This is a genomic window from Pantoea sp. PSNIH1, assembly GCF_007680655.1.
In the GTDB taxonomy this organism is placed as follows: Bacteria; Pseudomonadota; Gammaproteobacteria; order Enterobacterales; family Enterobacteriaceae; genus Pantoea; species Pantoea eucrina.
Genome location: NZ_VEIP01000004.1, coordinates 226,674 through 282,173, shown reverse-complemented (window position 1 = coordinate 282,173; position 55,500 = coordinate 226,674). Strand labels below are relative to the sequence as shown.

Sequence of the window (55,500 nt, the reverse complement as noted above, 5' to 3'; positions counted from 1 at the left end):
AATCAGCAGGCGATATTCAGCGGCCGTGCGCAGCGCCTCCTCCAGCGCCTTACGCTGTCCGGTGACATCCAGTACGAAACCGCTGTACTGCAGGTGTGGCGCTTCCGCCCGCTCGCCCGGCAATCCTGACACGATGACATGGCGCAGGGTGCCATCCAGGCAGTTGATCGGCACTTCAATATGAAAAGGCTGTACGCGCTCCAGGGCCGCAGTCAGCAGCAGCGCAATTTTTGCATCCTCATCAGCCTGGGCGATGCTCAGCCACTCCCGTAGCGTGACGCCTTTGAGCGCAGGCATCAGGCCGGCAGGGCACTCCTGGCTGGTGACGCAGATCCCCAGGGCGTTGGTGGACCAAACGGCGGATAAGATAGGTTTGATCGTTGTGCTCATGATAGCTGGACCTGGTTTATTCTGACGATACTCAAAGAGCATAAAACGTATTGTGGCAGATATCCCGATCGCCCGGCTTGCTATCCTGCACGCGCGTAAAAGAACGATGATAGTCAGAGAATCATTTTACGCCTGCCTGATTTGGCAAAACGTCGCTGTTTCTCTGACCCGATACAAAAACTGACGCAGCACAGAAGCGTTATCGGCTGACCCGCCTGCAATCTTTAATCGGTAAAGCGTTATTCCCCGCGGCGGGCAGCGAGAGCCTCCTTTTACGGCAATCTGCCCCGTCCTGTCGCTGTACAGATAACACGCAAAGTGAGTCAAATGGAAAAACTGATGCAATCAACCATGCAATCAAGTTACGCCTTGATTATGGCTGTGATATACCTGTCTGCGTAACGTCCTGAGACAGGATTTAATATGATTACGCCGCTTTTTACGCGCTGGGCAGCCCTGCTTCAGCAGCAGACGCAACGTCCGGCCTATCTGCGCATCGCGGATTTCATTGCAGAGGGCATCAGTACAGGCGAGTTGCCTTCACGCTACCGTCTGCCGCCGCTGCGTGAACTGGCTGAAACGCTGGGTCTGAATTACACCACGGTAACGCGCGGTTATGCGGAAGCGCGGCGCAGAGGATTAATTGACTCACGCCCCGGACTCGGCAGTTTTATTCGTGCGCGGGCATCAGCCTCTTCAGCTCTGCCTGCCAGCACTTATGAAATGACCATGAATGCGCCGACAGAGCCTGCCGGTGCCGCCGTTGAGGAAGCGCTGCGCGCAGGAGCCATCAACCTTTTTAACCAGACCGACATGCTGAGTCTGCTGCGCTATCAGGATTTTGGCGGGACGGCAGAGGATAAAGCAGCAGCGATGCGCTGGATCGGGCGCAAACTTCACGTAGAGAGCGAGGCCGACGTGCTGGTTTGTCCGGGCATTCACAGCGCTCTGATGGGCATCATGACGCTGCTGAAGCGCAGGAAAGGTGCGGTCTGTGTCAGCAGCCTTATTTACCCTGGCATGAAGGCGATTGCCAGTCATCTGGGCGTGCGGCTGCAGCCGGTGCTCTGTGACGCGCAGGGGCCCGATCCGCTGGCGTTTGAGGCGCTGTGTCGCAGCGGCGAGATCGGCGCATTCTATATCAACCCGACGCTGCAAAATCCGACCACGATGACGATCCCGGAAGCGCGCCGGCGGGCGCTGGCTGAGTGCTGTCAGCGCTATAACATTACGGTCATTGAAGATGACGCTTATGCGGCGCTCAGCGATGCACCGGTGCCAACGTTTGCCGGATTAATACCGGAACTGACCTGGTATCTTACCGGCCTGTCGAAGTGCTTTGGCCCCGGATTGCGGATCGCGTTTGTGAAGGGCCCTGACAGACAGATGATGCAGCTGCTTTCCGGCGTGCTGCGGGCGCTGACGGTGATGTCCAGCCCGCTCACTAATGCGCTGGCGCGGCAGTGGATCAATGACGGGACGGCAGATCGCATGCTGATCGCTATCAGACAGGAGGCGGGCATCCGCCAGCAGATTGCAGCGGCCTGCCTGACCGGATACCCGTTTGAGGCTGACAGCGCAGGCTATCACCTCTGGCTGCCGCTGCCCGGTCTGGTCAACGCCAACGCCTCCGACATCGCGGCAAAGCTGCGTGAAAAAGGGATCAGCGCCGTCTCCGGTGCCGCGTTTTGCACTGGTAATCTTCCTGCTGACGCGCTGCGCATCTGTCTGGGCGGTTCTCAGTCGCGGCAGCAGTGTGAAGAGGGCCTGAAAATTCTGGCCGCCATGCTGGCCGATCCCATCCACTTTTCCGGTATGGCGATTTAGCAGCGTGACGCTAACAACAGCCAGTAAAACGTTAACTCCATCATTATGGGCAGATAAGGTTTAAAACATGAGCAATCAACTTAATGCGCTTCTGCAGCAGGAGCTGGACAGCATCAACCGCGCGGAAAAACGCAACGATCGACCCTATTTCGACGTATCGTTTATCCGTCAGTACCCGGGCCTGTATGGCCTGATGTGTTTCCTGTTTGTGCTGACCATGGCACTTTTACTCTACTCCGACTCCTTCGGCACAATTGAGTATGTCGTCTGCTGTGCCATTTTTGCCGTCTGTAACTTCTTTTTCTTTTTTCACGTGAACCCGTCTTACCGGGTAAAAGATATCGATAAAGGCGCATGGAAGAACTGCTATACCGGCGACTGGTACATGGAAGTTTACGTTCGCGAAGCCTTTATTCATGACCTGCTCAATGGAGATGTACTCACCGAAAGCGAAAAAGCTACCCTGCAGGCGCAGTATGCCCGTAAAGGCCATCTTTACTTTGCTGATATTTACCGTCTTAGAACCCGGTAGTCTGCGGAACTGAAAACAGCCTGCTGGCAGGCTGTAGAGTGCAGGTTGCTGTGCGGCATCAGGCCGGATTAATAGAGTGTCTCTTTCAGGCGACCAGGGAGTGCCGCATCGTAGGCACCGGCGTCAATATCCTGCGAAATGCTGTTCAGTATGGAACCGGTGCTTGGCAGCGCCTCCCGCGTAATTTGCGTCGCCGGATCCCAGAGCCGGGAGCGAATGATGGCCCGGCTGCACTGGAAAAAGACGCTCTCAACGGTGATGGTTAACACCGTTTTTGGCAGCTGATTATTCATCGCGAAGCGGGTAAGTAAGGCGGGATCGACGCTTATGGTGGCGGTTCCGTTTACGCGCAATGTCTCCCCGATACCCGGGATCAGAAACAGCAGCGCTACCCGATTATCATGCAAAATGTTGCGCAGGCTATCGATACGGTTATTGCCGCGTCTGTCCGGCAGCAAGAGCGTGCGCTCATCCTCAATATGCACAAAACCTGCCGGATCGCCTCTGGGTGAAACGTCCAGCCCATCCGGTCCGCTGGTGGCCAGCGCGACAAAGGGTGAGGCGGCGATAAAGGGACGATACGCCGGGTGAATATGATCGGTGACTTTGGTCAGCGACGGTTTCGCCACCGCGCCGTAGCACGCTGCAAGCGCGCTTAAATCGGTAATCGTATTGCTTCCATCCGCCATTGCCGGAATCCTGTGTTTAACGGGCCTGCCGCTAGCGTAAGGGATGCATTACGCCGGAAGCAACGCGCGAATGGCATATTGCTGCGCCGCCGCACACTTATTTTCAGCGCCTGCGTATAAATATATTTGTTTGTCTAATGAACCGCCTGGCCGGGATAGCCGCAAAAGCGTACGGCGCGGTTAAGAATGATAAAAAAAGGGCCGACGTCAGACGTCAGCCCTGATACACCCTCAGGCGTATTACTGGCCCAGCAGTTCGCGGCGCACGATATCAGCACCGGCGCTCAGCGCATCCAGCTTGCCGCGAGCAACCTGACGCGACAGCGGCGTCATACCGCAGTTGGTGCAGGGATAGAGCTTATCCGCATCGACAAACTGCAGCGCTTTACGCAGCGTTTCCGCTACCTGCTCCGGCGTTTCGACAGTATTGGTTGCCACATCGATGGCACCGACCATCACTTTTTTCCCGCGGATCAGTTCAATCAGCTCCATCGGCACGCGGGAGTTCTGGCACTCCAGTGAGACGATATCGATATTTGAGCGCTGCAGGCGCGGGAAAATTTCTTCATACTGGCGCCACTCAGAACCCAGCGTTTTCTTCCAGTCAGTATTGGCTTTAATGCCGTAGCCATAGCAGATATGTACAGCGGTTTCGCACTGTAATCCCTCAATGGCACGCTCCAGCGCCGCAATACCCCAGTCATTAACCTCATCAAAGAAGACGTTGAAGGCAGGCTCATCAAACTGGATGATATCCACGCCTGCGGCTTCCAGCTCTTTGGCTTCCTGATTGAGGATTTTGGCAAACTCCCAGGCGAGTTTTTCGCGACTTTTATAGTGACCGTCATACAGCGTGTCGATCATGGTCATCGGGCCAGGCAGCGCCCATTTAATCGGCTGAGTGGTCAGCTGACGCAGGAATTTTGCATCATCAACAAATACAGGTTTAGTGCGTGAAACTTCACCTACCACCGACGGTACGCTCGCATCGTAGCGGTTGCGGATCCGCACCGTTTCGCGCTTTTCAAAATCCACGCCGTTGAGATGCTCAATAAACGTCGTCACAAAATGCTGACGCGTCTGCTCACCATCGCTGACGATATCAATACCGGCCCGCAGCTGGTCGTCGAGGCAGAGACGTAGCGCATCGCGCTTGGCATCTGCCAGATCGTCACCCGCCGGTTTCCACGGGGACCATAATGTTTCCGGCTGCGCCAGCCATGAAGGTTTCGGTAAACTGCCAGACGTCGATGTCGGTAATAACTTTTTCACTATAGATAACCTTTTTTCCATTAATCAGTGCGCAAACTCAGCAGACCATTGCTCCAGACGAGTCTGGTAAGGTTTGATAAAATGCTGTTCGGTGAATTTACCCTGCTCAACCGCCAGATGCGTACGCTCTTCACGGTCATAAACGATGCGTGTCAGTGAATAATCCTTGTGTGACAGGCTCGGCTGATACTCCTGTCCGGCCGCTGAGTTCGCGTTGTAGATCTCCGGACGATAGATTTTCTGAAACGTCTCCATCGTGCTGATGGTGCTGATAAGCTCCAGATCGCTGTAATCACGCAGCAGATCGCCGGCAAAATAGAAAGCCAGCGGCGCAACGCTGCCCTGCGGCATGAAATAGCGCGCCTGCAGGCCCATTTTGGCAAAGTAGTGATCGGTCAGCGAATCCGCGTCCTGCCGATATTCAATCCCCAGAACCGGATGATGATTACCGGTACGGTAATAGGTATTTTTACTGGAGACGCTCAGGCAGATAATCGGACGCTTGCTGAAGCTGGCTTTATAGATATCTGAGCTGACGAAGCCTTTGAAGATATTGCCGTGCAGATCACCGAAGTTTTTCGGCGTACTGAAACCGGCCTGGTTTTTGTTGTGCTCAGATAACACAACGCTGAAATCGTAATCGCGCACCCAGGAAGAGAAATTGTTCCCGACGACGCCTTCAAAGCGCTGCCCGCTTGTTTTATCAACTACGGTTGTCTTCAGGACTTCGATGACCGGAAACGGCTTTTCATTTCCCGCCGGATCGATATTCAGCTCAACAGAGATGATATCCAGCTCAACGGCATAGCGGTCAGCTTTCGGGTTGTCCCAGTGCGCCAGCGAGTTAAAGCGGTTATCAATCATCTTCAGTGCGTTGCGCAGGTTTTCCTCACGCATTTCACCTCTTGCCAGATTGGCGAAGTTAGTTGTGATACGCGTGTTTGCAGAAGGATTATAGTTTTCGTCAAAACGAAGGCTTTTAATTGAAAAGGTAAATTCTTTGTTCATCGTAATTTCTCACCTCAATTTCTGATGTAAACCTGCTTCTCTGTCTGCCTGCACAACCGACGCTGAATGCTGATTTGATATAACCATTTCCTCAATGGGCTGACTCTTTTATGCCTTACTCCCCTGCTGAAAAAAAGTGATTAAATTTCACCGAACCTGAAGCTTTTTCATGTTCAGATGGGCAGCGGCTTCATTAAGCCCATAACTAAATTGAAATGAAGGCAGGCGTGAACCGAAAGGCGCATAACCTTATGTTTTTTAAGGCGTGATTAATCTGCACCCCGTTTAATCAGGATGAATAAATCTCAACATCCACATTTTCACTTAGCTGAAAATATTTGAGTCAGGCAAGCTAAGGCACCAGCCACCGTCCTGTCCATCCGTTCGCCTGCAGTAAGAACTCACAGCGCTGATGAGGTTCGCTACTAACATCAAGCGACTCAACACGCTCTATCATGATGCGTATCAGCGCAAAATTTTCCGGGGGGTCAGCTAACGAAGCGGAGGCGTGTCCGCTACGCAGCGCATCCGGATCATCAAGGATCTCACCGGGTGAATCAGGCGAGTAAAATAACTGCTGCGCAGCGGGCCGCAGCTTCTGCCAGACGGTACGGCGCAGTTCGCCTTCATCCACGCAGCCTGCCTTACCCTCAAGACGCAGCTGAAAGCTGTTCTCCGCATCCCAGCCCAGCAGCGAAACTTGCGGATTATCTCTCATCTCCTGCACTTTGGCGCTGCGCACGTCAGTGGTAAACAGTAAGGAAGCTGGCGCGAGGCTGAAATCGCGCAGCACTATGGTTCTGATCTTAGGCTGTGCATTCTCTGCCACGCTGGCCAGCTGCATCAGGGTAAAGGGTGAGCGCGCGCTGACCGCATGAGTCAGCTTTTGCCAGATTGCCTGCAGATGCGCATCCGGTAAATGTGCCATAACGTCTCCTCGCGGCTGAACCGGTTAGCGTGAAACCAGCGCGTCTATCGCCTCTGCAACGGGTGTCTCTCCCGCCGTCAGCTCAATAATGACGCGGGATACGGCAGGCTGATGGACCAGCGCCGCCAGGGTGGCTGCAACATCGGCACGGGCAATCGTGCCATAGGCAATTGCCGGTCCGGCGCTGATTTTGCCGGTTGCCGGCTCATCTGTTAACGTGCCGGGACGCAGAATAACCCATTCAAGCGCGCTGGCGGCGAGAACCACGTCGGCCTGTTTTTTTACGCGCATATAGTTTTCAAAAGTGTCAGAAAGCTGCCTGCCACGCCCCGCTTCCGGAAAGGCGGAGACCAGAATAAAGCGTTTAATACCGGCCCGCTGTGCGGCTGCAACTGACTTAGCCAGCCCGTCGCCATCAACGGCATTTGTCATCGCCTCTCCGCCTTTTCCGCCGGCACCAGCGGTGAAGACCACGACTCCACATCCCTGCATCAGTTCGGTGAGTTGCTGTTCATCGAGGGCAACCAGGTCGCCTCTGACAGCCTGGATACCCTGCTGCTGCAGGCTGGCTTCCTGCTCAGCGGTACGACACAACGCCCGTGCCGTCACGCCGGCATGGGTCAGCTGCTGACCCAGCTCACGACCAATCTTTCCTGCACCACCCACAATAAAGACATCTTTCATGCTGATCCCCCTGTCACAAAGGCTGAAATATTTATCGCAATACGATGTAATTTAACCACTTAACTCTAGCGCAAATCTCCGGCGTTGACCGGCCCGGACGCAACCGGGATAATTTGGAAATAATCGCTTCATAAGGGCTGAAAATGCCACCAGTAAAATCCTCTGCCACAGCTCCCCGCGAACGCGGCAGGCCGCGCAATTTTGATATTGATGTTGCGCTTGATAATGCGATGATCATTTTCCGCCAGAAAGGGTTTCACGCTGCCTCTATTGCCGATCTTGGTGATGCTATGCAGCTTACTGCGGGGAGTATCTACAAAGCTTTTCAGGACAAGCGCTCGCTTTTTCTGCGCGTGTTCGAGCGCTACATTGCCATTCGCAATACCGATCTGCGCGAACGTCTGAACGCATTCTCTACGGGTCGTGAACGCGTCGCTGAGCTACTCCAGTTCTATCTCGATTCCGCCAGCGAGATAGAGGGACGGCGCGGCTGTCTGGTGGTGGGCAGCACCGTGGAGCTGCAGACGCTTGATGAAGAGTTATCTCATCTGGTACGCCAGGCAGTGCTGCGCAACCGCGCTTTCCTGATGTCGCTGATTCAGCAGGGCCAGGCTGATGGTTCTATAGCAAGTCATCTGGATGCCGATACGACTGCCGGTTTACTGCTCTGTATTGCGTTTGGTATGCGCGTAGTGGGCAAAATTCAGGATGTGACTAATGGCGAAGAAACTATTAAGATGGCGCTGCGCCTGCTGGATTAACGCTGCTGCGCTATTAGGAAATACGCATTTCCTAATTAAGCTACTGTGCTGTCGTCGCGATTTTCAGTAACAGGCGTCCCTGACATATTACAAACATTAAGCAATTTTAAAAATGGACGGGGGTTATGTGCAGCAAGACGATTCAGAAGATGCGGAAGCGATGTACGCTTTACTGGGTGACGTAATTACACAGATTTTAAAACCGGGTGAAACGCTTTCTTTGCAGGAGATCATCGGCGCGTTATACCGAACAGGCTTACGAGCGGACAGCCCTGAAATGCAGCAGGCGTGCGAAAAAGTTATTCGGTTGCTGGCCAGGAAAATGAATTAATAGTGCTTCAGTGCCGATCCATCAGCCGGTTAAATTAATAAGAGAGAACTATGTGCCAGAATCATTATCTTCCCGTAATGGATAAAGTCAGCGCTGAAGAGCAGGCCAGAATACGTCAGTCCACAGAATTTGAATTGCTGGGTGAAATGGTTAAAGATATTTTATGTTCTGATAAAATTCTTAATCGCAAAGCGCTCTGTATCGCTTTACTTTCCCGGCTGGATAAATGTACAGATGCCAGTGAGAAGATGCATTATGAGAATCTTTTCAATCTGCTTTTAGGGCGTGCAGAAGCGGCCTGATAATATTTATTTACTTTATCTGCGTCAGCTCGCTGCATACTCGTTTTCCTGCGGGCTATAAAGTGCGCCTCCGTGGCGAGCCCTCTCTTTAGCCAAAATTTTCTTAACAAGCCTGTCTCTTTTCTGATGGTTCGCCTGCCTTTATCTGTTTCTCAGGCATCACCGGAAGGATAGCAAAATATATGCTCCGCTACGGCCGTACTCCCCTGCTGTTCACCGCATCAATTGCACAAAAAAATCATCAAGGTCAGACCACCCCCGGAAATTATGGACTATGCTCCTCTTATAACGTGTCCAGAAAATAGGGAAATATGATGAAAAAAATGGTTGTTGCTGCCGCAGTCCTGACATCTCTTTTAGCCGTAACCGGCTGCTCGTCTAACCAGGCGATTAAAACGACTGATGGCCGCACCATTATTACCAGTGGTAAACCACAGGTAGATAGCGATACCGGGCTGGTATCGTATGAAAACGCGCAAACCGGCAAAACTGAGCAGATCAATCGTGATCAAATCACGAACATGAGTGAACTGAATAACTGATCCATCTATCAAGGAGAGTACAATGAAGAAAGTTATTTTACTTCCAGTAGCAGCGATTATTGCCCTGTCCGCCCTTACCGGCTGCACCCGCACCACCTATGCGATTCATACTAATGATGGTCGTACTATTGTCAGCGATGGTAAGCCAAAAGAAGCGGAATCAGGACTGCTGGGTTATGTCGATGCCAACGGCGTTAAACAGCAGATTAATAAAGCTGATGTCAAAGAAGTGTCTGAGATCCCACGCTCATAGTTTGTGTGACGTCAAAGATAAGCCCGCGCAGTTGCGCGGGCTTTTTTGCTGCTATCAGGCCTGTTTTGGCTGACCGTTCGATGCCGTTAAACCGCCATCAACCGGCAGGTTAGCGCCCGTGATATAGCGCGCATCATCGCTGGCAATAAAGACAATTGCGCCCGCAATGTCATCAGCCTCTCCCGCACGGCGTAGCGGAATGCGGTCGTAAAAGCGTGCCAGCAGCTCCTCATCCTGTTTTGCGTTTTCCGTTAAATCAGTAAACGTAAATCCCGGACAGATAGCATTGACTCTGACGCCGTCTGAGCCATAGTCCATCGCCAGTGCGCGCGTGAAGTTGGTCACAGCGCCTTTGGCTGCGTTATATACGCTCATTCCCCAGTCGCCACCAAGTCCGGATACGGAAGAGATGTTGACAACGTTACCTTTGGTTTTCAGCAGGGCTGGCATAAAGTAGTGCGTGCAGTAATAGACGCCATCCAGATCGGTGCCCATCAGCTTTTTCCAGTCATCAGGAGAGACTTCATGGATCTTGCCCTGAACGATACTGCCCGCATTGTTGACCAGTACATCCGCGCGCCCGTAATGCTGGTTCACCTTTTCACTAAGCTGCCTGACCTGCCCGGCATCTGAAACATCACAGGGAACAACAAGATGTTTTCCGGCAGGTAAAACCTCTTTGACTTTCTGCAGCTTCTCTTCAGTTCTTCCCACCAGTACTACTGATGCCCCTTCAGCAGCAAAACGTTGTGCTGACGCAGCGCCAATACCTGAGCCTGCACCAGTAATAACGACAACTTTATCTGCAAACCGTGACATGATTTCTCCTTATCTGATGGAAATGACACTCCTAAGCCTGGCAAGCTCTCGCCAGTCATCAAGCGAAACGTAAGTTTTAGGATGACTCTCAATGGAGCACGCGTCACCCTGTGCTTTTTGTCAAAAGTGACAATCACGCCTCTTTTAAGGCGCATATTTGTATTGGTTTGCAGTCGGTGACGCACTTCAGATATGAAAGCAAAAGGTGTGCGGTACTGAGTCTGGTTAAAAATCCACCCACAGAAAAGTCGCTACCTGAAGAATAAGATTAGAAAGGGTGATATGAGCAGGTTAATGAAAATATAAGTAAATTCTTAGAAAACGATTTCATCACAAACTAAAGCCATATTATTCATATATTTAATCAGTAATCATGCTAACTATAAGTTTTGTATGTATAATTTTTTGCTAAGCGAGTCGGAAAAACTGACAAATTTCTCTATTCTTAATAGTGTTCAGTGAGAAATCCAACTAAGCACTGAGCTGAGTAACTCCTACCTTGCCTCCTCGCGGAGGCATTTTTTTGTCAATTTCACGGGTTGTTGTTATCTGCTTACCTCTGGCCCGGTTATCCATTTCTGTAAACTGCTTATAGCCTGCCTGATTAGCTTATCGCCCTATTTTATGCTGGTCCGATGAGCAACGCAGATTTTCGTCGGGTTTACAGCTAAAACCCAATTTAAAATGGTTTGTCATCTATAGTGTATGAGCCAGCCTATTCTGGCAAACAACACACAGGATGCGTTTTCAGCGAGAGAAATCCTCTTCAACATTTTGTTAGCCCGCCCTGCGCGGGCTTTTTTTTGCAGAATTTCAGAAGGGTCGCTGGCGAAAGCCCGCAGAATTTTCATTGGCTAAAAAGCGTTCGATCAAAAAATTCTGCTAGCTGATTTGGGAAATTTCAAAATATATCCGGCAAATTCTGCCGTTACGCCTACAGTAAGTGGTGAGGTTATCATGCAATCGTAAAGGAGGTTTGTTTGTCTATTCAACACGACGAGATAGGTCATGTCATTATCGGCGAAGCGGCACTCAGCCTTGCACTGAGCGAAAAAAAGATCAGCGTTCGTTCACTGATTAATGAGCTCGAATCAATGGCAAATGCGGGTGGCAGCGATGCCCGTCTTATTGAGATCTCAGAGGCCAGAAGCTGGCTGAAAAGTTTCGATAAACCCGAGCACGTTGTTCCGCACGTGCCCTATTTGCAGACACTGACAAGCCTGAACGACGAAAAGAACTGACGCCTATGGACGTAATCCGGCTCCGGCTGGAAGACGACGATAAAGATAACCTTATCGGTTACGCGCAAGCGTTTACCGGCCGGAGAAACTGTCATGGACGACACCTCCGCCCTGCTACGGCGTATCTGAACAGACGCTTATAATCTTATCTCCGGCTACACTTTTTCCTGCTGTACCAGCTTATTACTCATTCAAACTGATGATCAAATCCACTCCGGTTTTCAGGGAGGTCTTTTGGAACGTACGACAGCGGATAACCACATGCCCATCACCTTACCTGATACGCACTTTAATCAGATTCTGAGCCGTGAAGTGCCAAACCGGGACGATACCTGTGCTTTTCTTACAGGTAAGACGCGCGTATTTACGCTGCCAGGCTTTATTATTCCCTTTGGCTATGCGCTCTATGTCTGTCCGGAGGATAAACAATACCGGCTGGTTACCCAGGAACCGAAACCTGAAACGGTCTATGCAGTAAGGCTGGAAGAAACAGAGGATTTTACCTCGCCGTTACGCGCCTGCATTCAGATTATGGTCTGGCGCACGCGTCAGCCGCAGCATGAACAGGCGGTGCATGGCCTGGCACGTCGCTTTTTTTGTTATTTCCTGCATACGCGTTCAATTATTGTTACCGATAGCGCTCAGACCAATGCGGCAAAGGTGATGTGGGAGAGTATGATTGCCTGGGCACTGCGCGATCGCGATCACTATGTCTATGTGTGGGACGGGACACGTCGCGACAAACCGCTGGTGCCGGTTTCTGACTGGCACGCATTTTGTGAACACTGGATCACCTTTTGCTGGGGCAGCCAGCCTGACAGCCATCTGCTGCGCAGAGTGATCATCAGTACCCTTCCCCTCACTCCTGATAATCCGGAGCATTAACCTCTCACCCTCCTGCATGCGCAAAATTTACTCTGCTGATATAAAGCTAATAAGGTAAGCGCGTGCCATGCTTAACACACGTATAGAGTAAAAGCAGAGCACGCCAGCCAGGGTTGCAGTTATCAGAATAAATGCAGACCCAAGCCTGAGTATAGAGCGGGCAATTGTCCTAAAGCGTGGCTTTTGTTAACCGGGTTCAGGTTTGTCCCCCATGACCAGGCTGTAATCATCAGCAATCAGCGGGCTATAAAAAGTGGCATGCAACGTCTGAAAAAGCGCCAGAGCTGAAACAGACAGCGATGAATAACGTTCAAATTTTTTAAGATTATTCTGCCTTTAACCGGTTTACACTGCATGAATAGATGATGCTGCGCGCTATCAGTACGTTACAAACCTGTATCTCAGAATCATCAAATACTTTTTGCATCGGGACTCAGCTGATCGTTTACAGCGTATTGTAGAAGTATTGCTGCTCATTACACTTTAAAATCATTACAAAACTATGATGAGGAGAGCGGAAGTGTTATTTCATGAAAAGGTAGTAGGTCACGTCATTATTGGCGAAGCGACACTCAATCTGGCACTGGGCGATCGGGATATCAGCGTTCAGGCCCTGATCGCAGAGCTGGGTCGCATGGCAGAGAGAGAAGAGAACGATGAGCGTCTGGCACAAATTGCCGATGCCAGAAGCTGGCTGAAAAATTTTGTACAGCCTGAGCGAATTCACCAAACTCAGACAAAGTGGCAGGCCCAGGCACTACGTCATGAACAGGCAGCGTTATCGGCTAAACCGATACGTTTTACCTCAGGTGACGATGAAGAGAGTTAGCAGAATATCAGCGCAACCACGTTGTACACGTCTCAATGCAGAAGCTGTACAAAGAAGAAGTAAAATTTTCACTCAAAAAAATTTCATTTAACTATTTGATATAAAAGAAAAATAAGAATGAAAAGATCGCAGGCGATAAATTAGTGGCAGAAAAAGCTGTACAAGTAAAAGTTAGTTGTATAACTTTACCTCTGTCAGTACAACTTACTTATTACAACGAGGCTAACTATGCGTCAGAATATGGTACAGCATCCATCATCCGCTAGTGACATCGCTAACTATTTCAACAAAGCTTCCACTCTGAGCCAGCAGGAAACGCTGGGACAGTTGGTAGTTGAAATTCTGACCTCAGGCAAAAACCTTAACCGTAAGGCGTTATGCACAAAACTGCTTGGTCGTCTTGAAGCAGCAACCAGCGCCGAAGAAGAGCAGCATTATCAGGCACTGATTGGACTGTTGTTTGATCGTTAATACTGCGTGAGCTTTAGTTAGTGCATCTGACGAGCAAGCAAAATGACAGCTTTACGGCAGGCCTCACGAACATCCTGCCCTGTCGCTGTCTCACCCATGTGATGCAGTGCAGTAGTAATCTCATGCAGAGTCAGATGCTGGTCCGGCTTAAGAAGGCGCGCCACAACCGTTCCAATAACGGCGTAGATATCTTCGGCGGCTGCGTCATTTTTCACATGACCTCCGTCCGTAGGTGGATAAGCATACAGTCTAACAGAAATTGTTCCCGGGAAACAATTTAGCGTCAGACCTTAGAGAGTCTTTGATTTAAATCAATTTTAATGCATTTTTCCGCGTGCAGGCCGTATATCAGATTCAGTCCCGATCGCTTTTTCAGACGCCCTAACCTGCATTTCACGTCTGACTTCGTCGATAGCACGCAATCCGGCACGGATGCGATGCTCATCGGTCTCTTTATCAAGACCAGCGCGCAGACGATCAAGTAAAGCGGTCCATGAAATGGCTGCATTAGCATCAAGTAAGTCAGTAACCGCCTCACCGATCAAAATTTCCGTCATCTTTTCTTCAAATTCTTTTTTCATGATGTGTCCGCCTGCAGGTTCGGGGGCGCAAAGTTTACCACAGAATTTTAGTGTGTAACCCTGAACCGCAGCGAGCCTGAGCGTTTCTTATAAATTTCACATATTTATCGCAGTAGTGCTGTCAGAAAAGATCTTTTCTGGTTGAAAAAAGAGCAGAGCCGGAAAGGGTATGACAAAAAACAACCGACCGGCTTTTGATGTGCCGGTCGGTCAGACTGATACTGATAGTGAAAGAGTAAGCGTTACATCGCCGCGCGATATTCCGGCCATGACACGGATGTGCCCTGCGGGGTAAAGAGCGAGCCCTGGAAGTCGATAACACCTGCAGCCTCAAGCCACATCCACTCTTCCGGCTGTTCAATACCAGAAGCGATGACGTTGATTTCGAGCGCTGAACAGCATTTGATAATAGCCTGAATGACAGCCTGCTTTGGACCACTGCGATGAACATCGCGAATAATTCCGGAAGCAATACGCACGCGATCGGGCTGCACATGAGTCAGCAGTGAAAGCCCGGCAGAGCCGTCACCAAAGTTATCAATCGACAGGCTGATGCCTGCCTGTTTTAGCTGCTTAACCGCTTCGGTAAAATCATTCAGGCCCGGGATAACTTCCGTTTCACTGACGCCCAGAATAATCTGTTCCGGCACCAGTCCGGCGTTTTTAATGGCGTCCGTGATAGTGTCAACCGCGTTAGGCACCGCAACCAGCGTCATAGGCAGAATAGTCAGATAGAGCGTCATGCCATCCGGACAGGCTTTGCCCGCCTTCATCAGCGCCATGCGTACGGCGTTCAGATTAGCAATATACTTATCTTCATCTTTACCTGCGCTCTCCGGACTATCGGAAATAGCCTCCAGTGCGGTGATCTCGCGGCCGAGTGGATCCACAACCGGGCGGAAATGAATGCCGTGCTCTTCCTGAAGCGATCCCGTCATGTCGGGAATAAAATCCCACAGATCGGCAGGCAGCACTTCGAAATAGTTTTCTTTTTCCCGCGATTCAACAAACGTGCGCAGGAACTGCAGGCCCCGATCGTCATAGGTCAGCCGGAAGCGTGAAGTACCGCGATCCAGTACCGCCTGAAGTACGGTTGACTGGTCATGTTCGCGCAGGTCAAACAGCTCCATCCCGGAATTACCGAAACGGCGATAAGGGGAGTAGTCACGCATAAGTTCAACCACATTGTGATGACGACGGTCAGCACAGATGCGATTGTAGATCGTCATAACACCCTCTTCAGGTCCCTCAAGGATCTGAAAGAAATGTGTACCGTTAAAGAGCAGAATACCGGTAACCTGGTGTGACTCATTCAGGAGACTCGCCTTCTCAACCATACCCGGCAAAATTTTCACGGGCACATCCGCAGAGATGTGGCTACGGTAAATGATTGTGGTTAGCATTAAATACTCCAGTTTACGTGAGTGTACCTGTCTACTTTATCAGCCGGCGGCAGCTACGTATAATCCTGTCTGAAATAATCTGGCTGAATTACTGTCAATATTAAAGCTACGTTTCCAGTAAAAACCAGCAAAAGTGCACAAAATCGCCTTTTTTCAGAATCATACAGAAGCGCAGTAAATAAGCGAAACGGGGTGGGATTGTAATCCGCTGCAGACAAGTTTTTTGACAAATCGTGTTGGTTCGCAACGATTCTCTGCTTTTTTACTGCGCGAGCAGATGCGGGACGCGCCCGCATCGTCGCAAAGATTACGCCGTGTGGAAAACAGCCACCAGCTGACGCAGACGCGAGGCGCGTTCTGCGAGATCGCCTGCTGAAGAGGCTGACTCTTCAACCAGCGCTGCGTTCTGCTGTGTCACCTGATCCATCTGGTTTACTGCGATATTAATTTGCGAAATCCCGCTGCTCTGCTCCTGAGAGGAGGCAGAGATATCGCGGATAAGCTGCGCTGTCTGCCCGATAGCGTCTACGCTCTGTTTCACTTTGTCACCGGCATTTCTGGCCATCACCATTCCCTCTTCGGCGTGGCTGACCGAGTGCGCAATCAGCTCTTTAATCTCTTTGGCAGCAGAAGCGGAACGCTGTGCCAGCGAGCGCACTTCTGCTGCGACCACGGCAAAGCCTTTACCCGATTCCCCTGCTCTGGCTGCCTCTACTGCCGCATTGAGGGCCAGAATGTTTGTCTGGAAAGCGATACTGTCGATAACGCTGGTGATCTCTTCAATTTTGGCCGAGCTGCCCCGGATACGCCCCATGGTGTCCATCACTGACGACATCGCCTCTCCGCTGAGCGATGAAGCCTGCGTTGCCGCTTCTGCCATGGTCGTGGCGTGATGGGTATTTTCAGCATTCTGACTGATAATGGATGCCATCTGCTCCATGCTGGCGGCGGTCTCTGCCAGCGATGCGGCCTGCTCTTCAGTCCGGGCTGAGAGATTTCCATTGCCGTTTGCGATCTCTTCAGAGGATGAAGCGATCGTCAGCGCGCTCTCCTTGATATCTGAGACCAGCCCGGCAAGATGCTGCTGCATATACTGCAATGATTGCAGCAGCTGCCCCATTTCATTGCTGCCGGTAATGTTAACCGGACACGTCAGGTCGCCCTCTGCCACGCGACGGGCAGCATTAACGGCTTCTTCCACCGGGCGCGTAATCGAGCGGGATATCATAACGGCAACCCAGACAGCCAGTAACGCCACCGCGAACAGTACGCCCAGCAGGCTATATTGCGCATGACGGCGTGCATCAATCTGCTGGCTAAGCATAACCGAAAGCCGATCGGCGCTCTGTGTTCCCAGTGTGGCAAATTGATTGATCGCCTCAGTGAATACCCGGACATATTCTGCCGGCGTGACGGTTTTGGTTTTGGATACAAAAACAGTATTGGCCAGCGCCAGTGCATCCTGCGCCTGCTGCACGGCGGTGGTCTCTCCGCTGGCAAACAGCGCTTTTAGCGCCGGTTCAATAGTAAAAACTTTATCCATATTGTTGCTGAACTGCTCCAGCGCTACGTTGCCGTTTTGCAGCCGGAAGTCCATCTGGCTGAGCGTTGCCTCTGATGCGCCCATGCCAGACGCAATCAGCGATGTGCCGCTTGCTCTGATCTGCCCGAGGGTTTCTGTTAATAGCGGCAACCGGTTGAAAATGCTGACAATAAGCTGATAAGTATTTAAGTCGCTGTCCAGTGACAAGCCGTAAAAATCCAGGATGTCCTGATTGGCTATTAACAATGTCTGAATCAGACTGGCGTGCTGGCTGAGGCTCGCTTCCAGCGAAAGCTGCTTATTGCCCAACTCTGCCTGCAGTTTTTTCCACTCGCCGTCAGCTTTATTCAAACGCGCCAGCGGTTGCGCAGCCTCCGCGTTATCGCCCAGTACAGTCACTACACCGCTGTAGAGCGCATCGGCCTCCTCTGCCAGCGCCACGCGTGACGCTCGGGCTGGATCGTCACTCGCAATAGCAATAGCGCTTTCTGCCCGATGGCGCTGGACCAGGTTAATCAGTGACAGCATCTTCTTTTCAACCGGTATGCCGGTAAGCTCAAGCTTTTTTGCATCAATGGCCTGGTTCCCGCTTTGAATAAACAGACAGGTTGGAAATATAAACAGCCCGAGAGCAAACAGTCCCAGCAAAATAAACTTCGCTGGCAAACTAATCGTGTTAAGTATCTTTTTCATGCAATATTCCTGGGTGAGCCTTAAGTGAGCAATTCTGAATAAAAATTATTGTTATTAAACGGTGCAATCTGCTCATCCATGAGATAGCCACTCTGCATCCGGGCCTGCCGGTTATTGCAGGCACTGATGAAGTGAAAAATTATAGATTGCTCAGGGTTATTTTACAGGAAGTGTATTGACGATATATTCTTGCGTAACTGCCAAAGCCAAATAAACATAAATCATTTAATAACAACAAGATAAAAGTTAAAGCAGGTATGTCAAAAACACCCTGGCTCGTTATATATCGGAAAAGCTTATATTATAATAAAGTGCTAAAGTTTTAGCTAACCTCGCCGATAAACAGCTTATTTTTTATAAAAAATGAAACAGAGAAATACGTTTACGATTTAAATTTTAATCAGGAAGAAATATCAGCCCTGACAAAGATGCCTGTCAGGGCCTGGGAAATCAGACGCCTTAACCGTAAGCTTTCAGCAACGTTTCTGCAGCAAGTTTGCCTAACGCATTTGCAGCATAAGGGCTGTCGCCCGTTATAACATTGCGATCGCGATGTACCGTACCTTTGATATCTTCATTGATAATATGAAGACCCATTGCGCGCAGCTTCTCACCGAAGTACCAGGTAAGATGGCCTGGCATATAGCCTATGTCCGGCGTCTGCTTATCAATGGCATCAGGGAAAGCACAGATTTCATAGCCAGCCAGCGGATTGTCGGACCCGGCGAGTGAAAGAAACGCCGCCGGGCCGTGACAGAGTGAGATCAGATAGCGGTCGTTTTCCAGCGTCCAGCGAAGCAATGTCGCCACCTCTTTACTCTCCGGTAAGCCGATCAGCGCGCCATGCCCGCCCGGGATAAACACTGCCGCGTAGTCGCTATGAGGAGAGAGGGACGCTAACACATCTGCCAGCCTGAGCGGAGAGCGGAAGGCTGACTGGTAGCGCTGATAGAACTGTAATACCGCTTCATCCTGTCCGGGCATGGCCCAGTGTTCAAACTTTGCCATCTGACCAGAGAGCGTTGCAATGTCGATACCGAAGCCCGCCTGATGCAGGTGATACATCGGCAGCAGCGTTTCCACCGGATGATTGCCGGTTGAGAACAGCGTATCGTTATCCAGCGGCAGATAGCGTTCATCAGCACACAGGACCAGAATTTTTTTGCTTCCGTCGCCGGGCGCCGGATAGTCTGCGCCCTCCAGATCGGATAGAGGAGAGGTAAACCGATCGCGCGAGTAGTCGGAGGGGAAAAATGCGTCTGCCTCGGCACGATCGGCAACGGGTTTCCTGCTGAGTTCGTTCGTCATTTATGCTTCCTCTGTGAATAAATACAGAAAGAAGCGTAGGTGAAAAAACGGCCTGGCTCACTGAGCCAATTCTGAATGCCGCTGCGCCTGTTGTGCCGCAGAGAACATCGGTACGCACAACTTATTGCGTCACAGCGGCAGACACTTCCTCAACCAATACCAGCGGACACCGCCGCACGCGGCAGGCCTGAGAGTAAGCCAGCGCGCAGACTGCGCACAGGTCACGTACGTCAGATTCATACTCATACTCCATATAGTACCGGAAGCGACTGGTGTGAGTAGCAGTACGCCAGAAACGCTGCGGCTCCAGCAGTTCATCAAGTTGCCTGAAAGTCAGGGCTGACGGGTTATGATACCCGACTCTAACGCGATAAGTTGTCATGCTTCGATTATTGAATGGCATACCGCTGGCTGCAACCGGACACCGGTTTTCATTTCAATAGATAAAATGTATCAGCCACTACTTTTCCGGCACGATCTCTTCAATCAGCTCAGCATCCTGCTGACGTACGCTGCCTACCCGCGTGGTCACCGCATGCCAGCAGAATGCCTCTTCCGGCTCAGCAGCTTCATGAGCAATCTCTTGCGCGCGACGCGCAGAGGTGCTGCTGCTCAGCCATTCATGAACGCCTTCTGCGGTCAGAACCAGCGGGCGGCGATCGTGGATATCGACCATGCCTTTATTGCTGGCGGCGGTCACGATGACAAAGCCTTCATGCCCCTGAACGTGATTAAACGGCGCCTTACCGATGGCAGCAAAAAACAGCGGCGTTTTACGCTGGTGATAAATAAAGAACGGCTGTTTTCTCCCCTTCTCTTTTTTCCACTCAAACCAGCCATCAGCCGGCACTATCGCCCGGCCCTGTTCCCAGAGAGGCTTAAACATCCGGCCGCTGGCCGCGGTTTCGCTGCGGGCATTAATCAAAGGCTGCTTATGCCACCACTCTGGTCCATATCCCCAGTAGACCGGATCCAGCTGCAGCGCCTCTTCGCGTTCGCTGAGCAGTAATACCCGGGTACCAGGCGCAACGTTGTAGCGCCCGATAGGCAACGGATCGTACTGGATTTCGTCCGGCGCAATACCCAGCGCCATAAAATAGTCATCTCTGCTGCTGTACTGCGCGAATCGTCCACACATATCGGCCTCCGGCTGTAAGCATAGGCCAGTTTGCCAGACCCGCGACGGCGACAGCGTTTGTGCCAGGTTACATTGACATCAATTTAATTTGATTCAATACTTGTGGCTGCCCGGACGCAGCGTGCGTTTTCCCTGCCGGCCAGCTCACTAAAATGGATTGTGAATGTGTACTGATATAAATGATCAAAGCGGTGAGCATGATGGTGCGCTTTCTGATGCACCGGTCACCGTCGACCAGTTTCTCTGTTTTGCGCTCTACTCTGCATCGCTGGCGATGACCAAGCTTTATCAGTCCAGACTAAAACCGCTTGGGCTTACCTATCCCCAGTATCTGGTTTTACTGGCGCTGTGGGAAAAAGATGAGGTGACAGTATCGGAGGTTGGCGCACGTGTGCGGCTGGACTCCGGCACGCTCAGCCAGCTGCTGAAGAGACTTGAAGCGGCCGGTTTTATTTTGCGCAAACGTGATGCGGGAGGAGACGAACGCCGGGTACGCATTTTTCTGACGCATGAAGGGCTGCAGCTTAAAAGCAAAGCCGCCGGCGTGCCCGCCGATATGATATCGGTAATGGATACCCCCTATGAAGAGTTGCACGATCTTACCGTAAGAGTGGCAGCCCTGCGGGAGAAGCTGCATCGGGCACTGCCCTGAGCGCAAATAAGAAGCGCTCTGCTCAGGAATTGATCTGTGCAGAGTATGTAGTGGCAGCCATGAATATCAGAAAACCAGGCAGAGGGATAAAGCGTGAAACTCAGCGTTTTGGATAACAACAGTGCTATTCATGCCGTCATCGGGCGCGCCGTTTCGTTTTTACGTAAATCAGGGCAGCCTTTGAGTACGGATAACATTCTGACGCGTCTGCGCCAGCAGGAAAAAGAGGCGCTGGATGGGATGAAAGAGATCTACGCGAGCGCGGCGCGCGCCCTGACAGCCAGAAAGCAATAAGTCATGACGGAGCGGTACGCCTCAACGTTTAGTGCAAAGTCTGTTCATTTGATGCCACGTTGATCGCCGGGTGCTCTGCTCCCTGAATTTCCCGGATGGCAAAAAACAGTGAACGGATTTTTGCGGCGCTCTTCTCTGCTGCCAGCATCTCCTGCAATTTGCTGAGCAAAGCATCATAAGAGACGGGTAACTCCTCACTGAACAGAGCCATTACTGCCTCGCCTATTACTATGTCTACCCATTCACTATCATCTGCTTTGTTCATATTTGCGGTCGCCGGGTCAGTTTACATCTGGAGAAAGGGCTTTTCATACCGCTAAAAAGATACTACAAAATTTATGTCCATTCAGAAACAATCCGTCACTAACATCGGACCAGAGCCTTCCCTTCTCTCTAACCACATGAATAATAAAAGGTTAAACCGATACTTGAAATTTTTTACTGCATGTCTGAGAGGCTCGCTTCAGGATAAAGAGTAAACAATTAACAGGCCTGATGTGCGTTTTACCACTGCCTTAACGGCTGCGGCTTTGTTGTATTCGCTGCAGGCATCTTGTTTCTTTCTTTATTGCGGGTAGTATATGCTTCATATATAAAACATATAAGGCACAGCGATGGGCATTGTGAAAATTTCCGATCTGATGCACGAAAATCTGCGTATCGCCAGCGGCGCATTGAGCCGTTCAGTCAACGCACAGGCGGAACACTGGATGAAAATGGGCATGCTGGCGGAACTCTATCCTGACAAAGATCATCAGGCGCTGGTCCGGCTGCTCATGCGCATAGAGCGCGACGGGGGCAGCGACCTGGCCGCACTCTTAAACCATCCTCTCTTTCTGACTCAGGAGAAAGCATCGTGAATATTACGCTCCATAATGCCGCTGAAATTGAACAGGCGCGCGCCGCGGGCCAGGCCGCTGCTGCCGTACTGGCGATGATTGGTCCTCATGTGAAGCCGGGTATCAGCACCGACGAACTGGATCGTCTCTGTCACGATTATATCGTTGATGTTTTAAACATCACGCCGGCAAATATCGGCTATCACGGCTATACCCGCACGGTCTGCACGTCAGTTAATCATGTAGTCTGCCACGGTATCCCCGGCCCGAAACGACTGAAAGAGGGCGATATCATTAATATTGATGTCGCGGTCATCAAAGAGGGCTGGTATGGCGATACCAGTCGCATGTACTTTGTGGGCCAGCCTTCAGTTCGTGCCAGACGACTGGTGGATATCACATACGATGCTATGGTAGCGGGTATCCACGTGGTTAAACCCGGCGCCACGCTGGGCGATATCGGTGCAGCCATCCAGCGGGTAGCTGAAGGCGCAGGGTTCTCGGTTGTGCGCGAGTATTGCGGTCATGGCACCGGACGGATCTATCATGATGAACCACAGGTGCTTCATTATGGTACGGTCGGTAAAGGCCTGGCGCTGGAACCCGGCATGATCTTTACTATTGAGCCCATGATCAACGCCGGCAAAGCGGCAACCAGCGTATTGAGTGATGGCTGGACGGTAGTGACCAAAGATCGTTCCCTCTCCGCGCAGTGGGAGCATACCGTTGCGGTTACGGATAACGGCTTTGATCTTCTTACACCCTGGCCGGATGGCACCGGCAGCTACTCTCCGATTTAGCGCTGAGTGACACTCATCGCGTCAATCACCTCTGTCATCTGCTGAATCAGCATCTGCGCCGCACGCGAAAGCTGTCGCGACGGTGCGGTGCATAAGGCCAGCGTCAGGGGGCGCATAACGCTGTGCCTGAGCGGTACGAAGCTTAACTCACCCTGTTCAACCTCGGTCATGACATCCAGCAGGCTCAGCACACAGATACCGCTGTTCTGCGCCACCAGCGTATGGATAAGCCGTATATCATTACAGCCGATTACATTTTCAGGCTGGAATCCCTGCCGGTGATAGAGCGCAGCGACGCGCTCATGAACAACCAGTGAGTCGCCCGGCAGAATATGCCGCTCGTGACTCAGTTCACTGAGCGAGACAGCGTCACGGGTGCTGAGCGGATGCCGGTTGTTCACCACCACGCCCATTTCCAGTTCGGCAAAAGCCAGTACATTAAGGCCGCTCTGCCCATCCGGGTCGAGGATCAGACCAAAATCGATTTCAGATTGCCGGATAAGCTGGCTGATGCGCTGGCTGTTATCAACGGTAAGCGTCAGATTCAGCCAGAGGTGCGTCTGCGCCATTGCCGCTATCCGTTCAGCTATCCGGCCCCGGGTCAGAGACTGCACCATTCCCAGAGTGACATTGCCGCGTTTTAGCCCCTGTATCTCATCGAACCGCTGACGCGTAACGCGAAATTCGCGCTGCCAGCGCGTGAGATCGCTGTAGAGCAACTCTCCGGCAGTGGTCATACGCAGCCCCTCAGGCAGACGCTCAAACAGCGGCGTGTTAAAGGCGGCCTCTGCCTGCAAAATTTGCCGGTTGATCGCAGAGGCCGACACGTGCAGCTTTTCTGCCGCTTTGCGCAGGCTGCCGCTGCGGGCGACTTCGGTAAAATAGAGAGCGAAGCGGGAGAATGGGCTCATCGTGCACCTGTACACTTTTTTGCAACAGCAGACTGTAATCTTAGCGATGGATCGTAACACAGAAGCGTAATAACAATGTCCTGACAAACATTATGTTTATCACGCTGTGTGAACTGATTATCAGGAGATAACTATGTCCGGTCCGACACCGCCCGCCCACTGCACTTTTGATCCCGAAGACTGGCTGCGCCTTGCGCGCCACTGGCATCCTGTTGCGCGCAGCGGCGATATCAGCAGCGCGCCGGTGAAGGCGACTCTGCTGGATGAACAGCTGGTGCTGTATCGGATTAAGGGGGACGTTGTGGCCGCACGTGATATCTGTCCACATCGTGGCGTACCGCTGACGCTGGGTTTCCATGATGATGAGGGCATTATCTGTCCCTATCACGGCCTGCGTTTTGGGGAAAATGGCCGGTGTAACCGTATTCCATCGAGTCCGGACCAGCCGGTGCCTGCCAAACTGCATCTTACCTCTTATGCCGTGACGGAACGTTTTGGACTGATCTGGGTTTGTCTGGCGCCCGACAGTGAACAGCCGGCAAAACTGCCGACGATGCCGCACTGGGATGACAGCGGGTTTCAGCAAATCAACTGCCCTGGATTTGATGTCGCAGGCTTTGCCGGCCGCCAGGTAGAGGGCTTTCTGGACGTCGCGCATTTTGCCTGGGTGCATACGGACACCTTTGCCGATGCGGCTAACCAGCTGGTGCCGGCATATAACCCGGTTGAAACCGACTACGGCTTTAGCGTGGACTACTGGAGTACCGTCAGTAATTTTGCTGCCGGCAGCCCGCAGCAGGCGCCCGACGGCTTTGAGTGGCTGCGACGTTTTGAGATGCATCTGCCCTTTACGGCCACGCTGACCATTTTCTTCCCTGGCGACGCCCGCCTGACAATCATGAATGCGGCCTCTCCGGTTTCAGCCCGCCAGACGCGCATGTTTGCGCCTATCGCACGCAACTTTGATCTGCACATTCCTCCGGAAGAGGTGCACGCCTTTAACCTGCGCGTTTTTGAGGAGGATCGGCTGATGGTGGAGACCCAGCGCCCTGAACGTCTGCCGCTGGATCTTACGCTGGAGGCGCATATTCCGGCCGATCGCAGTTCAGTGGCCTACCGGCGTGGGCTAAAACGTATGGGATTTGGTGAATTTTTTCTGGTGTGAGGGGCGGCAATGAACGAACTGATTAATGTGGTGACAGACGGCATCTGGCGTCAGGGCCGCCGTAACCTGAGCGTCAGGCTGATGACGACAGACGGGCAATTGCTGCCCGCATGGCAGGCAGGTGCGCACATTGATGTGCATCTGCAGCCGGGAATGATCCGGCAATATTCACTGACCGGAGCGGAAAACAGACGTGACTGCTATGAAATTTGCGTGGCGCTTGAGGCTGAGTCGCGCGGTGGGTCGCGCTACATACATGAAACGCTGCGCCCGGGCATGCAGCTTGCTATTTCTCCGCCACGTAATCTTTTTCCGCTGGTCGCTGCCAGGAAGGTTATCCTGCTGGCCGCAGGCATCGGCATTACTCCGCTTTCTGTGATGGCACAGGCGCTGGAGGCAGCAGGCCAGGCGTTTGAACTGCACTATTATCTCAGAGAGCGGGGCGATGAGGCGTTTGCAGCACTCCTGAACCAGAATTTTGCGCACGGCGTTTGTCACATCTGGCACAGCAGCGAGGGTGTCAGCGCCCGCACTCATCAGCCTCAGAGTATCGCTCGCTATCAGCCCGGCGCACATATCTATCTCTGTGGTCCGCTGCCTTTTATGTCCCATCTGCAGCTTCAGGCTGAAACCTGCGGCTGGCCTCCTGAGGCGATTCATACAGAGGCATTTAAAGCAGCTGCACCGCAGCAGGTAACTGAGCAAGGCGCAGCGTTCACGATAACCCTGGCGCGATCGGGCAGAAGCTGGCTGGTTCCGCCGGACCGTTCCATTGCAGCAGTGCTGACTGAACAGGGTGTGGAGGTTGCGCTGTCATGTGAAATGGGTATGTGCGGAGCCTGTCTGACACCTGTTACTGAAGGCCAGCCGGACCATCGCGATACGGTTCAGTCTGACAAAGAAAAAGCGGCGCCCTCCCAGTGTATTGCACTCTGCTGCTCCCGCAGCCATACCGTCAGCCTGACAATCGATCTCTGAACAGCCGGCTGCTGACCCGGCCAGCAGCCTGGCCTCCCCTGCCCCGATAAACACGCCTGTTATCATCTATCATTTTCTGTCTATTTTTAGTCCCGGCTTATGTTCCGGTCCTCAATACTCTGTCACGAAAAAAATAAACGAAGCGCAAATGAATACCTGCACCCTTTTATTGCATGACGTAATGCTGTGCCCGGCTAATTGTCACAACTTTTCATTAAACCTTTTCAGGACGCAAAGAACGCTTTCCTTTATCAAAGTAAAATGCTAACTATTCACCTGCGTAAGATTAAGATAACAGAATCGCTTAAGATCGATTCTTACTTAAACAAACGACCCGTCGTAAATTAAAAAGTCAGGATAAATTCTGTCTTGAACATGGTAAAAACAGCGCTACATTTATTTTTGCCACAAGTCAGCATGAACAGAGAGGAAAAAATGCAGGATTCCAGCAATAACCCGGAAGAAGCTGAAAAAACCAAACCACGCCGCGGTGGTGCAGGTAACTTTGCTGCTAACAAAGAACGTGCTGCCGAGGCAGGCCGCAAGGGCGGCCAGGTCAGCGGTGGCAACTTCAGAAACGATCCTGAACGGGCTATTGAAGCGGGCAGAAAAGGAGGGAAGATCAGCCGTCGTAAGTAAACTTATACAGAACCCGATATCTCTGCACTTCATTTAATTCCTAAGATAACACTCTCCTGACATCGTTTACGCTTCGCTTACGCGAAAGAATCGACCTGTCAGGAGAGTTATTTTTTCATTCGAAGAAGAATTTTCGATTAAAACTTGATCGATACCCTTTTTTTACCGCTTCGCTTTATTAACAAAACAAGCGCTCTATATTTTCTGGCTGATTTATAATTGGCTTTTTTATTAACCAGCAACATGACTGGATATATTTGTACAACGCTCAGCCCTTTGTACACTTTTATTAAAATATAAATCCATATTACAACGCATTTAAAATAATAAACGCCCTAACTCTATATTTATTAAAGAAAAATTGTATTGATGATGCATCTTATCGTTGCCTGCGCAAATGGCAGGCATTTCGGCTGAGGAGGCAGCAATGAGGGATGACTTCAACCGCACGCAAAGTGCGACGCGTGCATCACCGCTGACTATAGTTAATATTCAGCAACGATAAGGGGGCTTTATGGCAGGTGGCTGGTCGGAAGATGGCGCAGTCCAGAAACAGATTGATGCGACGGTTGATGATGCTATCGCCCGGGCGCGAAGTCATCTTAAGCAGGGTGACAGTGCACGCTTCTGTGATGAGTGTGGAGAACCGATACCCGAAGCACGTCGCGCGGCACTGCCCGGCGTACGCTACTGTATCCAGTGTCAGTCTGAACTGGATAAGAAAGAAGCCAGCAGTAGCGGTTATAATCGCCGGGGCAGTAAAGACAGCCAGCTGCGTTAGCCTGGCGCAGACTTGTGTTACTCAGCTCCAGAGCAGAACGTCGTTACGCCCTGCCCGCTTTACCTGATAGAGGGCCTCATCCGCATGGCGCAGCCAGTCGCGCAGAGAATCAGCGCTGCTCGCAGGAGCGATACCGATGCTAACCGTGCAGTGAAAATCAGGAGCGGCAGGCAAAGCGACCTGCGCTATTTTTTCACGCAGTCGCCTGGCGAGAGCAACCACGGTTTCATCACTGGCATGGTGAACAATAACGCTTAGCTCATCACCTCCCAGACGCGCGGGTATATCCTGAATACCGACATAGTTGCGCAGCAGAGCGGAAATTTCTGCCAGCAGAAAGTCTCCGGCTTCATGCCCCCAGGTGTCATTGACGGCCTTGAAATGGTCCAGATCCAGCAGCAGCAGATAGCCGTTACTGTCGCCACGCCGCGTACTTAAAAACTCACTCTCCAGCCGTCGTTCAAATAGCCGTCGGTTAGGGATCTGCAGGCCCGGATCCATCAGAGCTACGCGCTCCAGTTCGCGATTACGCTTGCGCAGCTGCCAGGTCAGATTATAAGAAGCGATACTCAGCGCCAGCATGTAACAGCTGGCGAGCGGCAGCGTTAGCCACACCGTCTGCGTTGTAAAGGTACTCTCTAACCGTGCGCCATCGAGTATCCACACCGACAGGAAAGCCACTATGAACGCTTTAATAGCGGAGATGAGCAGCGTACTGCCTCCTGCCGCATAGCGATCTGAGGCCAGTACGGCCATGATAATCACCGAGGGCACCGGAGTGAGCGACATCAGCGCCACCCATATCCCGCCAAAAGCGGCATCGAGCGTAAGGTTGTTACGTTCAGCGCTGGTCTGATCTTCAGCGCGCAGTGCACGCTGGCAGGCAAGCCACGGCCAGGCAAAGGCATTAATGAACAGTAAAGCACTGTAGAACAGCTCGCGCTGCGTATCGAGCAGCACGGAAAGAATAGGAAAGAAACAGAGCACAGTACCGAGCTGACGCATAAAAAACATGCGCCGGACGAAACGTCTCGATCGTTTTTTCAGATGATCATCATCAGGGGTGTAATAGTTCATTCTAAGATAAATCTGATCAACAGGAACCGCAGTTTATCGGGAAAAAGGCGCAGACAGCGAATTATTTTGACGCTTCCCCCTTATCGATTGAAGTTACCGTGCTTATGTAATTACGCTGGCGCACAACGGCTGTTTTTACCATCATCCTTTCATTAATAAAATAATTATACTTATCAAACGGATAAGCTGGATAAATCTGACAGCCTGAAATAAATGCTGCACTATTCAGACTGCCAGTAAAGCCCGGCTTAAGAGATTATTTTTTCAGATTACATCGTTTAACATGTCACCTGAAGAGCCTCTGTTGGCGATTTCAGGCTGAAATCGCTGCGAATCATAGACTTACCATTGAGTCGCTTGCATATTGATGACAAAGCGATAGTGCACATCGCCGCGTAGCATACGCTCAAATGCCTGTTCTATCTCATCCCCGGTAATAGTCTCGATATCCGCCACAATATTATGCTGGCCGCAGAAATCGAGCATCTCCTGCGTTTCCTGTACGCTGCCGATTGAAGAGCCAGTGATGCTCAGCCTGCGGAAAACCATTGGGGTGATATCCGGCGAAATATGTGGCCGATCCGGAATACCTACCAGCACCATACGTCCATTGGTTTTCAGCGTGGCAAGATAGGGATTAAGGTCGTGCGGAGCTGCCACGCAATTGATGATGATATCCAGCGAAGTCTGGCAGGCTGCCATCTCCTCCTCATTGCGAGATACCACTACCCGACTGGCCCCCAGGCGCAGTGCATCGTCGCGCTTGGCGGCAGAAGTGGTAAACAGAGTGACGTCTGCCCCCATTGCGCTGGCCAGCTTAACCGCCATGTGTCCAAGTCCGCCCAGTCCAACCACGCCCACACGGTCGCCTGCTTTAACATTGAAATGGCGTAATGGCGACCAGACTGTAACCCCGGCGCAGAGAAGCGGTGCTACCCCGGCTGGTGGCAGATTTTGCGGAACGGCGACCACGAAGTGCTCATCGACGATCACGCTCTCAGCGTATCCTCCCCAGGTAGTGCCGCCGGTATACTTGTCGGTCCCGTTATAGGTCGCGGTAAAACCCGCTTCACAATATTGCTCTTCATGCTGCTGACAGAAATGGCAGGTCCGGCAGGAATCCACCATTACGCCAACGCCAACCAGATCGCCTGGCCTGAATTTGCTGACTTCACTACCCGCCTCCGTTACCCGGCCAACAATCTCATGTCCCGGTACCAGCGGATAGCGGCTGACGCCCCATTCATTACGCGCCATGTGCAGATCAGAATGGCAGACGCCGCAATAGAGGATCTCAATTTTGACATCCTGTTTTTGCAGCGGGCGCAGAGCGACGCTATCGGACATCAGGGGTGCGGTTGCATTATGTGCAACCAGTGCATTGATTTTCATTGTGCCTCCGGCAAAGATGGCTTAATAAGCTGAGAGGCGGCAGACTATAGTGAATGCGAAAAAGAATTAACAGTAGGCACCAAACGGTGACCTTATAAGGAGTCAGGCATGCCAGCCTGGGAAGAGGGTAAACTGGTCTTTTATGCGGATTCACCTCCGCGCAGACTGCTGGAGCTGTTCTCTGTCAAATGGAGCACAATGGTGCTGCATGCGCTTTATCACTGGCCAGATCACTGTGCCAGAACCGGCGAGCTGCAGCGCAGCCTGCAGGGCATATCAAAAAAAATGCTGTTTCAGACGCTAAAAGCGCTGGAACAGCGCGGCCTGGTTGAACGACGGGAATATGACGTTACGCCCGCTAAAGTCGACTACCGGCTCACCTCGCTGGGAATGACATTTGCCCGCCCGGTGGAGGAGATGTATACGTGGGGTCTTAAAAACCAGGCCGCGCTGGATAGTATGGAGGCCAATCTGCACGCTGCCCGGCTTAAAGCTGAGTCAGAGGAGTAACAGAGCCGCCGCGGGCGGCTCTGTCAGGTCAGACTTAGTTAAACGGCGTTTCCCGGGCCAGCAGGCGCGCAATGACGTTGAGTGCGCCCTCTTCGTTATTGTTCTGCGTACGATAGCGGGCGACTGCCGCAACCGACGGGGCAGCGTTATCCATGGCAAAGCTGTAGCAGGCCTGTCGCAACATCTCGATATCATTTGCGCTGTCGCCAATCGCCAGCACCTCACAATCATCAATGCCCCATTTTTGCTGCAGCATGGCAATGCCGTGCGCTTTATGACAGCCAGGAATAATCAGGTCAATAAAGCCGAATCCGCTGGAGACCGGATGCATAATGTTCTCAATTGCGCTCAGCTCATGATGCAGCCGCGCCATCAGCGCCTCAACGCCTTCATGCTCAAGATTTAATGAGAATTTAAAAATGGTGTCGTCGATGCTGCTCAGATCGTCGCGTTTTTCCAGCCGGCGATAGTGATTGCTGAGTTTATTCACCACATGTTCAGGCATAGAGTTGTGCACATAGGCGCTGTTGCGGCCGCAGACCACGACGCTGATATCAGGCTCTTTCGCCAGGATAGTCAGGATCTGCTCTACCCGCTCAGGCGCCAGCTCTCCGCAAAACAGTTCCTCATTGCAGTCTGAGACCCAGGCGCCGTTTTCAGCAACAAACGCGATCTCATCCTTGATATCAGGAAAATAGTGTTGCAGCTGATAATACTGATTGCCGCTGGCAACAACAAAGCGGATCCCTTTCTCTTTGAGCAGTGCGTACTGGCGGGCAAAACGCTGCTGATTATAGTGCTTGTTATCATCAAGGAAGGTGCCATCCATATCTACTGCAATCATCTTAACTGCCATTACTCTCTCCCATATAGAATCTGCCGTCAGCCCGTCCGGCCTGTTATAGAGTATAAGCTTACTCGCGACGTGGATTAATGAGAATGTTAATAGTGACGATGTTCACTGCTTTCAGAGATTTCTCGCTGGCAGACGCGGAGCATCTGTATGGTTTACTGATTACAGTGAATAAGATGAGTTGCACAGCGGAAGATGCCAGGCAAAGAAGGTTGCCGGCGGCGCATTAAGGCCGCCCGGCTCAATCAGTTATTGTCAGGATAGCTCAGGGTAATAGCGTCATCTGGCAGATGCGTGAAGGTTTTAACCAGCTGGTGATAATCGGCAACCGGATTCAGTGCGGCAAACTGCTGCGGATAGAGATCTTTCGCCAGGATTTCCATGCCGATGATATTCCACGGATGGTTGTAGAAATGGTGATAGATACCATAAGCCCGGTTCTGCTTCACCGGCTCAATCTGTGCCACGCCGGTACGGCGCGTCAGGGTCTGGAAGGTTGCAGTGACCTCCTGAGGCTTAACCCCATAGCCAAACGGTAACACGTTGTTGTTAGGCCGTTTAGAACCGGTCATGATATAGACATCAGGCTTCATCGCGATGATTTTTTCCAGCGAAACAAAACCTGAGTTGCCTGGTAAAAGTGCAGAACCGATATTTTTGCCTCCTACCGCTTCGACCAGTCCGCCCCAGCCGTTATGACTGTGCGTAAAACAGCAGTTATCGCTGTTGCCGGCAATAGGCTCGATAAACACCGTGGGTTTCTTTTCAATGCCGCTGACTTTATTCGTAATAGCGGACATTTTTTGCTGATAGAAAGTTGTATAGTCCCGGGCCTGCTCTTCGCGGTTAAGGATCTGCCCAAGCAGAGAAACACTTTTAGCTGTGTTCTGCGCCGGGTGCAGTTCATAGTCTACAAACACAACCGGGATGTGCAGATTTTCAAGCGTCCTGACCACACCAGACTGGATCAACGCCGGTTTTGCACGTAACTGTGCAATCATCACATCCGGCTGCTGCGCCAGCACGCTTTCAAGGTTGACCTGACCCTGGTCGTTGAATCCCATATCAACAATTTTTTCCGCCTGCGGCCAGCGTGCTTTCAGCATTTCCCAGGTTTGCGTATCCTGTTTTTTAGGCAGGTTATTCCAGGCTACAACGCGTTCAAAAGGATTATCACGATCGAGCAGAGCCAGCGTCAGTACATCACGCCCATCCTGTAAAATAATATGGCGAGGCTCTTTAGAAAACGTATGTTGCTGTCCATCCAGATCGGTGATGGTCAGTGGATAGGTGGTGGCTGACGCTGATAAAGCCACACCCAGGCTCAGCGCCACGCCGCAAATAACTTTCATTTGAACTCCGTTCGTTACTGAATAGTAATTATTATCATCTAATTTATCATAACTGGTAAAGCCGGAGCAGGGTCCGTGCGGGTGCGGTTGTAACGGAATGCGTCATCCTGCCGGATAAAGGCTCTCTTTTGTTACGTAAAACAGCCTGAAACAGTGGCGATTTCAGGCTGAAATTTTTAGCTCAAATCTATAACTGACAATCACTTAGGCGTGAAAAAGGGGTGGCGAAAGCAAATAAACCGCCCGCAGGCGGTATGGTTACTGCTCCAGATATTTAGCAAGCGTGCTGCTGATGACCTTATCCAGCTCATCCTGTAGCTCTTTAGGCTGGCGATTAAATTCATAACTGAAGGTGCGCCCTTTGGATTTTTTCCGGGCAAAGCGATCTTTGTCAGCAAAGTCCCAGAGCGACGTCGTCACGACTTTCTCTTTTCCCGGAGCCTCAAGCAGTGCGCTACTGCCATTGCGCACCAGACGCAAAATGGCATTCTTCACTTCATCTTCAGCCAGACCATCTTCAGAGGCAATCTCATCAATATCCGCGCTGATAGTCTCTACCAGCGTGGTTATGCTCTGTTGCTTCTCCTGAAGCCTTTCACATGCCTGCAGCAGCAGCTTATAGTCCGGATAGGCGAGTTCAGCATGGTTAGGAAACAGCATGATCAGTTCAGCCGGCACACTCGCGGCCTGTAAGGCGCGTGTCACTTTAGCCTGTGACAGTCCCTGTTGCTCAGCAATCTCTTTTTGCGACAGGCCACTCTGCTTTAGAGCCAGCAGGCGCAGACCTACTTCACGCAAATTATGCTCACGCGCAGTCTGAATATCCTGAGCCAGGCGACGTGCTTCTTCGGCAGAGATATCCTCATCAGTCACCAGTATGCTCAGACCCGTTTTGCAGAGCAGCGCGGCAGCGCGACGGCGGGAGCCATCAAGTACTTCGATGCGCTCACCGCGCTTTACCCCGATGGCGGGAAAAAACTGCTGCAGTTTAATCGTACGAATGATGTCACGCAGCGATTCTGGCGTCAGGCCAGACTGATCGCGACCATTGGTCTCCTGCACGACAAAAGTCTTTGCTTCCACATCGCGGGCAGAGACGTGCTGAAGTGAGAACAGCGCGCGTTTGCCGGTATTCAGCACAAACGTTTGCGTATGTTCTGCAGCAGTGTGTTCATTTTGCAGAGGTGACTGGCTGAAAGTACGGCCAATAGTAATGCGTTTTGCGCTCATCTTAACCTCAGTTCAAACGAATAAATTCAATACGGTCAAATACGGCTTTGGCAAAATCCTCTGCAGCCGATCGCGCGTTTTTCAGTGCCTCACTGCTGCCCACATAGGTAGAAGGGTTAGCTGAAATCACCGTATCAAACGACTCACCGCAGCGCTCAAATCCGTCAAGCCGCGGCAGCGCCGCGTCCAGCATATCGCCACCGAAAATCTCTTTAGCCAGGCTGTGGCACATCTTATGATCGGCTTTGTTGGAGAGTTTCGACATAAAGCCGATATTGCCCTGCAGCCGGCATTCAGCCCCTGAGGCTTCAATAATCTCTACCAGCTCAGGCAGTCGGGTAAGGTATTTGAGCGTCGAATGAAAATCGACCTGCGCAGGCGGAACGGGCGTCATCAGCAAATCAGAAGCAGCAATCGCATTTTTGAGAAACGCATCCAGATGCGGGCCGCTATCAATAAAAATGAAGTCATAATCTTTTTTGAGCTTTGCCACAACGTTTTCATACAGCACAGCGTGCACGTTCTGCCCTGGCAGGTGTTCATGACAAAGCTCCTCCCAGCGTGAAGCGATAAACGCATCATCAATTGAAGCGGGCAGTACATCCACGCCCGGGATGATTGAGGGCACAATAAAGTCGCTTTTCAGCTCTTCGCCGCTGACATTCTGCAGCATCGCCTGGGCGGCAGTGGCTTCTACCAGACCCACTGAACGTTCATGATTCAGAAACATGGTGGCCGAAGATTGCGGATCCAGATCGATGACCAGAATACGTAAATCTTCAAACAGCAGATGCGGATGCGCCCGCAGCGCATGTGCCAGCGAGACGGTTGAGACCGTTTTGGAGACGCCACCTTTCAGATTGCCAACGAAGAGGGTATAGGCTTCCGCGTGGCGATCGCGATATTTAGGTACGCCCCGGTGATGGTAGATATCGACAATGTTTTCAATCGACATCGCATATTTGGTGGAGCTGCCGGCAGCGCGTTTATCAAACACGTAGCCATTTTCTTCCATCTCATTGACCGCATAATCAACGCTGGCGCGCGTCAGTTTTGGCAGTTTAGCCAGCGCGGCTTTCGCATAGACCTGATAAAACGTATTTTCTTTGAGTTCTTCTTTTTGCGCCTGAATCTGCTCGGTGAGACTCATCAGCATTCTTTCTGAACGTTGAGCAACCTTCAGAATCTGCTTCTCATCATTAGCCATACCTGCTCCACACATGTAGGATTTATGACTTTATACTTAAATCCTGCACATAAGGCAATTACTTATCCTGTAAACCGGAATTCTTAATTATGCCTGCAGAATGTATTGCCCGCAGCATTCACTGTAATCAGTAGCCGCTAAACGTTCACTGTAATCAGCAAACGTAAAGTTGCAGGCGTTCAGATATAAGTCGGAAGTCCAAAGATTCACTGTAATCAGTAAATGAGGGCGCAGCGTTCACTGTAATCAGTAAAAGATTCACTGCAGGCTGCTGCAAACACGCTGTGTGAAGCAGGCTCTGGCCGGTATCTCTCTGCACGTTCACTGTAGTCAATAGTCAGCTGTTAAAAACAGAGGAGACCCTCTTCGGCAGCATTCACTGTAGTCAGCATTCTCCGGCAAATTAGCCTCTCTCTGGCTGTAACGTTCACTGTAATCAGGAGAGCCACAGAACGCGGTCGTTTAGTATCACCGGCGCCTGGATCGTCTATACGCAGCACGTTCACTGTAATCAGTAGCGGATGCCCGCTCTCACTGCAGTAAAGCCTGGCCACATTCACTGTAGTCAGTAACGGCCCGTCTTATCGCTGGCAGCGTTCACTATAATCAGCAGACAGGTCCGCAGGCGGCCTGGGCAATAGAGCGGGCCGTAAAAGGTATTGCTTTCAGCTGTCGTAACGCTATCTGGCCCTCTGCTGATTACAGTGAACAGCAACTGTGTACTCTATACAGTGGTCACAGCAGGGCAGGGCAGAGGGTTAGCAGGCGTTCACTGTAATCAGTAAACAGAGCGGGATTAAGCTGCCTGAAAAGATATGTTAGTGCTTACTATCAATTTATGCCACGTCTGGTGCATACCGTGCCTGATTGTTCCCAGCCTGGCTAAAGAAGCCTGCTGTTTACAGTGAACGTTACTGATTACAGTGAACAGCCAGCCTGCATGGGGAACATTAAGGAGCAGAGTAGCGCTGCACGGCTGATACGGCACAGCGGCGGGAAAAGATGTTTTGCTGATTACAGTGAACATCACGACTCGTCGTCAAACTCGATCTCATCCAGCACGTCGATGCTCTCCAGATTTCCGATACCATCCAGCTTGGGCGTCCTGCTATGGATGATGAAAAACACGGAACGTCCACGCTTAATCTCGGAATAGTCGAGATAGCCTATCTCTTTCAGCTGCTCCATAGCACGCCGCACCACATGGTTCTGCGTGGTGGTTTTCGATCCCAGGTTAAGACGCATACGCAGTCGCGCCAGCGAGATAGGGGCCGGATTAACAGGAAGGCTTTCCAGATAGGTATAGAGCGCCTGAGCAGACTCTTTACGTTTCAGGCGCGAAATGGCCCGCAACTGAAGCAGAACCTTGTGATCAAAGTTATATAACTCAAACAGCTTCGGATCGGCCTGAATGCGAACCAGATCTTTTTCCCGATCGTAATAGGCAGATTGTACAAGGTGAGTATGATAAGCCTTGCCGTTACCTTCAAAAGAGAGCGTATTGGTTGCAATGCGCCGTAATGAGGCATCCAGGCGCCTGCGCAGGGCTGCAGAGGAGTTCGCTGACGGAATACCACACATCTTAACGAAATCGATAAAAGGTAGCGTGACCGTGTCGCCTTTGGTCGGATAACGGGAGAATGATTGAATAATCCCTGCCCAGGTTTTGAAATCGTTATCCATATCCAGTCTGGCACCGGTTATGGTGATCTTCTCATACCCTTCCGCTTTTACCAGCGAGAGGTTTTTCAGCTCTTTGGTCGCATCAGTGGAGGCCATAGCCCCGGATTTGCCGCGAGCAGTGGATTTAAGGGTGGGAACAAACAATCCCAGACGCATCAGTGCCACAGGCTGGACAGTATTATTCTTGTTAGGATGGAGCTGGATAACTTCGCCACTGTTTTTTGTCACCGACAGAAAAGGTTCCAGTAACGCCTTGTTTTTACTCTCTTTGTCTGCCATGGCATGAGATCTTCATTTTGTGGATGAAAGGGATCGTTTTCTGATTACAGTGAACATTAGCACTGATTATAGTGAATATTCCACAGAGTACAGTGAATATAGCACTGATTACAGTGAATGCTTTACTGATTATAGTGAACATGATCACCCTTTGAGGCCTTGTGTGGTGCGGCCTGCGACGATCGGGGATCTCTTAGGATCTATCTTTGATCTCTTTATGATCTCTTATTGGGATCTGGTTTATGTATAAGTGGATAACTCAGGATCCCACTATAGAGACCCGCTCTTAGTTGATTTCAATTAGAGAACAACTTGCTCAATATTATTCATTTTATATCAATAGTAATCGGGCGTATCGTAACAGGCACGATCAACAGCAATGTACTGAGGAATTCTGATGACTGACCATGTGATTTCACGTAATCCTGTAACGGGTGCCATTCTCGCAACGTATCCACTCCAGACCGCTGAGGAACTTGATCGCTCTCTTGCACAGAGCGCTGAAGCCGCTGAGCTGTGGCGTAATACAACGATTGAACAGCGTGTGAAGGTACTGCGCCAGCTGGGTGAACAGCTGCGTCAGCGTCAGGATGAACTGGCCACTATGGCAACACGGGAAATGGGTAAACCTGTTGCCCAGGCACGTGCAGAAGTCCTGAAATGTGCCAGCTTATGTGACTGGTATGCCGAACATGGCCCGGCCATGATTGCTGATAAACCAGCTCCGGTAGAAGGTCAGCAGGCGTGGCAGTCATTCAGACCACTGGGCGTCATACTGGCTGTGATGCCGTGGAATTTTCCTTACTGGCAGGTGCTGCGTGGCGCTGTCAGCATGCTGCTTGCCGGCAATACCTATCTGTTAAAACATGCACCCAGCGTAATGGGATCAGCTTATCTGATGGCTGAACTGTTTGAGGCAACAGAACTGCCGCACGGTGCTTTTACCGTTATCAATACGGATAACGACGGCGTTTCAGCAGCAATCAGCGATTCACGCGTTGCAGCCGTTGCAGTCACCGGGAGCGTACGCGCAGGCGCCGCTATCGCAGCACAGGCCGGTGCGGTACTGAAGAAAACAGTACTGGAGCTGGGCGGTGCCGATCCTTTCATCGTACTGGCCGACGCAGATCTTGACGCTGCTGTCGCTTCAGCCGTGGTGGGCCGCTATCAGAATACCGGACAGGTATGCATGGCAGCGAAGCGCTTTATCATCGAAGAGAGTATCGCCGCCGAGTTTGAAGCGCGTTTCAGCCAGGCCGTAGCCGCACTGAAAACTGGCGATCCGCTTGATGAGCAGACCTTTATCGGTCCGATGGCACGCTACGATCTGCGTGATGAACTGGATGGGCAGGTGCAGCAAACGCTCAAAGAGGGCGCACGTCTGGTGCTGGGCGGTCATAAAATTGAGGGGGAAGGAAATTACTATGCCCCTACCATTCTGGCTGATGTGACGCCGGAGATGACAGCATTTCAGCAGGAAATATTTGGCCCGGTCGCGGCAATCACTACGGCGCGTAATGCAGAACACGCCCTTGCGCTGGCTAACAACAGCGATTTCGGTCTGAGTGCCACCGTCTGGAGCCGCGATGAGTCGGTGACCAGCTGGCTGGCAGAGCGGCTGGAAACAGGAGCGGTATTTATCAACGGCAACGGCGCATCCGATCCGCGCGTCGCGATTGGCGGCGTTAAAAAGAGCGGCTATGGCCGTGAGCTCTCCAGTTTTGGCGTACACGAGTTCTGCAATATCCAGACAGTATGGAAAAACCGTCGCTAACTGCCCTGAGGCGCGCAATACTATGCGCCTCACGATTTTCAGGTAGCCAGCAACATGAAAAGTCCGGGCATTATCATCCTTGCAGCAGGGCAGGGAACACGTTTTCAGCAGGCGGGCGGAAAAGGCAATAAGCTGCTTGCCCTCTTGCCTGACAGCACCGGAACACCCCATCCTGTGCTCGGTATGACGCTGCATGCAGCACAACGCAGCGGGCTGCCGCTTCTGCTGGTAACGCGACCTGAATATACCGCAATACGGGCGCTGGCTGCCGCGCAGGCGATACCGGTGCTGTGTGTCAGCAGTGCAGGCAGTGGCGAGACGATTGCCGCTGCCGTTCGCGCTGTGCCGCACTGGTCTGGCTGGCTGATTCAGCCCGGCGATATGGCATGGGTTACTGCAGAAGATCATCAGCGTATCGCCGGCGCACTCTCCGAAGGGGCCTCCCAGGCCCGTTTTTGCTGGCAGAACAAACCCGGCCACCCGGTAGGCTTTGCGGCAGAATATGGCCCGGCACTTAGTGAGTTAAAAGGGGACAGCGGCGCCCGCTCGCTGCTTGATACCGCGCGCCTGCTGCGTTTGCAGGGACACGCTGGCGTGATCCGCGACGCCGATCTCCCCGTTACCGCCACGCCGCTCGCCCGCCGCAGGAAGTAGTGGCGCAGGGTGATAATTACCGCTACTCTCGCGCGGTCATATTTATGCGAACGGGTGACACACTACCCGGTTGACCGTCCCTGTTCAGAGTCATGGTACGCGGAGAGAGTGATGAGCGCAGTAGCCGATCCTTCAGTAATCCAGTCGCGGCGGGAAAGTGCCGCCATCTATCGAAAAATAACGTTAAAACTGATCCCGTTTCTCTGCCTGTGTTATCTGGCAGCCTACCTGGATCGCATTAATATTGGTTTTGCCAAGCTGCAGATGGCAAGCGACTTAGCGCTAAGCGAAACGGCGTTTGGTCTGGGTGCGGGTCTGTTTTTTGTGGGTTACATTCTGTTTGAAGTGCCAAGCAACCTGTTTCTGCAACGCACCGGCGCACGGATCTGGATCGCGCGGATCATGATCAGCTGGGGAGTGCTCTCGGCGTTAACCCTGCTGGTAAAAACTCCCGGTCAGTTCTATACGATCCGCTTTTTACTGGGCGTGGCAGAAGCAGGGTTTCTGCCGGGCGTGCTGTTTTATCTGACCCGCTGGTTTCCCTCATGGCGACGCGGCCGCATTATTGCGCTGTTTATGCTGGGTTTGCCACTTTCCAGTATCATTGGCGGCCCTCTATCAGGCTGGATCATGACGCACTTCGACAAACTGCACGGGCTGCATGGCTGGCAGTGGCTGTTTCTGCTGGAGGGCCTGCCGAGTATTCTGCTGGGGCTGATGACGCTGCGAATGCTGCCGGATGGCCCGGCAGAGGCATCCTGGCTTAGCGTTCAGGAAAAACAGGTCATTGCTGATGAACTCCGCAGCGATGCGGGCGAAGCTGCTGAAGCGAAACACCGGCTGCGGGATGGCCTGCTTAATCTGCGGGTGGTGATGCTGGGCGGAATCGATTTCTCCATACTGCTCAGCGCTTACGCAATGGGCTTCTGGTTACCGACGCTGCTGAAAAAAGCAGGCTCCACCGATCTCACCACGATTGGTTATCTTACGGCGGTCCCAAGTCTGGCCGCGCTGGCTGGCATGCTGCTGATTGGAGCCAGCTCAGACAGGCTGCGCGAACGCCGCTGGCATATTATTGTTCCTTTTATCATCGGTGCAGCCGCAATGGCCTGCGCGCCCTTCTGGAGCAGTAATGTGGCTGTAACCGTGCTGCTATTTTCCATTGCGCAGGCGATGATTATTGGTGCCGTGCCGGTTTTCTTCAGCCTGCCCGCAACCTTTCTGACCGGTACTGCCGCCGCCGCAGGTTTTGCGCTCGCCTGCTCAATTGCCAATATTGCAGGCCTGGTCAGTAATTCTGTTATGGGAATCGCGCTGGATATGACCGGCAGCAGCGACGGGGCGCTGTGGCTGTTTGCTGCCTGTTTATTGCTCAGCTGCCTGCTGGTGCTGGCACTGCCGGCAAAACTGGTCAATCGCTGATCGCCATAAAGCGCGCCTGTTACGGGCGCGCTTTACTGATTACAGTGAACGTTGCGTACACGTCAGGCAGGACGCGTTTATTCAGGCTCAGGCGATATCAGTTCTGCTCAGAGAGTTGCACCGCCATGGTATCGGCTTCCAGTGCTTCAAACACGTGGGGTTCATCAGCGGGATAGCAGATGTAATCGCCAGGATTCAGCTCCACCGGCGCATCGCTGGGTCCTACCCTGGCCCGCCCGCGGGCAATGATAACGTGCTCAACCGAACCGGGCGGATGCGGCTTTGAAGCGCGCGGCGCGCCTGGCTGACTGGTCACCAGATAGAGGTCGCGTCGCCCGCCTGGCGGGCAGCTGGCGAGCAGAGCCGCCTGATAATCAGCCAGTTCAGCCGACACAATCATCCCTTCACCTTTGCGAATAACCTGCAGACGTTTTACCTCTGGTTCCAGCAGGCGGGCGAAAGGAATATTTAACGCGACACAGAGCGCCCAGAGGGTTTCGATACTGGGATTGCCGTTGCCCGCTTCCAGTTGTGAGAGCGTTGATTTTGCCACACCCGCACGGCGAGCCACTTCAGTCAGTGAAAGTCCGGCACGCTGCCGCTCGCGGATCAGCCCGGCGGCAATAGTATCAATCGGTGGTGTCACAGCAGCTCCTGTTCGTTTTATCGAACGTTTGTTCATCTTGTAAAACAATTTCTGAACGTTCATTATACTGTCTTTACTGTTCGGTATGAGATCAATATGTGATGCGTGCGGGGATTAACGTGCTTGATCGCGGCGTGATAAAAGCGATTGTTCTGGTTTGTCTGGCAGACGGTATTGTGGGCCTCTCCTATGGCTCGCTGGCCGCTGCACAGGGTTTTCCGCTCTGGGTGCCGATAGCGCTCTCTACGCTGGTGCTGGCAGGCGCTTCGGAATTTCTGTTTATCGGCGTTGTTGCTGGTGGCGGAAGCCCGCTCACTGCCGCCGCCGCCGGGTTGCTGGTCAATGCGCGCCATCTGCCGTTTGGCATTGCGGTAAAAGATCTGGTGGGGCAGGGAGGCCGCAGCCTCCTTGGCTGCCATATCATGAACGATGAGAGCGTGGTATTTGGTATCTCGCAACCGGGGCTGCAGCAGCGCCGGGTTGCCTACTGGCTGTGCGGACTCGGTATTTTTGCGGTCTGGCCACTCACCGTTATCGGCGGCGCCATGATTGGCCGCTTTATTCCTGACGTTTCCGCCATCGGGCTGGATGCGGTTTTCCCGGCGATCCTGATTGCGCTGATTTTTCCGGCGCTGCGCAAACGGCGGACACGCATTCCGGCGCTGGCCGGGACCGCACTCTCTGTCGCGGTCACGCCTTTTGTACCGGCAGGAATGCCGGTGCTCTTTTCCCTGCTGGGGTTGCTGAGCTGGCGGGAGCGTAAAGATGGACAATAGTCTGGTCATTGCCGGTATCGCGCTGCTGGCCGTCGGAACGTACGCTATCCGTTTTGCCGGATACCGTCTCGGCAGCCGGCTGCCGATGTCAGAAAAAACGCGCAATATGCTGTCAGATGCTGCCACGGTCCTGTTGCTGGCGGTGGCGGTCACAACCGCACTGTTTGAAGGAACGCACTTTGCCGGCATCGCACGGGTAGCAGGCGTTCTGTTTGCTGTTTTTCTGGCATGGCGACGGACGCCGTTGATTCTGGTTATCGCAGGAGCCGCAGCGATGACGGGATTACTGCGTTATCTGGGCGTGCCGTAACGACTTTTCAGGCTGGCAATATCCGCCTGCCACGGCTTTTGCTACCCTAACAGTATAAGGCGTCGCTTCCGGATCCCTTCAGAGAGCGACAGAGTAAGCCAGAGCAGGATTGAGGCAAAAATGGAAAAGCAGGAACGAACCGACAATCATGCAGATGAGATCGTCAACTGCGTGGTCTATCGTCATGGCGAGCGGCAAGAGCATGTCGATGTTGCAGAGATCAGCGATATCCTGAAAGAAGATAAATCGTTCGTCTGGCTTGGGTTATACCAGCCCGAACCCGCTTTTATGCAAAAGCTGCAGGAGGAATTCGGGCTGCACGAGCTGGCGATCGAAGATGCTCTGCTGGCGCATCAGCGTCCTAAGATTGAACAGTATGGCGAATCGGTATTTATCGTGGTCAAAACGGCGTATATGCAGGCGCAGCAGCACATCACGTTTGGTGAAACGCACTTCTTTCTGGGCAAAAATTTCCTGATTACGGTACGCCATGGATCGCGGGAAGGCTATGCCGCAATCCGGGAAAAAGCGGAAAAGAATCACGCCATGCTGTGCCAGGGGCCAGGCTATGCACTCTACTGTATCCTCGATTTTATCGTAGACAACTACAGTAAAATCACACAAACGCTCAGCGAGCGTATCGGTAATCTCGAAGATGGGATGTTTTCCACGCGCTTTGATAACCACGCGCTGGAGCAGGTCTACCATCTGCGACGCCAGCTGCTGGCGCTGCGCAACGCCGCGATGCCGGTCACTGAAATCTGTCCGCAGCTGGTTCGTTTCCATGAAGATATTATCCCAAAAAATCTGCGCGCCTATCTGCGCGATGTGCAGGATCACGCGCATCACGTCATGATCGATGCAGAGGATATGCGTGAAACGCTGGCCAGTGCTATGCAGGTCAACCTCGCACTGGTCTCTGTACAGCAAAGTGAAGTGAATAAGAAGCTGGCGGGCTGGGGCGCCATTTTGATTGTGCCAACAATTGTATTCAGTATGTATGGCATGAACTTTTCCGACATGCCGGAGCTGCACAGCCATTTTGGTTATCCGGTGGCGCTGGGATCAACGCTGCTTATCTGCTGCATTATGTGGTGGCGGCTGAAGCGCGCGGGCTGGTTATAACGACGCCCGCGCGTCGATGCCTGAAATTTCAGCCTGAAATCGCCAGAATTTTTATGGCTTAAAACGGGCTGGCAGTAGGGCGCAGCGTGATTTCACTGACGTCAACCTCGCCAGGCTGATCGATAGCCCAGCTGACCGCCTGCGCTATCGATTCCGGTTTAAGGGCGATAGCCCGAAAGCTGCGCATCGCCTCCTGGGCCACATCGTCAGTGATGCTGTCAGCCAGCTCAGATTCCACTACGCCTGGATTGATAACGGTAACGCGCAGAGCGGACGACTCCTGCCGTAATCCCTCAGAAATAGCGCGGACGGCAAATTTAGTGGCGCAGTAAACCGCCGCGGTGGGTGAGACCGTAAGCGCCCCGATTGACGCGATATTGATAATGTGCCCCGCCTGCTGCTGCTGCATTGCGGGCAGTACTGCAGCGATGCCGTAAAGCACGCCGCGCACATTAACATCCAGCATCTGGTCCCACTCTTCAACTTTCAGTGAAGCCATCGGAGAGAGCGGCATCACGCCCGCATTGTTAATCATCACATCAATCCGCCCATATTTTTCAATGGCCAGACGGGCTAATGCCTGTGTATCAGCGCGCTGCGTCACATCTGTCGTCAGATAATCTATCCGGGCACCCTGCTGCTGCAGCTCATCACACAACGATGCCAGACGTGTGGCCCGGCGTGCACCAAGGATCAGCCTGTGACCCTGCCTGGCCAGATAGCGGGCGATGGCTTCACCGATACCGCTGCTGGCGCCGGTCAGAATAATTACTTTCGCTTTTGCATCAGTCATCTTTTTTTCCTCGTGTGAAGTACCCTGCTATTGTTGAAAAATGCCGCAATCGTCAACAGACCTATTCACTGCGCATCTTTGCCTGATCCTCTCGCAGAGCGAGCCGCGCGCTGCGCCTTGTGACTAAGCAGGAATTCAACTATCCGGGAGAACGTGTGATGAATGACGTGCAACAGCAGATTTGCACTTTGCTTAACCAGCTGGCACCGCAGGAGGGATATACAAAATCCCTGCTGGATAGCGTGTTATTTATGCGGGCTAATCAGCAGTGGGCGCGCACGCCGGTACTTTATGAGCCGGGCATCATCATTATCTGCCAGGGCGCTAAGCGTGCCTTTCTGGCGGATAATGTCTACCGCTATGACGCGCAACACTATCTGGTATTATCTGTGCCTCTGCCATTCTCAGCGGAGACTGAAGCGACGTCCGCTGAGCCGCTGCTGGGCCTGGCGATCCGTTTTGACGTTAACGTACTGGCGAAACTCATCGCGCAGGTGCCGGCAAAGCCTGCGGGTGAAGAGAGGGCGACGGCTGCTATTATCTCCACGCCGCTGGATAGCACACTGCTACAGAGTACGCTGGCACTGCTTCAGGCATTACGGGATCCGCTTGAGACGCGGATACTGGGGCCGGCCCGTGTGGAAGAGATCTGCTTTCGCATTCTGATGGGGCAGCAGGGTGCCGCTGTACGCGCCGCGCTGGCGTATCAGGGCCATTTTGGCCGCATTGCCCGGGCGCTACAGCAAATCCATGATAACTGGCAGCAGCCTATAAACGTTACGCAACTTGCCCGTGAGGCGGGCATGAGCGTGCCGCGTTTTCATCTGCACTTTAAAACCGTTACACAAACTTCACCCATTCAGTATCTTAAATCACTGCGCTTACATCGTGCACGACTGATGCTGATCCAGCAGAACCTGACCGCAGCCGGGGCAGCTGCGCGTACAGGCTACGAAAGTGACTCACAGTTCAGCCGCGAATTTAAACGCCTGTTTGGCCGCAGTCCGGCAGAGGAGGCGCGCATAATGAAACGGGCATTTACGCTGCTGCCAGCCGAACCATACGACCTGTTTTAGCATCCTGCACGCGGGTAACGGCTGACTGAGCATCACCCCCTGCCACAGAAAGAAGCCTGAATGTTTTAAAGCGAATCCCCCAGTTAATTGTGGTATTGGCGGCTGCGTTATCCAGACTTGTGCCGATGGCGTTCCGGGAAGGGATATGAAAAGATCGCGCATCTTTAAGTGAAGCACCGCTGCCGCCTCAGGAACAGCGCATTGCGCTGCGCGCGACAGGTTTCCGGCAGCCGTGCTGCAGGCTGTTGTCAGCCATGCTGCAGGCACTTTTTATCGTTCAGGCTGACCTCTCTTATTGCACTGCAGCCTTACGGCAACATGTCGCTTCTGCTGCACGATAACGGAAGAACAACCCTGAGGCAGGCTACGAACTTTTCTGAAATAGAGGCTGGCAGCCGCAATCTGTCTTCGCCAGTCAGTACCAGGTTTTTCTGCAAATGCGCCCGGCGCTGTACCTGAACGGTCAGCGGGTGCTGATAAATCGCGCCAGATATGGTGCAGAGATAACGTTAATTTTCCCGGTGGCGGAGTAATGGAATGAGCGCGAAAGTGTGGTTAGTGGATGATGATTTGTCAGTAAGGGAGTCGCTGGGATTTCTGCTGAAAACCGTAGATTACGAGGTGGCTGACTTCGGCGATCTGGCGACGTTCGACGCCGTTGCCAGTGCAGAAGCGCTGCCGCTGCGCGGCTGTCTGCTGGTGGATATGCGGCTGCCCGGCATGGATGGGCTTAACTGGCTGACCGAACAGCGCGCCCGTCATCCGCTGCTGCCGGTTATCCTTATGACCGCGTATGGTACGCTTGACGTCTGCCGCAGCACGTTTCAGGAGGGAGCGTTTGCTATTTTTACCAAGCCGCTCGACATTGAACCGCTGCTTGCAACCCTGCATCGTGCGATGAATGAGAGCGAACAGCGTGCAGTGCAGCAGGGCTGACGCTTTCTGTTATCTCGCTCAGCCCGTCGGTAACGTCTGTATTACGCATAACGTTCTGCGCCAGATAAAGCGCCTCTGACAACTGTCAGAGGCGCTCCGGCTTTAGCTGGTTTTCTGCTGCTTAAATCCGGTGAGCACCTTTTTAGCACTCAGCAGAGAGAGCAGCGGGGCGGCTGCCATAACGGCAAAAAGCAGCCAGGCCGCAGAGGAGGCGCCAGCGATTCCCCCCGGCGCCGACAGGCCTCCGGCGTTAGCGAGCATACCGGCGATGGCAGAACCCAGAGCGGTAGCAAACAGCTGAACCGTAGTGATGGAGGTGGCTGCGGCATCCTGATCGTCTGCGGGAGCCACCTGCAGGATGCGCGTCAGTAAATGGGGCCAGCCCAGCCCGATACCAAAACCAATCAGCGCCAGTCCTGTCCCGATCAGCACAAGTATCTGTCCGCTGCTGCTGGCTGAGCGTGGCGTCACAATAGCCAGCAGCACCATACCCGCCAGAACCAGCGCCGGTCCTGCGGCAATTGCGCGCTTAATGCCCCGCGTCTGCCAGCCGGAGCTCCAGATCTCCGATACCGTCCAGCCTGCGGCCATCAGCGCCGCCACATAGCCCGAGATCAGCGGCGTCTGCCCATGCAGGATTTGAAGAAAATAGGGTACAAAGGTTTCACTGGTCATACCGATAATGAGCAGTGCCATGGTGATATAGAGCGCCAGCAGAGGCGAGTTGAGGCGCAGCGCATTACGCGGTAACAGGCGTGTTTCACTGATAAACTCCTGGCGAATTAACAGCAGCAGCAGAATAACCGCCGCACATATCCCGGCTATATTCACCGCAATGTCAGAGGACATGCTCGCTGCGCTCACGGTCATAACGGCCGCAACCAGTAACAGCAGCTGCATCCAGGGGAGCTTTCCGGTGTGGGAAGTATCGGTACGATTATGAGCAGGGAAAATCAGCCACACCAGCAGCATATAACTCAGCGTGACGGGGATCAGTATGCCAAACGCCATGCGCCAGGCGTCCATTTCAGCAAATATTCCTCCGGCCGCCGGGCCCAGAAGCGTCGCCACGCCCCACATGCCGGAGATCAGCGCCATCGCGCGCGGCCAGAGCTTTTCCTCAAAAACGGCATAGATCATGGCATAGCAGAGCGCGAACAGAAAACCACCGCCCAGCCCCTGTAGCGCCCGACCCGCCAGCATTACCGGCATAGCGGGCGCCAGTGCGCAGACCAGACTACCCGCGATAAAAAGCAGCGCCGCCAGCAGATAGGCCTGTCGCGCGCCCGTCACCGCCAGCAGACGCGCGGTCAGCGCTGAGCCCAGTATTGAGGCGACGACAAACAGCGTTGTGTTCCATGCATAGAGGTGGAGTCCGCCTATCTCCCTGATGACGGAGGGAAGCACCGTAGTGGCGATGTAAACATTAATGGCGTGCAGTGCAACGCCGCCTGAAAGCGCAATAGCAAAAAACAGGTTTTTGCCTCCCAGTAATTCACTCCAGCTTCCTTCTTGTCCTGACGACATATAAGCCTCCCGGCATGCGTTGCGTCATATGCCCCGTTGCTGAGCGCAGCGGGATCCATTACATTAATAAAACAAGACAACGCTTGGATTATTAAAGAGGGTAAAATATTTTGTCAAGCAATCGCTTGTTAAACTCGGGCGATAGAGCACAGGCAACACCAGAGCGCCTGCTTTATCTGCTGAAAACGCGCGGGCCACTGCAGTCTGCTGAGGCGGGAGAGACGCTGGGCATGACGGCTGAAGCGGCACGCCAGCAACTCAGCAAACTTGCCTCATCAGGGCTGGTAGAGTCGTTCTCCCGCAGCAAAGGAGTTGGACGTCCGGGGCAGTTCTGGACGCTGACGCAGGCGGGCCACGGGCGGTTTCCGGATTCCCATGCGACGCTGACGGTGCAGCTGCTGGATACGGTACGGCACGCTTTTGGTGAACAGGCGATCGATCACCTGATAGATTTGCGCGAACAGAGCAGCCGCGCCGCTTACCAGCGTGAGCTACAGGATGCTGTCGATCTGCGGGATCGGGTGGCGCGGCTGGCGGCACTGCGGTCGCTGGAGGGCTATATGGCAGAGTACGAGGAGCAGGATGACGGAACGCTCTTGCTGATTGAGAATCACTGTCCTGTCTGCGCCGCTGCCGCCGCCTGTCAGGGATTCTGCCGCGCTGAACTGATGCTGTTCAGCGAGGTGCTGGAGGCGAAAGTCGAGCGCGTTGAACATATTCTGCAGCAGGCGCGACGCTGCGCTTACCGCATTACGCCGTTCACAGAGCACGCTGCAGAGTAAGGTTTGATGCGCAGGAGCAGACTGACTCGCCGGAGGCGACAGCCTGCTATCGGATCACAGGGATATCGGCCAGGCGAGTGGTATAGCGGGGTGAGAGCATGTTGCGTTTCATCTGCCACGCCTGGTTTCCTGTCGTCTGGCTGGCGAAACCGATTTTGCCTTTCCCTGAACGGTTTATGGCGTCGAGAGCGGTCATCAGCGCATCCGCATTGGCACGCGGCTGCTGCTGGCTGAACATATCAAACTGCGTGCTGCCTGACTGCCAGAAGTCGCTCAGCATTACGCCCGCTTTGGCATAGCGAAAGCCGTCGCGCCAGATAGCGTTCAGCCCCTGCAAAGCAAAGGCGACGATGTCACGCGTGTCCGCCGTTGGATATTGCCAGCTGACGGGCGCGGTAGCAGAGTACCTGGGATCGTCACCATAGCGGCCGGTCGTCACAGAGACGGTGAGATGACGGCAGCGGGAGCCCTGCTGGCGCAGCTTTTCAGCAGCCCGGGTCGCATAGGCCATAACCGCCTGCTGCATATCATCCAGCGTCGTGATGCGCTGCCCGAAAGAGCGTGAATTAACGATCTGCTGTTTTGGCGGCGGCGCATCCTCCAGTGCCAGACAGGATTCGCCGCGCAGCTCGCGTGCAATGCGCTCAACAATCACATCAAATTTTTTGCGGATCGTACTGGTATTACTTTCTGCCAGATGTAGCCCGGTGGTGATCCCCATCTCTTCCAGACGCTGGGCGATTCGCCAGCCAATACCCCAGATATCGCCAATGCGCGTCAGCTGCAGCAATTTTTGCTGGCGCAGGGGATCGGAGAGATCGACCACGCCGTTTGTTTTCGTCCACTGCTTGGCCGCCTGATTCGCCAGCTTGGCCAGCGTTTTGGTCGGGCCAAAGCCTACGCCTATGGTCAGGCCGGTTTCCTGGCGAACGCGCTCGCGCATCTGCTGACCAAAGCGCTCCAGCGGCATATAACTGCTGATGCCCGTGACATCAAGAAAGCTTTCATCGATAGAGTAGACTTCCTGCCCGGCAGCCATCTCATCGAGTATTGCCATCATCCGCGCCGACATATCGCCATAAAGCTCATAGTTAGAACTGAAAACGTGTACGCCATTGTCACGAAAATAGCGTTCATGCTTAAACCAGGGGGCGGCCATCTTTATACCCATGCGCTTTGCTTCAGCTGAACGGGCAATCACGCAGCCATCATTATTTGATACCACGCAAACGGGTTTGCCGCGCAGATCGGGCCTGAAAATGGTTTCACAGGAGGCGTAAAAATTGTTGGCATCAGCAAGCGCAAACATACCTATTCTCCTGCAGGCCCGGTGAACCCCTGGCCCGCGATATCATTAAGCGCATAAGCCACCACGCCCCACACCGGCAGCGGCTGGTTCTCGTCGAGCAGAACGATAGCATCGGACCTCTCCAGCGACTGCAGCGCCGGAACGGGTTTCAGCAGCAACCTGCGCAGCACCAGTTCACCCTCAAATTCCGCCACAATAATCTGACCGTGCCGCGGCGTCAGTGCCCGATCAACTGCCAGCACTGAGCCTTTGACGATACCCGCCTCCGGGCAGGCTGTATCACTGCGCATCAGGTAGGTGGACCAGGGCGACAGCGAGACGATATCACCCAGGTTCAGGCGCGCTTCGATAAAGTTTTGAGCCGGATTCTGAAATGCCATATGCCTGTTTCGCTGAGGATAAAAAGGGTGGGCAAGTGTCCGGCTATTATACCCGATCTGCTTAAAAATAGCGCGGTTTACGCCGTGATCCTGCTCTGCCAGCGTGACGATACTATGAGCGTAATTATTTCTCTTTCGCCGCGGTTTCCTGCAGCCAGCGGATAAAGGTTTCTGTTTTTGGCCAGCGTCTGTCGGCGCGGGTAGCGATGTAATACCGTTCGCTGCACAGCAGCGCCAGGCGCGGGAAAGGCGTTATCAGTTCGCCAGAGGCGATACGCTGTTTCACCAGCGCCTTACGTCCCATCGCGATGCCGGCATGGTTTATCGCTGCAGCAACCGCAAGCTCTGCCTGATCGAATTCGGCACGGCGCGCTGCCGTAATATCCACGTCAAAATGCGCTGCCCACAACCGCCACTCATTTTCTCCGGAATCGATACTCCACGCCTGACGATCGTGCAGCAGGCGACAGCTCCGGAGATTCTCCGGGCAGTCCGTCAGCCTGAATTGTGCAGCGTAGCGCGGGCTGCAAACCGGAATAATATGTTCATCCATCAGCGGGTCCAGGTGAAATCTGTCCGGCACGTCAGCATCAAAACAGATGGCCAGATCGGCACCCATTTTATGCAGGTCGACCGGTTCGTTTCCGGTATTAATAACGAGATCGATAGCGGGGTTTTGCTCCAGAAAAGAGGCCACCGCCGGTGCAAGCCAGGCGTGCGCAAACGACGGGCGACTGTAAACCGTAAGCCTTCCGCTGGATCCCTGATTTCTGATGCCCTGAATTTCCCGGTTGAGGTAGTCGAGTGAGGTACTCATGGCATTGAAGATCCGCTCACCCTCTTCGGTCAGCAGCACCCTGCGGTGTAAACGGGTGAACAGCGAGATACCGAGCTCTCTTTCCAGCTGGCTGATACGGTGGCTGACAGCGCTGGGCGTCAGTGCCAGCGCCGCCGCCGTTCCGGCAAACGAGCCGTGGCGGGCAGCGGCTTCAAAGGTGAAAAGACGTCCCAGCTGGCCACCCTCTATTTCACGCATCTCAGAGAACACATTTTTCACCTTTACTGTTTAAACTGCTGATTTAGCGATTAGTTATTTAACCGGCGTGGACGTTGCAGATAAAAATGCACAATGCGTGCTCGCCTGTTGAGTTAGCTGAGCTCATGTTAAGTTGAAAAACCATCGTTTGTCACCGCGCAGCCGCGTGCATATAAATAACGCTCTGTTTTCTTTTGATGCGTCGGGCTGAATGAGAGTAACCATGACTGATTTAACTGAAAAACTCCGGTCTGTACCGGCGGTAAGCGATCTGAGGGCGCTACGTGAAACCATCTGGTTTAACGATCAGGTGACGACGGCAGAGAGGGGTCTCCTGCATACGGGACTGACGCGTGAAGAGGCTGAAGATGCCGAAGCCCGCCTGCGCCGTTTCGCTCCGCTGATCGCCGCCGCCTTTCCGGAAACGGCTGAAAGCGGCGGTATTATTGAGTCAGATATGGTACCTCTACCCGCGATGCAGGCGCGGCTGGCACAGCGTGCGCCGCTGCCAGGCAGACTCTGGCTGAAAAAAGATAGCCATCTGCCCGTTTCAGGTTCCATCAAAGCGCGCGGCGGCATTTACGAAGTTCTCGCGCACGCAGAGAAGCTGGCGCTGGAGGCGGGGCTTATCACGCCAGCCGATGACTACAGCCAGCTGCTTTCTCCGGCGCACCGTCAGTTTTTCAGCCAGCATAAAATAGCAGTAGGTTCAACGGGCAACCTGGGCCTTTCGATCGGCATAATGAGTGCCCGCCTCGGGTTTCACGTTACCGTTCATATGTCGGCAGATGCGCGTCAGTGGAAGAAAGCGCTGCTGCGCAGGCGTGGAGCGCACGTGATTGAGTATGAGCAGGATTACGGCGTCGCCGTGGAGCAGGGCCGCAAAGCGGCGGAGTCCGATCCCGACTGCTTCTTTATTGATGATGAAAATTCACGCACGCTGTTTCTGGGCTATGCCGTTGCCGGCCTGCGCCTGCCAGAGCAGCTGAAGGAGAAAGGCATTACTGTGGATGCCTCCCATCCGCTTTTTGTGTATCTGCCCTGTGGCGTGGGTGGCGGCCCGGGAGGCGTCGCCTTTGGCCTGAAGCTGGCTTTTGGCGATAACGTTCACTGCTTTTTTGCGGAGCCAACCCATTCACCCTGTATGCTGCTGGGAATGAGCACCGGCCTGCACGATGGTATTGCGGTGCAGGATATCGGTATCGACAATAAAACCGCTGCGGATGGACTGGCAGTGGGCCGCGCCTCCGGCTTTGTCGGCCGGGCGATGGCGCAGCTGATCGACGGCTGCTATACGCTCAGCGATCGCACCCTGTTTACGCTGCTTGCCATGCTGGATGAAACGGAAGGTATTCAGCTGGAACCTTCCGCGCTGGCGGGCATGCAGGGGCCGCAGCGCATCGCGGCAAGCCCCGCTTATCTGGCACAGCAGGGCATCACTCCGCAGCAGCTGCAGCAGGCCACGCAGCTTGTCTGGGCGACAGGTGGCGGCATGGTTCCTGCTGATGAAATGCAGCGCTACCTCGCTAAAGCCAGCTGCTGATAAACCCATGCAGCAGGGCAGTCACGCGAGCTGCCCTGCCGCCGTTACAACCCCAGCGCAGTCAGCCCCGGATGATCGTCCGGACGACGTCCCAGCGGCCAGAAAAATTTGCGTTCGCTCTCTTTAATAGGCATATCGTTGATACAGGCAAAACGGCGCTTCATCAGGCCATCGCCTTCAAACTCCCAGTTTTCATTGCCGTAAGAGCGGAACCAGTTACCGGAATCATCGCGCCATTCATAGGCGTAGCGGACAGCAATGCGGTTGCCATCAAACGCCCAGAGCTCCTTGATAAGACGATACTCAAGCTCTTTTTTCCATTTACGGGCCAGAAACGCTTCGGCTTCTTCACGGTTATGAGCAAACTCGGTGCGGTTGCGCCATTGTGTGTCCGCTGAGTAAGCCAGTGCGACTTTAGCCGCATCGCGGCTGTTCCAGCCATCTTCAGCCAGGCGCACCTTTTCGACGGCCGTTTCGCGGGTGAAAGGAGGAAGCGGCGGGCGTTGGTATGAATCAGACATGGTAAAACTCCTGTTAATTCAAATTTGATGAGTACGCAGGCTTCAGGAAACCTGCTCCAGCAGCATTTTCGCAATATCCCGTGCGTCGTCGGCCGCGCTCCCGCTCCCGCTCCCCATAACATAGGACGCGGTAATGGCGCCCTCTATCAGAATCAGCAGCTGTCTGGCCAGCGCCTCGGGATGTGCAACATTCATCTCTTTGCTGAGCTCCAGGGCGTAATCCAGTAACTTCTGCTTGTGGGTTTTCGCTATCTGGCGAACGGTATCGTCAGGGTTGCCTGTCTCACCGGCGGTGTTGATAAATGCGCAGCCACGGAAACCCTCTGACTCAAACCAGCTTTTCAGCGCGGTAAACATATTCAGAATGCGATCCTGCGGCGTATTGCCTTGATCGGACGCGCTTCTGAACCACGCCATCCACTGCTCATCGCGCACGCTCAGCGCGGCTGATGCCACCTCCTCTTTACTGGCGAAGTGATGATAAATACTTTTTCTGGCGACGCCTGAGGTTCTGACCAGAAGATCCATGCCCATGGCGTGGATACCGTTCTGATAAATCAGCTGCTCAGCGCTCCTGAGAATTTTTTCCCGGGTACTGACTAATGTTTTGTTCATGGCCTTAAGGTAGAACGATCGTTCTACCTCGTCAACGTTTTTTTAGCAGGAGGCTATCACCGGGGCGACAGACAGCTATGCAATGCTGACTGAGCGGATCAAAAAGGGAGAGCCGTAAGCTGGCTCTCCCTGCAATGAATAGTTTATTAAAGCTGACTGGAAAACTCTGCCTCAACCTGGAGGCAGTGCCTGCAGAATACGCTGCGCATCCTGTTTGCTCAGCGGGTAATCGTAAAATGTCCGGTAAAATTCCTGAGTCGCGTCAACCAGATCGCGCGTTGCAAACAGCGCCGTATGCAGCTTTTTGGCAGCCCACTGGATTTGCAGTGCGACTTCAGTGCCGTAGCGATCCCAGGGAAAGACACCCGATGGGTTCTGCCACACCTGCTGCTGCTTCACGGCTTTTACGCTGGCGAACAGCGATTTGTAGTCAGAGTCAGCCAGGGTTCCCGCGCCGGCACCGATAATAATCACATCCGGATCCCAGCGTATCACCTCCTCCGGTGAAACAGGGCGCATATTGCCATCCACGGAGGCGGCGACGTTCCGGCCACCCGCAAGCCTGATCCAGGTATCAATCAGGGTATTCCGGCCATCTACCTTCAGCGGATGCAGCGACTGAATATGCAGCACGCGCGGGCGTTCACTCTCCGCAAGCGCGGCCGTTTTGGTCTGAATAGCAGCGATTTGCGTATCCAGATAGCGATTATAAGCCCGGGCTCGCGCGGCCGCTGCCGGTGTGCCGACCACCTGAGCCGTGGTAGTGAGTGAGCGTTTCATCGAGTCAAAATCATCAAAATTCATTGCCAGTACGGGAATACCGGCCAGACGATAAGACTCTGCATCGGGATCGTTAGCGGGTACAAAAATCGCATCAACGTTGCGTGCCACCAGCGCTTCACTGTTAAAGGTTTTACCGTGTGCCTGGAGCGCCTGATTTAACGATGGCTGTACCTTAAACATCCACGGCCGCTCCGCCGGATGGTTTACGGTTGCCACAATCCGATCGCCGGCGCCCAGCGTCATAAGCAGAGAGTGGTGGGCAAACCAGGCATCGGCTATGTGCAGCACCGGCTGGCTCAATTCAATCTTATTCCCGCTGTCGTCAGTGACTGTCTGAGCCGACGCCAGAGCGCTTACGACCAGAAGCGGTAGTGCCCATTGCAGGCTTTTCATCAGTAAATATCCCTGTCAGAAGCTGAG

General features: G+C 53.1%; 62 protein-coding genes (1 of these 62 cut by a window edge). 30 read left to right on the top strand and 32 right to left on the bottom strand.

Annotation, left to right across the window (positions count from 1 at the left end; all coding sequences use genetic code 11):
* A protein-coding gene (locus FS690_RS12800; protein ID WP_145339719.1) for a sensor domain-containing diguanylate cyclase crosses the window boundary here: on the bottom strand, window positions 1-390 show its beginning. 861 nt of this gene lie to the left of the window's left edge; only the first 390 of its 1,251 coding nucleotides appear in the window; it begins with the start codon at window positions 388-390; the stop codon falls past the left edge of the window.
* 423 nt (window positions 391-813) lie between these two features.
* On the opposite strand from FS690_RS12800, the gene FS690_RS12795 reads away from it, so the two are divergent.
* Together FS690_RS12795 and FS690_RS12790 are read left to right on the top strand one after the other, a co-directional pair.
* Entirely contained in the window at window positions 814-2,217 is a 1,404-nt protein-coding gene (locus FS690_RS12795) for a PLP-dependent aminotransferase family protein (RefSeq protein ID WP_040113834.1), read from the top strand.
* Between the two features lie 67 nt (window positions 2,218-2,284).
* On the top strand, window positions 2,285-2,749 hold the full coding sequence (locus FS690_RS12790; protein WP_040113832.1) for a YlaC family protein: 465 nt from the start codon (window positions 2,285-2,287) through the stop codon (window positions 2,747-2,749).
* Between the two features lie 68 nt (window positions 2,750-2,817).
* Here FS690_RS12790 and FS690_RS12785 read toward each other — a convergent pair whose 3' ends face one another.
* From FS690_RS12785 to FS690_RS12765, 5 genes are all read right to left on the bottom strand, one after another.
* Window positions 2,818-3,438 (bottom strand): pyridoxamine 5'-phosphate oxidase family protein, encoded by a 621-nt coding sequence (locus tag FS690_RS12785; RefSeq protein WP_071668140.1) that lies wholly within the window; start codon window positions 3,436-3,438, stop codon window positions 2,818-2,820.
* A 240-nt stretch (window positions 3,439-3,678) separates the two neighbouring features.
* On the bottom strand, window positions 3,679-4,710 hold the full coding sequence (locus tag FS690_RS12780; protein ID WP_071668139.1) for a methionine synthase: 1,032 nt from the start codon (window positions 4,708-4,710) through the stop codon (window positions 3,679-3,681).
* Window positions 4,711-4,734: 24 nt separating this feature from the next.
* Complete coding sequence (locus FS690_RS12775; protein ID WP_040113825.1) at window positions 4,735-5,718, bottom strand: DUF1852 domain-containing protein; 984 nt, start codon at window positions 5,716-5,718, stop codon at window positions 4,735-4,737.
* Window positions 5,719-6,070: 352 nt separating this feature from the next.
* Window positions 6,071-6,646, bottom strand: coding sequence for a pyridoxamine 5'-phosphate oxidase family protein (locus FS690_RS12770; RefSeq protein WP_071668138.1), 576 nt, complete (start codon window positions 6,644-6,646; stop codon window positions 6,071-6,073).
* A 24-nt stretch (window positions 6,647-6,670) separates the two neighbouring features.
* Window positions 6,671-7,330, bottom strand: coding sequence for an NAD(P)-binding oxidoreductase (locus FS690_RS12765; RefSeq protein WP_145339718.1), 660 nt, complete (start codon window positions 7,328-7,330; stop codon window positions 6,671-6,673).
* A gap of 143 nt (window positions 7,331-7,473) precedes the next feature.
* Between FS690_RS12765 and FS690_RS12760 the strand changes: the two genes are divergently transcribed.
* The 5 genes from FS690_RS12760 to FS690_RS12740 all read left to right on the top strand — a co-directional run bounded on the left by FS690_RS12760 (window position 7,474) and on the right by FS690_RS12740 (window position 9,519).
* On the top strand, window positions 7,474-8,091 hold the full coding sequence (locus FS690_RS12760) for a TetR/AcrR family transcriptional regulator (protein WP_040113820.1): 618 nt from the start codon (window positions 7,474-7,476) through the stop codon (window positions 8,089-8,091).
* A gap of 127 nt (window positions 8,092-8,218) precedes the next feature.
* Window positions 8,219-8,422 (top strand): hypothetical protein, encoded by a 204-nt coding sequence (locus FS690_RS12755; protein WP_040113920.1) that lies wholly within the window; start codon window positions 8,219-8,221, stop codon window positions 8,420-8,422.
* A gap of 50 nt (window positions 8,423-8,472) precedes the next feature.
* A complete protein-coding gene (locus FS690_RS12750; RefSeq protein ID WP_071668136.1) occupies window positions 8,473-8,724 on the top strand; it encodes a hypothetical protein in 252 nt (83 codons plus the stop codon).
* A 314-nt stretch (window positions 8,725-9,038) separates the two neighbouring features.
* Window positions 9,039-9,266, top strand: coding sequence for a YgdI/YgdR family lipoprotein (locus FS690_RS12745; RefSeq protein ID WP_175540442.1), 228 nt, complete (start codon window positions 9,039-9,041; stop codon window positions 9,264-9,266).
* Between the two features lie 22 nt (window positions 9,267-9,288).
* Window positions 9,289-9,519, top strand: a complete 231-nt coding sequence (locus tag FS690_RS12740) for a YgdI/YgdR family lipoprotein (RefSeq protein ID WP_040113814.1) — start codon at window positions 9,289-9,291, stop codon at window positions 9,517-9,519.
* 54 nt (window positions 9,520-9,573) lie between these two features.
* Here FS690_RS12740 and FS690_RS12735 read toward each other — a convergent pair whose 3' ends face one another.
* Window positions 9,574-10,338, bottom strand: a complete 765-nt coding sequence (locus tag FS690_RS12735; RefSeq protein WP_104085743.1) for an SDR family NAD(P)-dependent oxidoreductase — start codon at window positions 10,336-10,338, stop codon at window positions 9,574-9,576.
* 980 nt (window positions 10,339-11,318) lie between these two features.
* Between FS690_RS12735 and FS690_RS12730 the strand changes: the two genes are divergently transcribed.
* The 4 genes from FS690_RS12730 to ycgZ all read left to right on the top strand — a co-directional run bounded on the left by FS690_RS12730 (window position 11,319) and on the right by ycgZ (window position 13,764).
* Complete coding sequence (locus FS690_RS12730; RefSeq protein ID WP_071668134.1) at window positions 11,319-11,579, top strand: hypothetical protein; 261 nt, start codon at window positions 11,319-11,321, stop codon at window positions 11,577-11,579.
* A 234-nt stretch (window positions 11,580-11,813) separates the two neighbouring features.
* Window positions 11,814-12,464, top strand: coding sequence for a hypothetical protein (locus FS690_RS12725; protein WP_040113810.1), 651 nt, complete (start codon window positions 11,814-11,816; stop codon window positions 12,462-12,464).
* Between the two features lie 520 nt (window positions 12,465-12,984).
* On the top strand, window positions 12,985-13,293 hold the full coding sequence (locus FS690_RS12720) for a hypothetical protein (protein ID WP_186368990.1): 309 nt from the start codon (window positions 12,985-12,987) through the stop codon (window positions 13,291-13,293).
* Between the two features lie 228 nt (window positions 13,294-13,521).
* Window positions 13,522-13,764 carry a regulatory protein YcgZ gene (gene ycgZ, locus FS690_RS12715; RefSeq protein ID WP_040113806.1) on the top strand — a complete coding sequence of 81 codons (243 nt, stop codon included), beginning with the start codon at window positions 13,522-13,524 and terminating at the stop codon, window positions 13,762-13,764.
* A gap of 17 nt (window positions 13,765-13,781) precedes the next feature.
* On the opposite strand, the gene FS690_RS12710 is transcribed toward ycgZ, so the two are convergent.
* The 7 genes from FS690_RS12710 to FS690_RS12680 form a co-directional block, all read right to left on the bottom strand.
* On the bottom strand, window positions 13,782-13,979 hold the full coding sequence (locus tag FS690_RS12710) for a hypothetical protein (RefSeq protein ID WP_040113804.1): 198 nt from the start codon (window positions 13,977-13,979) through the stop codon (window positions 13,782-13,784).
* Window positions 13,980-14,081: 102 nt separating this feature from the next.
* Window positions 14,082-14,345, bottom strand: a complete 264-nt coding sequence (locus tag FS690_RS12705) for a hypothetical protein (protein ID WP_040113802.1) — start codon at window positions 14,343-14,345, stop codon at window positions 14,082-14,084.
* A 242-nt stretch (window positions 14,346-14,587) separates the two neighbouring features.
* A complete protein-coding gene (locus FS690_RS12700) occupies window positions 14,588-15,748 on the bottom strand; it encodes a diguanylate phosphodiesterase (protein WP_145339717.1) in 1,161 nt (386 codons plus the stop codon).
* A 307-nt stretch (window positions 15,749-16,055) separates the two neighbouring features.
* On the bottom strand, window positions 16,056-17,984 hold the full coding sequence (locus tag FS690_RS12695) for a methyl-accepting chemotaxis protein (protein WP_145339716.1): 1,929 nt from the start codon (window positions 17,982-17,984) through the stop codon (window positions 16,056-16,058).
* A gap of 459 nt (window positions 17,985-18,443) precedes the next feature.
* Complete coding sequence (gene hchA, locus FS690_RS12690) at window positions 18,444-19,292, bottom strand: glyoxalase III HchA (protein WP_145339715.1); 849 nt, start codon at window positions 19,290-19,292, stop codon at window positions 18,444-18,446.
* Between the two features lie 121 nt (window positions 19,293-19,413).
* Window positions 19,414-19,674, bottom strand: a complete 261-nt coding sequence (locus FS690_RS18535; protein ID WP_094110881.1) for a hypothetical protein — start codon at window positions 19,672-19,674, stop codon at window positions 19,414-19,416.
* 78 nt (window positions 19,675-19,752) lie between these two features.
* Window positions 19,753-20,430, bottom strand: a complete 678-nt coding sequence (locus FS690_RS12680) for an SOS response-associated peptidase family protein (RefSeq protein ID WP_104085746.1) — start codon at window positions 20,428-20,430, stop codon at window positions 19,753-19,755.
* Between the two features lie 163 nt (window positions 20,431-20,593).
* Here FS690_RS12680 and FS690_RS12675 point away from each other — a divergent pair, with 163 nt between their 5' ends.
* Together FS690_RS12675 and FS690_RS18380 are read left to right on the top strand one after the other, a co-directional pair.
* Window positions 20,594-21,082: a MarR family winged helix-turn-helix transcriptional regulator gene (locus tag FS690_RS12675; protein WP_040113792.1), complete on the top strand. Its 489-nt coding sequence runs from the start codon at window positions 20,594-20,596 to the stop codon at window positions 21,080-21,082.
* A 93-nt stretch (window positions 21,083-21,175) separates the two neighbouring features.
* Window positions 21,176-21,376, top strand: coding sequence for a hypothetical protein (locus FS690_RS18380; RefSeq protein ID WP_040113790.1), 201 nt, complete (start codon window positions 21,176-21,178; stop codon window positions 21,374-21,376).
* A gap of 28 nt (window positions 21,377-21,404) precedes the next feature.
* On the opposite strand, the gene FS690_RS12670 is transcribed toward FS690_RS18380, so the two are convergent.
* Window positions 21,405-21,641, bottom strand: a complete 237-nt coding sequence (locus FS690_RS12670; RefSeq protein ID WP_145339714.1) for a hypothetical protein — start codon at window positions 21,639-21,641, stop codon at window positions 21,405-21,407.
* Window positions 21,642-21,990: 349 nt separating this feature from the next.
* On the opposite strand from FS690_RS12670, the gene FS690_RS12665 reads away from it, so the two are divergent.
* Both FS690_RS12665 and map read left to right on the top strand, forming a co-directional pair.
* The gene (locus tag FS690_RS12665; protein WP_040113787.1) at window positions 21,991-22,236 is read left to right on the top strand and encodes a ParD-like family protein; all 246 of its coding nucleotides are present in this window, start codon (window positions 21,991-21,993) and stop codon (window positions 22,234-22,236) included.
* Window positions 22,233-23,015, top strand: coding sequence for a type I methionyl aminopeptidase (gene map / locus FS690_RS12660; protein WP_370512307.1), 783 nt, complete (start codon window positions 22,233-22,235; stop codon window positions 23,013-23,015). Before FS690_RS12665 ends, map begins: the two co-directional genes overlap by 4 nt.
* Here the strand turns inward: map and FS690_RS12655 are convergent.
* On the bottom strand, window positions 23,012-23,926 hold the full coding sequence (locus tag FS690_RS12655; protein ID WP_145339712.1) for a LysR family transcriptional regulator: 915 nt from the start codon (window positions 23,924-23,926) through the stop codon (window positions 23,012-23,014). The genes map and FS690_RS12655 overlap by 4 nt on opposite strands.
* A gap of 133 nt (window positions 23,927-24,059) precedes the next feature.
* On the opposite strand from FS690_RS12655, the gene hpxD reads away from it, so the two are divergent.
* From hpxD to FS690_RS12635, 4 genes are all read left to right on the top strand, one after another.
* Window positions 24,060-25,091 (top strand): molybdenum cofactor-independent xanthine hydroxylase subunit HpxD, encoded by a 1,032-nt coding sequence (gene hpxD / locus FS690_RS12650; protein ID WP_071668124.1) that lies wholly within the window; start codon window positions 24,060-24,062, stop codon window positions 25,089-25,091.
* 9 nt (window positions 25,092-25,100) lie between these two features.
* On the top strand, window positions 25,101-26,069 hold the full coding sequence (locus FS690_RS12645) for a PDR/VanB family oxidoreductase (RefSeq protein ID WP_145339711.1): 969 nt from the start codon (window positions 25,101-25,103) through the stop codon (window positions 26,067-26,069).
* Between the two features lie 435 nt (window positions 26,070-26,504).
* The gene (locus FS690_RS12640; protein WP_040113773.1) at window positions 26,505-26,708 is read left to right on the top strand and encodes a general stress protein; all 204 of its coding nucleotides are present in this window, start codon (window positions 26,505-26,507) and stop codon (window positions 26,706-26,708) included.
* A gap of 514 nt (window positions 26,709-27,222) precedes the next feature.
* Window positions 27,223-27,489: a DksA/TraR family C4-type zinc finger protein gene (locus FS690_RS12635; protein ID WP_040113772.1), complete on the top strand. Its 267-nt coding sequence runs from the start codon at window positions 27,223-27,225 to the stop codon at window positions 27,487-27,489.
* 21 nt (window positions 27,490-27,510) lie between these two features.
* On the opposite strand, the gene FS690_RS12630 is transcribed toward FS690_RS12635, so the two are convergent.
* Together FS690_RS12630 and FS690_RS12625 are read right to left on the bottom strand one after the other, a co-directional pair.
* Window positions 27,511-28,566, bottom strand: a complete 1,056-nt coding sequence (locus tag FS690_RS12630; RefSeq protein WP_145339710.1) for a diguanylate cyclase — start codon at window positions 28,564-28,566, stop codon at window positions 27,511-27,513.
* A gap of 342 nt (window positions 28,567-28,908) precedes the next feature.
* A complete protein-coding gene (locus FS690_RS12625) occupies window positions 28,909-29,958 on the bottom strand; it encodes an NAD(P)-dependent alcohol dehydrogenase (RefSeq protein WP_145339709.1) in 1,050 nt (349 codons plus the stop codon).
* A 108-nt stretch (window positions 29,959-30,066) separates the two neighbouring features.
* Between FS690_RS12625 and FS690_RS12620 the strand changes: the two genes are divergently transcribed.
* Complete coding sequence (locus FS690_RS12620) at window positions 30,067-30,468, top strand: helix-turn-helix domain-containing protein (protein WP_145339708.1); 402 nt, start codon at window positions 30,067-30,069, stop codon at window positions 30,466-30,468.
* 34 nt (window positions 30,469-30,502) lie between these two features.
* Here the strand turns inward: FS690_RS12620 and FS690_RS12615 are convergent, their stop codons facing one another.
* The 5 genes from FS690_RS12615 to FS690_RS12595 form a co-directional block, all read right to left on the bottom strand.
* Window positions 30,503-31,324 carry a Cof-type HAD-IIB family hydrolase gene (locus FS690_RS12615; RefSeq protein ID WP_040113762.1) on the bottom strand — a complete coding sequence of 274 codons (822 nt, stop codon included), beginning with the start codon at window positions 31,322-31,324 and terminating at the stop codon, window positions 30,503-30,505.
* Between the two features lie 242 nt (window positions 31,325-31,566).
* Window positions 31,567-32,673: an ABC transporter substrate-binding protein gene (locus FS690_RS12610; protein WP_145339707.1), complete on the bottom strand. Its 1,107-nt coding sequence runs from the start codon at window positions 32,671-32,673 to the stop codon at window positions 31,567-31,569.
* A gap of 258 nt (window positions 32,674-32,931) precedes the next feature.
* Window positions 32,932-33,903, bottom strand: a complete 972-nt coding sequence (locus FS690_RS12605) for a ParB family protein (protein WP_145339706.1) — start codon at window positions 33,901-33,903, stop codon at window positions 32,932-32,934.
* A 7-nt stretch (window positions 33,904-33,910) separates the two neighbouring features.
* Window positions 33,911-35,110, bottom strand: a complete 1,200-nt coding sequence (locus tag FS690_RS12600; protein WP_071668117.1) for an AAA family ATPase — start codon at window positions 35,108-35,110, stop codon at window positions 33,911-33,913.
* 1,026 nt (window positions 35,111-36,136) lie between these two features.
* Window positions 36,137-37,072, bottom strand: coding sequence for a RepB family plasmid replication initiator protein (locus tag FS690_RS12595; protein ID WP_040113754.1), 936 nt, complete (start codon window positions 37,070-37,072; stop codon window positions 36,137-36,139).
* A gap of 397 nt (window positions 37,073-37,469) precedes the next feature.
* On the opposite strand from FS690_RS12595, the gene FS690_RS12590 reads away from it, so the two are divergent.
* From FS690_RS12590 to FS690_RS12580, 3 genes are all read left to right on the top strand, one after another.
* On the top strand, window positions 37,470-38,846 hold the full coding sequence (locus FS690_RS12590; protein WP_145339705.1) for an aldehyde dehydrogenase family protein: 1,377 nt from the start codon (window positions 37,470-37,472) through the stop codon (window positions 38,844-38,846).
* A 54-nt stretch (window positions 38,847-38,900) separates the two neighbouring features.
* Window positions 38,901-39,500 (top strand): NTP transferase domain-containing protein, encoded by a 600-nt coding sequence (locus FS690_RS12585; protein ID WP_145339704.1) that lies wholly within the window; start codon window positions 38,901-38,903, stop codon window positions 39,498-39,500.
* Window positions 39,501-39,611: 111 nt separating this feature from the next.
* Window positions 39,612-40,922 (top strand): MFS transporter, encoded by a 1,311-nt coding sequence (locus tag FS690_RS12580; protein ID WP_071668114.1) that lies wholly within the window; start codon window positions 39,612-39,614, stop codon window positions 40,920-40,922.
* Window positions 40,923-41,019: 97 nt separating this feature from the next.
* On the opposite strand, the gene FS690_RS12575 is transcribed toward FS690_RS12580, so the two are convergent.
* Window positions 41,020-41,568, bottom strand: coding sequence for a helix-turn-helix domain-containing protein (locus FS690_RS12575; RefSeq protein WP_040113746.1), 549 nt, complete (start codon window positions 41,566-41,568; stop codon window positions 41,020-41,022).
* 101 nt (window positions 41,569-41,669) lie between these two features.
* Here FS690_RS12575 and FS690_RS12570 point away from each other — a divergent pair, with 101 nt between their 5' ends.
* From FS690_RS12570 to corA, 3 genes are all read left to right on the top strand, one after another.
* The gene (locus FS690_RS12570) at window positions 41,670-42,344 is read left to right on the top strand and encodes an AzlC family ABC transporter permease (protein WP_071668113.1); all 675 of its coding nucleotides are present in this window, start codon (window positions 41,670-41,672) and stop codon (window positions 42,342-42,344) included.
* Window positions 42,334-42,654, top strand: coding sequence for an AzlD domain-containing protein (locus FS690_RS12565; RefSeq protein WP_040113737.1), 321 nt, complete (start codon window positions 42,334-42,336; stop codon window positions 42,652-42,654). The genes FS690_RS12570 and FS690_RS12565 overlap by 11 nt, the downstream gene beginning before the upstream one ends.
* 120 nt (window positions 42,655-42,774) lie before the next feature.
* Window positions 42,775-43,779: a magnesium/cobalt transporter CorA gene (corA, locus tag FS690_RS12560; RefSeq protein ID WP_094110794.1), complete on the top strand. Its 1,005-nt coding sequence runs from the start codon at window positions 42,775-42,777 to the stop codon at window positions 43,777-43,779.
* 58 nt (window positions 43,780-43,837) lie between these two features.
* On the opposite strand, the gene FS690_RS12555 is transcribed toward corA, so the two are convergent.
* Complete coding sequence (locus tag FS690_RS12555) at window positions 43,838-44,572, bottom strand: SDR family oxidoreductase (RefSeq protein ID WP_040113735.1); 735 nt, start codon at window positions 44,570-44,572, stop codon at window positions 43,838-43,840.
* 158 nt (window positions 44,573-44,730) lie between these two features.
* On the opposite strand from FS690_RS12555, the gene FS690_RS12550 reads away from it, so the two are divergent.
* Both FS690_RS12550 and FS690_RS12545 read left to right on the top strand, forming a co-directional pair.
* Window positions 44,731-45,648, top strand: a complete 918-nt coding sequence (locus FS690_RS12550) for an AraC family transcriptional regulator (RefSeq protein WP_186368989.1) — start codon at window positions 44,731-44,733, stop codon at window positions 45,646-45,648.
* 537 nt (window positions 45,649-46,185) lie between these two features.
* Window positions 46,186-46,584, top strand: coding sequence for a response regulator transcription factor (locus tag FS690_RS12545; protein ID WP_145339702.1), 399 nt, complete (start codon window positions 46,186-46,188; stop codon window positions 46,582-46,584).
* 102 nt (window positions 46,585-46,686) lie between these two features.
* Here FS690_RS12545 and FS690_RS12540 read toward each other — a convergent pair whose 3' ends face one another.
* A complete protein-coding gene (locus tag FS690_RS12540; RefSeq protein WP_145339701.1) occupies window positions 46,687-48,111 on the bottom strand; it encodes an MFS transporter in 1,425 nt (474 codons plus the stop codon).
* 110 nt (window positions 48,112-48,221) lie between these two features.
* On the opposite strand from FS690_RS12540, the gene FS690_RS12535 reads away from it, so the two are divergent.
* The gene (locus FS690_RS12535; protein ID WP_071668109.1) at window positions 48,222-48,893 is read left to right on the top strand and encodes a metalloregulator ArsR/SmtB family transcription factor; all 672 of its coding nucleotides are present in this window, start codon (window positions 48,222-48,224) and stop codon (window positions 48,891-48,893) included.
* A gap of 46 nt (window positions 48,894-48,939) precedes the next feature.
* Here FS690_RS12535 and umuC read toward each other — a convergent pair whose 3' ends face one another.
* From umuC to dsdC, 3 genes are all read right to left on the bottom strand, one after another.
* Window positions 48,940-50,202 (bottom strand): translesion error-prone DNA polymerase V subunit UmuC, encoded by a 1,263-nt coding sequence (umuC, locus tag FS690_RS12530; protein ID WP_094110791.1) that lies wholly within the window; start codon window positions 50,200-50,202, stop codon window positions 48,940-48,942.
* A 2-nt stretch (window positions 50,203-50,204) separates the two neighbouring features.
* Window positions 50,205-50,582 (bottom strand): peptidase, encoded by a 378-nt coding sequence (locus FS690_RS12525; protein ID WP_040113719.1) that lies wholly within the window; start codon window positions 50,580-50,582, stop codon window positions 50,205-50,207.
* A gap of 124 nt (window positions 50,583-50,706) precedes the next feature.
* Window positions 50,707-51,630, bottom strand: coding sequence for a DNA-binding transcriptional regulator DsdC (gene dsdC / locus FS690_RS12520; RefSeq protein ID WP_255471494.1), 924 nt, complete (start codon window positions 51,628-51,630; stop codon window positions 50,707-50,709).
* Window positions 51,631-51,841: 211 nt separating this feature from the next.
* Here dsdC and FS690_RS12515 point away from each other — a divergent pair, with 211 nt between their 5' ends.
* Complete coding sequence (locus FS690_RS12515; RefSeq protein ID WP_071668107.1) at window positions 51,842-53,161, top strand: D-serine ammonia-lyase; 1,320 nt, start codon at window positions 51,842-51,844, stop codon at window positions 53,159-53,161.
* A 44-nt stretch (window positions 53,162-53,205) separates the two neighbouring features.
* Here the strand turns inward: FS690_RS12515 and FS690_RS12510 are convergent, their stop codons facing one another.
* From FS690_RS12510 to FS690_RS12500, 3 genes are all read right to left on the bottom strand, one after another.
* Window positions 53,206-53,682, bottom strand: a complete 477-nt coding sequence (locus tag FS690_RS12510; RefSeq protein WP_108569804.1) for a DUF1348 family protein — start codon at window positions 53,680-53,682, stop codon at window positions 53,206-53,208.
* A 42-nt stretch (window positions 53,683-53,724) separates the two neighbouring features.
* A complete protein-coding gene (locus FS690_RS12505) occupies window positions 53,725-54,297 on the bottom strand; it encodes a TetR/AcrR family transcriptional regulator (RefSeq protein ID WP_145339700.1) in 573 nt (190 codons plus the stop codon).
* Window positions 54,298-54,468: 171 nt separating this feature from the next.
* Window positions 54,469-55,473 (bottom strand): ABC transporter substrate-binding protein, encoded by a 1,005-nt coding sequence (locus FS690_RS12500; protein WP_145339699.1) that lies wholly within the window; start codon window positions 55,471-55,473, stop codon window positions 54,469-54,471.
* Window positions 55,474-55,500 lie beyond the last annotated feature (27 nt).

Excerpts from the sequence above, each read along its gene's own strand:
- FS690_RS12625 (WP_145339709.1), bottom strand. The coding sequence starts at position 29,958 with ATGAAAATCAATGCACTGGTTGCACATAATGCAACCGCACCCCTGATG.
- FS690_RS12760 (WP_040113820.1), top strand. The coding sequence starts at position 7,474 with ATGCCACCAGTAAAATCCTCTGCCACAGCTCCCCGCGAACGCGGCAGG.
- FS690_RS12510 (WP_108569804.1), bottom strand. The coding sequence starts at position 53,682 with ATGTCTGATTCATACCAACGCCCGCCGCTTCCTCCTTTCACCCGCGAA.
- FS690_RS12540 (WP_145339701.1), bottom strand. The coding sequence starts at position 48,111 with ATGTCGTCAGGACAAGAAGGAAGCTGGAGTGAATTACTGGGAGGCAAA.
- FS690_RS12610 (WP_145339707.1), bottom strand. The coding sequence starts at position 32,673 with ATGAAAGTTATTTGCGGCGTGGCGCTGAGCCTGGGTGTGGCTTTATCA.
- FS690_RS12665 (WP_040113787.1), top strand. The coding sequence starts at position 21,991 with ATGGGCATTGTGAAAATTTCCGATCTGATGCACGAAAATCTGCGTATC.
- FS690_RS12605 (WP_145339706.1), bottom strand. The coding sequence starts at position 33,903 with ATGAGCGCAAAACGCATTACTATTGGCCGTACTTTCAGCCAGTCACCT.
- FS690_RS12785 (WP_071668140.1), bottom strand. The coding sequence starts at position 3,438 with ATGGCGGATGGAAGCAATACGATTACCGATTTAAGCGCGCTTGCAGCG.
- FS690_RS12770 (WP_071668138.1), bottom strand. The coding sequence starts at position 6,646 with ATGGCACATTTACCGGATGCGCATCTGCAGGCAATCTGGCAAAAGCTG.
- corA (WP_094110794.1), top strand. The coding sequence starts at position 42,775 with ATGGAAAAGCAGGAACGAACCGACAATCATGCAGATGAGATCGTCAAC.
- FS690_RS12615 (WP_040113762.1), bottom strand. The coding sequence starts at position 31,324 with ATGGCAGTTAAGATGATTGCAGTAGATATGGATGGCACCTTCCTTGAT.
- ycgZ (WP_040113806.1), top strand. The coding sequence starts at position 13,522 with ATGCGTCAGAATATGGTACAGCATCCATCATCCGCTAGTGACATCGCT.
- FS690_RS12595 (WP_040113754.1), bottom strand. The coding sequence starts at position 37,072 with ATGGCAGACAAAGAGAGTAAAAACAAGGCGTTACTGGAACCTTTTCTG.
- FS690_RS12790 (WP_040113832.1), top strand. The coding sequence starts at position 2,285 with ATGAGCAATCAACTTAATGCGCTTCTGCAGCAGGAGCTGGACAGCATC.
- FS690_RS12645 (WP_145339711.1), top strand. The coding sequence starts at position 25,101 with ATGAACGAACTGATTAATGTGGTGACAGACGGCATCTGGCGTCAGGGC.
- FS690_RS12735 (WP_104085743.1), bottom strand. The coding sequence starts at position 10,338 with ATGTCACGGTTTGCAGATAAAGTTGTCGTTATTACTGGTGCAGGCTCA.
- FS690_RS12750 (WP_071668136.1), top strand. The coding sequence starts at position 8,473 with ATGTGCCAGAATCATTATCTTCCCGTAATGGATAAAGTCAGCGCTGAA.
- FS690_RS12550 (WP_186368989.1), top strand. The coding sequence starts at position 44,731 with ATGAATGACGTGCAACAGCAGATTTGCACTTTGCTTAACCAGCTGGCA.
- hpxD (WP_071668124.1), top strand. The coding sequence starts at position 24,060 with ATGTCCGGTCCGACACCGCCCGCCCACTGCACTTTTGATCCCGAAGAC.
- FS690_RS12505 (WP_145339700.1), bottom strand. The coding sequence starts at position 54,297 with ATGAACAAAACATTAGTCAGTACCCGGGAAAAAATTCTCAGGAGCGCT.
- FS690_RS12630 (WP_145339710.1), bottom strand. The coding sequence starts at position 28,566 with ATGAACTATTACACCCCTGATGATGATCATCTGAAAAAACGATCGAGA.
- FS690_RS12700 (WP_145339717.1), bottom strand. The coding sequence starts at position 15,748 with ATGCTAACCACAATCATTTACCGTAGCCACATCTCTGCGGATGTGCCC.
- FS690_RS18535 (WP_094110881.1), bottom strand. The coding sequence starts at position 19,674 with ATGACAACTTATCGCGTTAGAGTCGGGTATCATAACCCGTCAGCCCTG.
- FS690_RS12655 (WP_145339712.1), bottom strand. The coding sequence starts at position 23,926 with ATGAGCCCATTCTCCCGCTTCGCTCTCTATTTTACCGAAGTCGCCCGC.
- umuC (WP_094110791.1), bottom strand. The coding sequence starts at position 50,202 with ATGTTTGCGCTTGCTGATGCCAACAATTTTTACGCCTCCTGTGAAACC.
- FS690_RS12680 (WP_104085746.1), bottom strand. The coding sequence starts at position 20,430 with ATGTGTGGACGATTCGCGCAGTACAGCAGCAGAGATGACTATTTTATG.
- FS690_RS12765 (WP_145339718.1), bottom strand. The coding sequence starts at position 7,330 with ATGAAAGATGTCTTTATTGTGGGTGGTGCAGGAAAGATTGGTCGTGAG.
- FS690_RS12555 (WP_040113735.1), bottom strand. The coding sequence starts at position 44,572 with ATGACTGATGCAAAAGCGAAAGTAATTATTCTGACCGGCGCCAGCAGC.
- FS690_RS12585 (WP_145339704.1), top strand. The coding sequence starts at position 38,901 with ATGAAAAGTCCGGGCATTATCATCCTTGCAGCAGGGCAGGGAACACGT.
- FS690_RS12775 (WP_040113825.1), bottom strand. The coding sequence starts at position 5,718 with ATGAACAAAGAATTTACCTTTTCAATTAAAAGCCTTCGTTTTGACGAA.
- FS690_RS12745 (WP_175540442.1), top strand. The coding sequence starts at position 9,039 with ATGAAAAAAATGGTTGTTGCTGCCGCAGTCCTGACATCTCTTTTAGCC.
- FS690_RS12565 (WP_040113737.1), top strand. The coding sequence starts at position 42,334 with ATGGACAATAGTCTGGTCATTGCCGGTATCGCGCTGCTGGCCGTCGGA.
- hchA (WP_145339715.1), bottom strand. The coding sequence starts at position 19,292 with ATGACGAACGAACTCAGCAGGAAACCCGTTGCCGATCGTGCCGAGGCA.
- FS690_RS12640 (WP_040113773.1), top strand. The coding sequence starts at position 26,505 with ATGCAGGATTCCAGCAATAACCCGGAAGAAGCTGAAAAAACCAAACCA.
- FS690_RS12590 (WP_145339705.1), top strand. The coding sequence starts at position 37,470 with ATGACTGACCATGTGATTTCACGTAATCCTGTAACGGGTGCCATTCTC.
- FS690_RS12500 (WP_145339699.1), bottom strand. The coding sequence starts at position 55,473 with ATGAAAAGCCTGCAATGGGCACTACCGCTTCTGGTCGTAAGCGCTCTG.
- FS690_RS12580 (WP_071668114.1), top strand. The coding sequence starts at position 39,612 with ATGAGCGCAGTAGCCGATCCTTCAGTAATCCAGTCGCGGCGGGAAAGT.
- FS690_RS12515 (WP_071668107.1), top strand. The coding sequence starts at position 51,842 with ATGACTGATTTAACTGAAAAACTCCGGTCTGTACCGGCGGTAAGCGAT.
- FS690_RS12570 (WP_071668113.1), top strand. The coding sequence starts at position 41,670 with ATGCGTGCGGGGATTAACGTGCTTGATCGCGGCGTGATAAAAGCGATT.
- FS690_RS12695 (WP_145339716.1), bottom strand. The coding sequence starts at position 17,984 with ATGAAAAAGATACTTAACACGATTAGTTTGCCAGCGAAGTTTATTTTG.
- FS690_RS12795 (WP_040113834.1), top strand. The coding sequence starts at position 814 with ATGATTACGCCGCTTTTTACGCGCTGGGCAGCCCTGCTTCAGCAGCAG.
- FS690_RS12600 (WP_071668117.1), bottom strand. The coding sequence starts at position 35,110 with ATGGCTAATGATGAGAAGCAGATTCTGAAGGTTGCTCAACGTTCAGAA.
- FS690_RS12670 (WP_145339714.1), bottom strand. The coding sequence starts at position 21,641 with ATGAACAAAGCAGATGATAGTGAATGGGTAGACATAGTAATAGGCGAG.
- FS690_RS12545 (WP_145339702.1), top strand. The coding sequence starts at position 46,186 with ATGAGCGCGAAAGTGTGGTTAGTGGATGATGATTTGTCAGTAAGGGAG.
- FS690_RS12705 (WP_040113802.1), bottom strand. The coding sequence starts at position 14,345 with ATGAAAAAAGAATTTGAAGAAAAGATGACGGAAATTTTGATCGGTGAG.
- FS690_RS12635 (WP_040113772.1), top strand. The coding sequence starts at position 27,223 with ATGGCAGGTGGCTGGTCGGAAGATGGCGCAGTCCAGAAACAGATTGAT.
- FS690_RS12525 (WP_040113719.1), bottom strand. The coding sequence starts at position 50,582 with ATGGCATTTCAGAATCCGGCTCAAAACTTTATCGAAGCGCGCCTGAAC.
- FS690_RS12675 (WP_040113792.1), top strand. The coding sequence starts at position 20,594 with ATGTGTACTGATATAAATGATCAAAGCGGTGAGCATGATGGTGCGCTT.
- FS690_RS12620 (WP_145339708.1), top strand. The coding sequence starts at position 30,067 with ATGCCAGCCTGGGAAGAGGGTAAACTGGTCTTTTATGCGGATTCACCT.
- FS690_RS12740 (WP_040113814.1), top strand. The coding sequence starts at position 9,289 with ATGAAGAAAGTTATTTTACTTCCAGTAGCAGCGATTATTGCCCTGTCC.